The organism is Nostoc sp., from assembly GCF_036917095.1.
In the GTDB taxonomy this organism is placed as follows: domain Bacteria; phylum Cyanobacteriota; class Cyanobacteriia; order Cyanobacteriales; family Nostocaceae; genus Nostoc.
Window position 1 is genome coordinate 288,358 of sequence record NZ_JBALFH010000021.1, and the last position, 51,790, is coordinate 340,147.

49 protein-coding genes and 1 pseudogene are annotated in these 51,790 nt (G+C 41.8%); 19 read left to right on the forward strand and 31 right to left on the reverse strand.

The features are described from left to right. Positions 1-651: 651 nt before the first annotated feature. Positions 652-777: a hypothetical protein gene (locus V7L01_RS10825; protein WP_335034543.1), complete on the reverse strand. Its 126-nt coding sequence runs from the start codon at positions 775-777 to the stop codon at positions 652-654. Between the two features lie 254 nt (positions 778-1,031). Beyond that, positions 1,032-1,319, reverse strand: a complete 288-nt coding sequence (locus V7L01_RS10830) for a TauD/TfdA dioxygenase family protein (RefSeq protein ID WP_335034635.1) — start codon at positions 1,317-1,319, stop codon at positions 1,032-1,034. Positions 1,320-1,440: 121 nt separating this feature from the next. Between V7L01_RS10830 and V7L01_RS10835 the strand changes: the two genes are divergently transcribed. Continuing rightward, the gene (locus tag V7L01_RS10835) at positions 1,441-1,629 is read left to right on the forward strand and encodes a hypothetical protein (protein WP_335034545.1); all 189 of its coding nucleotides are present in this window, start codon (positions 1,441-1,443) and stop codon (positions 1,627-1,629) included. A 66-nt stretch (positions 1,630-1,695) separates the two neighbouring features. Here the strand turns inward: V7L01_RS10835 and V7L01_RS10840 are convergent, their stop codons facing one another. Together V7L01_RS10840 and V7L01_RS10845 are read right to left on the reverse strand one after the other, a co-directional pair. Beyond that, entirely contained in the window at positions 1,696-2,610 is a 915-nt protein-coding gene (locus V7L01_RS10840; RefSeq protein WP_335034547.1) for a DUF1338 domain-containing protein, read from the reverse strand. A 44-nt stretch (positions 2,611-2,654) separates the two neighbouring features. Further along, on the reverse strand, positions 2,655-3,974 hold the full coding sequence (locus V7L01_RS10845) for an acetyl ornithine aminotransferase family protein (protein WP_335034548.1): 1,320 nt from the start codon (positions 3,972-3,974) through the stop codon (positions 2,655-2,657). A 319-nt stretch (positions 3,975-4,293) separates the two neighbouring features. On the opposite strand from V7L01_RS10845, the gene V7L01_RS10850 reads away from it, so the two are divergent. From V7L01_RS10850 to V7L01_RS10860, 3 genes are all read left to right on the forward strand, one after another. Further along, entirely contained in the window at positions 4,294-5,340 is a 1,047-nt protein-coding gene (locus V7L01_RS10850; protein WP_335034550.1) for a serine/threonine protein kinase, read from the forward strand. Positions 5,341-5,399: 59 nt separating this feature from the next. Then, on the forward strand, positions 5,400-5,810 hold the full coding sequence (locus tag V7L01_RS10855; protein ID WP_335034551.1) for a hypothetical protein: 411 nt from the start codon (positions 5,400-5,402) through the stop codon (positions 5,808-5,810). A 105-nt stretch (positions 5,811-5,915) separates the two neighbouring features. Then, positions 5,916-7,160 carry a serine/threonine-protein kinase gene (locus tag V7L01_RS10860; RefSeq protein WP_335034552.1) on the forward strand — a complete coding sequence of 415 codons (1,245 nt, stop codon included), beginning with the start codon at positions 5,916-5,918 and terminating at the stop codon, positions 7,158-7,160. Between the two features lie 191 nt (positions 7,161-7,351). On the opposite strand, the gene V7L01_RS10865 is transcribed toward V7L01_RS10860, so the two are convergent. From V7L01_RS10865 to V7L01_RS10900, 8 genes are all read right to left on the reverse strand, one after another. Beyond that, entirely contained in the window at positions 7,352-8,110 is a 759-nt protein-coding gene (locus V7L01_RS10865) for a transposase (RefSeq protein WP_335034553.1), read from the reverse strand. A gap of 72 nt (positions 8,111-8,182) precedes the next feature. Then, positions 8,183-9,400 carry a M20 family metallopeptidase gene (locus V7L01_RS10870; RefSeq protein ID WP_335034555.1) on the reverse strand — a complete coding sequence of 406 codons (1,218 nt, stop codon included), beginning with the start codon at positions 9,398-9,400 and terminating at the stop codon, positions 8,183-8,185. 540 nt (positions 9,401-9,940) lie between these two features. Continuing rightward, complete coding sequence (gene bioD / locus V7L01_RS10875; RefSeq protein WP_335034557.1) at positions 9,941-10,621, reverse strand: dethiobiotin synthase; 681 nt, start codon at positions 10,619-10,621, stop codon at positions 9,941-9,943. After that, positions 10,621-12,363, reverse strand: a complete 1,743-nt coding sequence (locus V7L01_RS10880; RefSeq protein ID WP_335034559.1) for a protein kinase domain-containing protein — start codon at positions 12,361-12,363, stop codon at positions 10,621-10,623. Before V7L01_RS10880 ends, bioD begins: the two co-directional genes overlap by 1 nt. 171 nt (positions 12,364-12,534) lie before the next feature. Continuing rightward, positions 12,535-14,100: a glycosyltransferase family 39 protein gene (locus V7L01_RS10885; RefSeq protein WP_335034561.1), complete on the reverse strand. Its 1,566-nt coding sequence runs from the start codon at positions 14,098-14,100 to the stop codon at positions 12,535-12,537. A gap of 189 nt (positions 14,101-14,289) precedes the next feature. After that, positions 14,290-14,625 (reverse strand): SMR family transporter, encoded by a 336-nt coding sequence (locus V7L01_RS10890; protein ID WP_335034563.1) that lies wholly within the window; start codon positions 14,623-14,625, stop codon positions 14,290-14,292. Between the two features lie 44 nt (positions 14,626-14,669). Then, entirely contained in the window at positions 14,670-15,254 is a 585-nt protein-coding gene (locus tag V7L01_RS10895; RefSeq protein WP_335034565.1) for a YqeG family HAD IIIA-type phosphatase, read from the reverse strand. A gap of 52 nt (positions 15,255-15,306) precedes the next feature. Then, positions 15,307-16,293: a decaprenyl-phosphate phosphoribosyltransferase gene (locus V7L01_RS10900; protein ID WP_335034567.1), complete on the reverse strand. Its 987-nt coding sequence runs from the start codon at positions 16,291-16,293 to the stop codon at positions 15,307-15,309. Positions 16,294-16,900: 607 nt separating this feature from the next. Between V7L01_RS10900 and V7L01_RS10905 the strand changes: the two genes are divergently transcribed. Beyond that, complete coding sequence (locus tag V7L01_RS10905) at positions 16,901-17,917, forward strand: ribose-phosphate pyrophosphokinase (protein ID WP_335034568.1); 1,017 nt, start codon at positions 16,901-16,903, stop codon at positions 17,915-17,917. 222 nt (positions 17,918-18,139) lie between these two features. Further along, positions 18,140-18,826, forward strand: a complete 687-nt coding sequence (locus tag V7L01_RS10910; protein ID WP_335034570.1) for a Uma2 family endonuclease — start codon at positions 18,140-18,142, stop codon at positions 18,824-18,826. A 208-nt stretch (positions 18,827-19,034) separates the two neighbouring features. Here the strand turns inward: V7L01_RS10910 and V7L01_RS10915 are convergent, their stop codons facing one another. The 5 genes from V7L01_RS10915 to rsmI all read right to left on the reverse strand — a co-directional run bounded on the left by V7L01_RS10915 (position 19,035) and on the right by rsmI (position 26,491). After that, the gene (locus tag V7L01_RS10915) at positions 19,035-22,661 is read right to left on the reverse strand and encodes a response regulator (protein WP_335034572.1); all 3,627 of its coding nucleotides are present in this window, start codon (positions 22,659-22,661) and stop codon (positions 19,035-19,037) included. Positions 22,662-23,759: 1,098 nt separating this feature from the next. Continuing rightward, entirely contained in the window at positions 23,760-24,692 is a 933-nt protein-coding gene (locus V7L01_RS10920) for a hypothetical protein (protein ID WP_335034574.1), read from the reverse strand. A gap of 58 nt (positions 24,693-24,750) precedes the next feature. Further along, positions 24,751-25,029, reverse strand: coding sequence for a GlsB/YeaQ/YmgE family stress response membrane protein (locus V7L01_RS10925; RefSeq protein WP_334833623.1), 279 nt, complete (start codon positions 25,027-25,029; stop codon positions 24,751-24,753). A gap of 256 nt (positions 25,030-25,285) precedes the next feature. Next, positions 25,286-25,408, reverse strand: coding sequence for a hypothetical protein (locus tag V7L01_RS10930; protein WP_335034576.1), 123 nt, complete (start codon positions 25,406-25,408; stop codon positions 25,286-25,288). 222 nt (positions 25,409-25,630) lie between these two features. Next, positions 25,631-26,491 (reverse strand): 16S rRNA (cytidine(1402)-2'-O)-methyltransferase, encoded by an 861-nt coding sequence (rsmI, locus tag V7L01_RS10935; protein ID WP_335034578.1) that lies wholly within the window; start codon positions 26,489-26,491, stop codon positions 25,631-25,633. Positions 26,492-26,742: 251 nt separating this feature from the next. Here rsmI and V7L01_RS10940 point away from each other — a divergent pair, with 251 nt between their 5' ends. Next, positions 26,743-26,973 (forward strand): DUF6737 family protein, encoded by a 231-nt coding sequence (locus V7L01_RS10940; RefSeq protein ID WP_335034579.1) that lies wholly within the window; start codon positions 26,743-26,745, stop codon positions 26,971-26,973. 562 nt (positions 26,974-27,535) lie between these two features. After that, positions 27,536-28,747, forward strand: a complete 1,212-nt coding sequence (locus tag V7L01_RS10945) for a sensor domain-containing diguanylate cyclase (protein ID WP_335034581.1) — start codon at positions 27,536-27,538, stop codon at positions 28,745-28,747. Positions 28,748-28,816: 69 nt separating this feature from the next. Here V7L01_RS10945 and V7L01_RS10950 read toward each other — a convergent pair whose 3' ends face one another. Continuing rightward, a complete protein-coding gene (locus V7L01_RS10950; protein ID WP_335034583.1) occupies positions 28,817-29,407 on the reverse strand; it encodes a thioredoxin family protein in 591 nt (196 codons plus the stop codon). A gap of 193 nt (positions 29,408-29,600) precedes the next feature. Between V7L01_RS10950 and V7L01_RS10955 the strand changes: the two genes are divergently transcribed. Further along, positions 29,601-30,158 (forward strand): hypothetical protein, encoded by a 558-nt coding sequence (locus tag V7L01_RS10955; protein WP_335034585.1) that lies wholly within the window; start codon positions 29,601-29,603, stop codon positions 30,156-30,158. Positions 30,159-30,277: 119 nt separating this feature from the next. On the opposite strand, the gene V7L01_RS10960 is transcribed toward V7L01_RS10955, so the two are convergent. Together V7L01_RS10960 and V7L01_RS10965 are read right to left on the reverse strand one after the other, a co-directional pair. Next, the gene (locus V7L01_RS10960; protein WP_335034587.1) at positions 30,278-30,685 is read right to left on the reverse strand and encodes a hypothetical protein; all 408 of its coding nucleotides are present in this window, start codon (positions 30,683-30,685) and stop codon (positions 30,278-30,280) included. A 61-nt stretch (positions 30,686-30,746) separates the two neighbouring features. Beyond that, the gene (locus tag V7L01_RS10965; RefSeq protein ID WP_335034589.1) at positions 30,747-31,352 is read right to left on the reverse strand and encodes a DedA family protein; all 606 of its coding nucleotides are present in this window, start codon (positions 31,350-31,352) and stop codon (positions 30,747-30,749) included. A 149-nt stretch (positions 31,353-31,501) separates the two neighbouring features. On the opposite strand from V7L01_RS10965, the gene V7L01_RS10970 reads away from it, so the two are divergent. Genes V7L01_RS10970 through V7L01_RS10980 form a run of 3 tightly spaced genes read left to right on the forward strand, consistent with a single transcriptional unit; the run spans position 31,502 to position 34,353 of the window. Beyond that, entirely contained in the window at positions 31,502-32,284 is a 783-nt protein-coding gene (locus V7L01_RS10970) for an ABC transporter permease (RefSeq protein ID WP_335034591.1), read from the forward strand. A gap of 6 nt (positions 32,285-32,290) precedes the next feature. Then, a complete protein-coding gene (locus tag V7L01_RS10975; protein WP_335034593.1) occupies positions 32,291-33,604 on the forward strand; it encodes a cytochrome P450 in 1,314 nt (437 codons plus the stop codon). A gap of 8 nt (positions 33,605-33,612) precedes the next feature. Then, positions 33,613-34,353: a hypothetical protein gene (locus V7L01_RS10980; protein ID WP_335034595.1), complete on the forward strand. Its 741-nt coding sequence runs from the start codon at positions 33,613-33,615 to the stop codon at positions 34,351-34,353. Here V7L01_RS10980 and urtE read toward each other — a convergent pair. Next, a complete protein-coding gene (gene urtE, locus V7L01_RS10985) occupies positions 34,316-35,014 on the reverse strand; it encodes an urea ABC transporter ATP-binding subunit UrtE (RefSeq protein WP_292709740.1) in 699 nt (232 codons plus the stop codon). The two genes, V7L01_RS10980 and urtE, sit on opposite strands and share 38 nt — an antisense overlap. A gap of 63 nt (positions 35,015-35,077) precedes the next feature. Here urtE and V7L01_RS10990 point away from each other — a divergent pair, with 63 nt between their 5' ends. Continuing rightward, positions 35,078-35,470 carry a Uma2 family endonuclease gene (locus V7L01_RS10990; RefSeq protein ID WP_335034597.1) on the forward strand — a complete coding sequence of 131 codons (393 nt, stop codon included), beginning with the start codon at positions 35,078-35,080 and terminating at the stop codon, positions 35,468-35,470. An 18-nt stretch (positions 35,471-35,488) separates the two neighbouring features. On the opposite strand, the gene urtD is transcribed toward V7L01_RS10990, so the two are convergent. The 7 genes from urtD to V7L01_RS11025 form a co-directional block, all read right to left on the reverse strand. Continuing rightward, complete coding sequence (gene urtD / locus V7L01_RS10995; protein WP_334843027.1) at positions 35,489-36,235, reverse strand: urea ABC transporter ATP-binding protein UrtD; 747 nt, start codon at positions 36,233-36,235, stop codon at positions 35,489-35,491. Beyond that, positions 36,210-37,328 carry an urea ABC transporter permease subunit UrtC gene (gene urtC / locus V7L01_RS11000; RefSeq protein WP_335034599.1) on the reverse strand — a complete coding sequence of 373 codons (1,119 nt, stop codon included), beginning with the start codon at positions 37,326-37,328 and terminating at the stop codon, positions 36,210-36,212. The genes urtD and urtC overlap by 26 nt, the downstream gene beginning before the upstream one ends. A gap of 30 nt (positions 37,329-37,358) precedes the next feature. Next, a complete protein-coding gene (gene urtB / locus V7L01_RS11005; protein WP_335034600.1) occupies positions 37,359-38,519 on the reverse strand; it encodes an urea ABC transporter permease subunit UrtB in 1,161 nt (386 codons plus the stop codon). Positions 38,520-38,633: 114 nt separating this feature from the next. Continuing rightward, entirely contained in the window at positions 38,634-39,950 is a 1,317-nt protein-coding gene (gene urtA / locus V7L01_RS11010) for an urea ABC transporter substrate-binding protein (RefSeq protein WP_335034602.1), read from the reverse strand. A 471-nt stretch (positions 39,951-40,421) separates the two neighbouring features. Then, positions 40,422-40,844: an ester cyclase gene (locus tag V7L01_RS11015; protein WP_335034603.1), complete on the reverse strand. Its 423-nt coding sequence runs from the start codon at positions 40,842-40,844 to the stop codon at positions 40,422-40,424. Positions 40,845-41,209: 365 nt separating this feature from the next. Beyond that, entirely contained in the window at positions 41,210-42,349 is a 1,140-nt protein-coding gene (locus V7L01_RS11020) for an NAD(P)/FAD-dependent oxidoreductase (RefSeq protein WP_335034604.1), read from the reverse strand. A gap of 89 nt (positions 42,350-42,438) precedes the next feature. Then, positions 42,439-43,332: an isopenicillin N synthase family dioxygenase gene (locus tag V7L01_RS11025; protein ID WP_335034606.1), complete on the reverse strand. Its 894-nt coding sequence runs from the start codon at positions 43,330-43,332 to the stop codon at positions 42,439-42,441. Between the two features lie 107 nt (positions 43,333-43,439). On the opposite strand from V7L01_RS11025, the gene V7L01_RS11030 reads away from it, so the two are divergent. Beyond that, complete coding sequence (locus V7L01_RS11030; RefSeq protein ID WP_335034608.1) at positions 43,440-44,024, forward strand: Npun_F5749 family FMN-dependent PPOX-type flavoprotein; 585 nt, start codon at positions 43,440-43,442, stop codon at positions 44,022-44,024. A 60-nt stretch (positions 44,025-44,084) separates the two neighbouring features. On the opposite strand, the gene cysE is transcribed toward V7L01_RS11030, so the two are convergent. The 3 genes from cysE to V7L01_RS11045 all read right to left on the reverse strand — a co-directional run bounded on the left by cysE (position 44,085) and on the right by V7L01_RS11045 (position 47,442). Next, positions 44,085-44,849 (reverse strand): serine O-acetyltransferase, encoded by a 765-nt coding sequence (gene cysE / locus V7L01_RS11035; RefSeq protein ID WP_335034610.1) that lies wholly within the window; start codon positions 44,847-44,849, stop codon positions 44,085-44,087. Positions 44,850-44,996: 147 nt separating this feature from the next. Then, positions 44,997-45,488 (reverse strand): hypothetical protein, encoded by a 492-nt coding sequence (locus V7L01_RS11040; protein WP_335034612.1) that lies wholly within the window; start codon positions 45,486-45,488, stop codon positions 44,997-44,999. 292 nt (positions 45,489-45,780) lie between these two features. Beyond that, positions 45,781-47,442 carry a DUF3352 domain-containing protein gene (locus V7L01_RS11045; protein WP_335034614.1) on the reverse strand — a complete coding sequence of 554 codons (1,662 nt, stop codon included), beginning with the start codon at positions 47,440-47,442 and terminating at the stop codon, positions 45,781-45,783. 157 nt (positions 47,443-47,599) lie between these two features. Here V7L01_RS11045 and V7L01_RS11050 point away from each other — a divergent pair, with 157 nt between their 5' ends. From V7L01_RS11050 to V7L01_RS11070, 5 genes and pseudogenes are all read left to right on the forward strand, one after another. Then, positions 47,600-47,932: a rhodanese-like domain-containing protein gene (locus V7L01_RS11050; RefSeq protein WP_335034616.1), complete on the forward strand. Its 333-nt coding sequence runs from the start codon at positions 47,600-47,602 to the stop codon at positions 47,930-47,932. A 450-nt stretch (positions 47,933-48,382) separates the two neighbouring features. Then, entirely contained in the window at positions 48,383-49,492 is a 1,110-nt protein-coding gene (hrcA, locus tag V7L01_RS11055; protein WP_335034618.1) for a heat-inducible transcriptional repressor HrcA, read from the forward strand. A 105-nt stretch (positions 49,493-49,597) separates the two neighbouring features. Then, the gene (locus V7L01_RS11060) at positions 49,598-50,275 is read left to right on the forward strand and encodes a DUF2834 domain-containing protein (protein ID WP_335034620.1); all 678 of its coding nucleotides are present in this window, start codon (positions 49,598-49,600) and stop codon (positions 50,273-50,275) included. A gap of 184 nt (positions 50,276-50,459) precedes the next feature. Continuing rightward, complete coding sequence (locus tag V7L01_RS11065) at positions 50,460-51,131, forward strand: hypothetical protein (RefSeq protein WP_335034637.1); 672 nt, start codon at positions 50,460-50,462, stop codon at positions 51,129-51,131. Positions 51,132-51,533: 402 nt separating this feature from the next. Beyond that, positions 51,534-51,790: pseudogene (locus tag V7L01_RS11070) on the forward strand (photosystem II q(b) protein); the annotation flags it as partial.

Genomic DNA, 51,790 nt, shown 5'->3' on the forward strand with positions numbered 1-51,790 from the left:
GGCTAATAAAATCTTCTGTCTCATTATTATTTACCCAAAATTAGATTTGAAATTATCTAGCACAGCAACTTTTTGGAGTAGATTGGTAACATTTCTTATTTAACTACGGTAAGTCAGTCGATATACTGTATTTATGCAATATGAACCTACCATAGTTTACCTGAAGAAGCAAGCTTAAGACTGTCACCCCTTGTTTTTTATCGTCATATATGCAAATATCATATTTATAAATACTGCTCATCAGTCGATTTACAGTATTTTATGGCTCAATAAATTAAAAATTAACTGCCAAGTACCGATTATAAAGGTTCTGGAAAGCTTGTCTGAGCCTAGCTATGGGAATTAAATTCCCATTTAGAGCAACTAGACTCACCATTCTTTCAAACCCTATCTAATTATGAGCCAAGGACTATCCCACAGTTGTAGAAAATGTGTTGATGACAACAAATTGGATAGCACAACACATCATTAAATTTTACGAGCAAACAAGGAAAATACGCGAGATTGCAACTGATAAATTCGCGTCACAAAAGTTTAAAATTGGCAGATTAATCGGCTCTCTTCGACACAAGTGAACAACTCACACACAGGAGCAAAATATGACTGCTACTATCACCCGTCCAGCTTAGACAGTTGAATTTGAAAATGAAACTATTGATAGGTTAATCGATAAATATGCTCCCCATATTCCAAAAAAGCGGTTACAGGAGCCAAAAGCGATCGCCACAGCAGAAGAACTAGAGAATTTCTACCATTTTCGCGTTGGTGGTGCACCATGACCTATTTATTGTGCAAGTTGTCGCCAACGTTATTGATAAAATTTCCGATCCGGAATTGCAGTTATTTTTAAGTCGCCAATTAGGTAATGATGGCGCACATGCAGAAAATACTCGTCGCCGTGTAGAAGCGTTATTTGGTCACGATCCCATTGAAGATATTCAAAAGCAAGTACAAAAGCATTGGGATTTTATGGGAGATATACCCCGCCGTGGCTGGTTAGGCTTTTTAGCTTTCGAGCTGCATTATGAACATCATATTGTTGCCATTGGCTCATTAAATCGGCGTTTGTCACGGCTATACGATCCACAATCTTCAAGCTTTAGTCTGCTTTCTTCTGGTGACACATCAATAATGCGGGAGACGAAGCCAGGGTTTACGAACAAGGCACGCTCACCAGTCTCAGGATGAACTCTGACGACTGGGTGAATAGAAACCAGGGGATTGACAGCAATGCGCTCGTCGAATTTGTTGTTGCGGGGTTGATAACCGCCTCCATTGAAGCGATGTTCCGCTTTTAATGTATCAGCTAGCGATCGCAGGGGTGCTGAGAGTCCTTCATAAGCGGCAACAAGATTACTCCACTGGGTGTTGCCTGGGTAGTAAACTACGCGATTATTTGATAATTATTAGCTAGTCTGCATTAGCGATACTTTGGAGAAATTGTATGACACTATCACCGATTTTGATGGCGTTGGGAAATGTACAAACCCATCGGCAGCAGTCATTGCCAATGTTGACACCTTGCAATTTACAGGCAGTGACTTAACTGCCAGCAATCTGCAATGTCAATTTGCGACTCTGAGTGGTGCGCCCACTCTCACGGCATCAGATTTTATGTTGCAAGCGTAGTTTGCCCAAAACACGAAACATCGAGTTCCGAACCTTAAAGCTTACTTTTTCACTAACAACTCTAGGCTATTTAGATAAACGAGTCATTTCAAATAATTGCTGGGCATTACTTCCTAAAAAAGCATCGAAAAGTACCTGCTTTCCAGATTCCACTTCTACTAAATAGCGCTGGGCAATTTCATAATAGGCGTAAGTCCAAGGGATCTGAATTTCTGCACCACTGTTATCATCTAATACTGTCACCATTTCTGTGACTGCTTGAGTTGCAGTTTGCCGTAAACCACAAGCAACATTTCCCTCTATCTCTGCTTTCATTGGTACACCCAGGTTAGCCAAAGCACTGGCGGTAGTATCAATGTCTGGATATTCTGGAGTGTTCTGCCCGTTGACGTAGCCTGTGAAATGGTTGACATCATATCCGTGCAGCAACACCCAAGCCCCATACTGAGTAACCTGATTCACCTCTTCGACAACAGAACGCTGGGGAGGTAGCCAAGGGCGGGTGAAGACTTGCTGAAGTTGTTTGGCGATGGTTTCAATGTTCCTATCTTTTTGTAGAAGAGTAAGGGGAGAGGTCAGTTCGTGTGGGATTGAAGATACTGTTTTAGAGATGAGTTGGGCAATATTAGCAGGCAATTCATCGACAATTAACTCGCTAATAAACAGTTTGGGTAAGTTAAATTCCTCTTGCTGGGGATGACGATAATAACGGGCGTACAAGTGGGTTTGAGCAAAATTATACTCTCCAGCCGCCACGTAACCTAAAGCTTCTACAAGCTGCCCAAGATAGTCAATTCCCAGGTTAATTTTACCTTGTGGGCTATCTACTAATAAACGCAAAGACCGAAAGGCAATGTGGTCGTTGGCGACAGTTCCACCCGCAGCAGTAATCATTTGCTGGTAGGTACGGGCATGATTTACCCTGGCGCTGTATTCTTGCCAAAGTAATTTCCATAAATGAAGGGCAATTTTATTTGTCATTTGCTATTTTTCATTAGTTATTTTTCCCTTGCTTCCCTCATATTTTAAGAACTTAAAATGTTGCTGATAATCTGAAGGGCTATCTGAATTTGGTCGCTGTCAATAACTAGAGGCGGACAGAAACGAATTGCTGCTTTACCGCAACCTAGCAATAATAAACCGCGTAAAAAAGCTTCTTGGATAATGCGATCGCGCAATTTATAATCGAGATTACCCTGTTCATCCAATAAGTCCACCGCAACCATCAAACCTTTACCTCGTGGCGGCGATACTCTGGGAAATCTTTGATGCAACTCGGTAAGACTAGCTTGTAATAATTCTCCCATTTGGGTAGCGTTAGTCATCAAACCACTTTCTAGCAGTCGCAGTGTAGCAATACCGGCAGCACAAGCTACGGGATTACCGCCGAATGTGGTAGCGTGAGAACCAGGAGGCCAAGTCATTAACTCTGGTCTGGCAAGTATCGCTCCCAATGGCAGACCACTGGCGATACCTTTAGCAGTAGTAATGATATCAGGCATCACACCCCAATGCTCGATCGCAAATAAGCGACCAGTCCGCCCCATCCCTGCTTGCACTTCATCCACTACCATCAGAATACCGTGGCGATCGCAAATCTCCCGAATCCGCTGCAAAAAACCATCCTCTGGTACGATATACCCACCCTCTCCCTGAATCGCTTCGACTACGATCGCCGCTACTTCTTGCGGTGGTAAAATTGTGCTAAATAACTGTTGTTCCAGGTAATCTAAGCTAGCGTGAGTGCCATAAGGGATATGAGTTACCCCAGGAACTAAAGGGCCAAAATTAGCTCGCTGCACTGCTTTGGAACCCGTAAGGGACATTGCGCCATAGGTGCGTCCGTGAAATGCACCTAAGAAGGCTACGATTAGCGATCGCTTGGTGTAATATCGAGCTAGTTTGATTGCTCCTTCGTTAGATTCTGCCCCGGAATTGGTGAAAAATATTTTTGCGGGAAACCCAGTATTACTCTGTGGCTGGGGAAAAGGGGCGCGAATCGCTAATTGTTCCGCTAGTTCCACCATTGGCTCATAATAAAAATCCGTCCCTGACATGTGCAGCAGACGTTCGGATTGTTCTTGAATTGCTTTGACGACTTCCGGGTGGGCGTGTCCGGTGGCGGTAACGGCTATACCTGCGGTCATATCCAGAAATACATTGCCATCCACATCTTCTACCATACAGCCCTGACCGCGAGATACAACTAACGGGTAATCGCGGGTGTAAGAAGGGGAAGTTACGGCGCGATCGCGTTGTACAATTGCTTGAGCGCGAGGCCCAGGTAAGGAAGTTACTATACGGGGTGTAAGAGGTAAATTTAGGTTAATAGGGATACTTAACATAATTTTTTCATTTTTTTAAAGATTACTGATGATTAAACGCTAAAGCTTGATTGCTGACAGTAGCATTTGATGCCATTGGTATAGGAATTACGCATTTACCGAAAAAGCTTCATAGTAAAGATTTTCGTAATTTGTAAGACTTTGCCCGTTTTTATAACACAACTTCTGCGATCGCGTCATATTTTTTTTGAAGCATAACAGCTTCAGTATTAGATGTCAGGGTACAGGCTACAGAACATTTGTTGAGAGAATCTGTATTACATCCATAGGAGAATGGCTATATGCAAAAATTAATACAACTCTCTGAGATAATCAACCAATGACTTGGGCATCTGGACAAAAGATACACCGCGATCGGTATGAAATTAAGCAACAGTTAGGACAGGGGAACTTCGCTATTACTTATCTTGCTGAGGATCGGGATGGCAAAAATGTTGTAATTAAAATATTGGATTATAATTCGCTGAATCAATTAACTGACAAAGACCGCAAGCGCTTAAAATCAGGTTTTGCTGATGAATCCCGCAAACTAGAAAAATGCAAACATCCGAATATTGTCCAAGTCATTGATACCTTCGAGGAAGGTGATTTAAAATGCATGGTCATGGAGTATATTCAAGGAGATAATTTAGCCAAGATTGTCCAACCACGAGGATTTCTCCCTGAAAAAGAGGCTTTAGATTACATCCAACAAATTGGGAAAGCACTCATCGTAGTGCATAAACAAGGATTTTTACATCGAAATGTGAAACCAGCAAATATCATTTTGCGGGCGGGTACGCATCAGGTTGTTTTGATAAACTTCGACTTAGCACGAAGATTTGTTGATAACCCAGTGTCAAGTCGCGGTAACTTGGTTGACAAATTTACACCAATTGAACTGTATTCCACCTCTCTTACACAAAAGTCTCCGCAGGGCTTTGGGACAGATGTTTATTCTCTGGCGGCAACTTTATATTTTTTATTAACAGGAAAACTGCCAGAACGTGCTACTGAGCGCCAAGATAACAAAAAGTGTTTAATTCCACCTAAAGAATTGAATCATAAGATTAGCGATCGCGTGAATGATGCCATTCTCCACGCAATGAAACTACAACCAGACGAGCGTCCCAAAACAGTAAAAGACTGGTTAAAGGAATTGGGTTTAAACACAGCAAGTCTTTCTCTTCCCAAACTTCTTTGGGCACAACCTTTGTGGGCATGGATATTAGAAATTATGGCTGTAATAGCATTATTTGCAGCCTTGATATCAGGAGTCAAAGACGGCACAGATTTATTCAAAGATTGGTTCCCAGACAAATCAGTACCTACCAATCCCCCAACACAACAAACGCCATCATCTTCCGCTAAACCACAAAATAGGTAATAGGCTAGACTTATACCAATTCACGAAAATCCTGATACATATAGATTTCTCGTAGGGGCATGGCATTGCCATGCCCTTACCAGCGTATTTGTATCATTATTAAAGTAAAATGGTATTACGCAAAAGTTAGTTTTCAAGTCGCATTAGTTGCTTTTGCGACTCCAATAGTTGGTTTTCAAGTCACATTAGCTGCTTTTGCGACTCCAATAGTTAGTTTTCAAGTCACATTAGCTGCTTTTGCGACTCCAATAGTTAGTTTTCAAGTCACATTAGCTGCTTTTGTGACTCCAAAAGCTAGTTTTCAAGTCACATTAGTAGCTTTTGCGACTTCAAAAGCTAGTTCAGCAGTAACCAGAAGACCTCAACCTTCCTCTCTGCCTGATTTTTCACGTTATGTGGAAAAGTCCACGAAAAACCTAACCTCCTTCCCAATGCGGGAAGCGGGAAATTCAAAGTCTCTCTCCTTTTAGGAGAGAGATTTAGAGAGAGGTGTTTCCCGGATGCCGTGAAAAGTCAGCCTCTCTGCGCCTCTGCGTGATATTCAGCAACGCTAACCACGAGAACTCACAAAAAGCGTGTCACAATCAACATTAGCCATTAATAAATCTGGGCGTATGTTCTGGCAAGACGGACAGCTAATATACAACGGCAAATACAAAATAGAAAAATACTTGGGTGGTGGTGGTTTTGCACTTACCTACCAAGCAATGCATACCAAGCTAAACCGCCGAGTCGTCATCAAAACCCCCAACATCAGCGTCCAACGAGATCCAGACTATCCCAAATATCTTGAACGCTTCAAAAAAGAAGCACAGATGCTGGCAATGTGTTGTCAAGACTCACATCCCCATATTGTGCAAGTATTCGACTTTTTTGAAGAAGATGGTCACTACTGCTTAGAAATGCAATATATAGCAGGCGAGAGTTTATGGGAATACGTGCAACGCCAAGGGAAATTACCCGAAACTGAAGCTTTAAAATACATCCGCCAAATGGGTTTAGCCTTGGTAGATGTACATAAAAAAGGAGTATTACATCTTGATGTCACTCCTCCTAATATTATGCTCAATTTTAATTCAGGGATTCCTAACTCAGGCAAAGCAGTATTAATTGACTTTGGTATTGCCGGCGATATGTCCCCACCGAGTACCCTGTCTAGGTCTTTTGGTAACAGGGTATTTGCGCCCTATGAGTTAACACGCAAAGGGATTCGTCACCCAACAGTTGATGTTTACTGTTTAGCTGGATCTTTGTACTATGCCATCACTGGAAAATGCCCCACCAATTCATTTGACCGTAAGTACGATCAAGAGGAATTAGTACCACCAAAGCAACTTGTCCCTAGTCTTAGTGATGCTGTAAATCAAGCGATTCTGCAAGGCATGGCATTAGAGGCAAAAGACCGACCCCAGACAATGAAAGAGTGGTTGAATTTACTCTCCTCCTCCCAAGCTAATCTAACAGAATTGATATTAGCTTTAGATGTGGGGGTAGATTACCAAAACCTAGAGAATTTACTCAAAGCGGGTCAATGGAAAGCAGCAGACGAAGAAACCACCAAAGTCATGCTGAAAGTAGCCAAAAGAGAACAGCAAGGCTGGCTTAATTCTGAATCCATTGAAAATTTTGCCTGCACAGACTTACGCACAATTGACCAATTGTGGGTAAAATACAGCAATGGTCATTTTGGCTTTAGCGTACAAAAACGTATTTGGCTAGAATGCGGTGGCAAAGAAGATTATGAAACGGGGTGTCTTTTGGGCGATCGCTTAGGATGGCGCAACAAAGAACACTGGGTAGTGCTTACAACTATTCGCTAGACTCTACCCATAGACTCTACCCAGGGGCATCTCCCGGCATCTCACGCGGGATTCCCAGGATTGCTTCTGGGTCTGGGTACTTCTTCTCTCCCGTCCAGACTTGTAAATTGTAATCTATAAAGGTTTTCGAGATTTGTAAAACTTTGTGAACAAGATATATTCCACGAAGCCTTGCGGGTTCTAGCTTTTCGTTACCTGGCACGAGCTTCTTGGCACGTCGGCTGATAGCAATTAGCCAGGATGAACTGTGTTGCCACCGAATTTACTTCAGGATTTGCTTCCCATTCGTCCCAAGGTAAACGCATCTGTCCGGGAGATGTTTTTTTCGTCTTTTGCTTGACTACTATCCCAGCTAACAACTTACTTCCCCAGTGGTTTCTTTTCTCTGGCTTTGATTGGGGTCGATATTTTTTACAAAAACCTCGGTACTTACTAGCACACTCATCCAGTGTTCTACCCAGCTTTAAAAACGCTGGATGCCATTGTGTGAGTCCATCATTACTTAGCCTATCGTGAATGCCATAATTGCTGAAATCGTAGAAAAAACCTTGTTGCATTCCTGCGGTTTTGGGGTTGGCGTGAATGTAGCGTAGGGTATTGAGCGCTCTTTTAGTATCTGTATTAGCAAAACTGCTACTGTGATATCTTTTCTCCCAAAAATGTCCCGTGCGGTTAAGCATCCGGTTAAAGCACATAGCAGTATACCAATTTAACCAGTGCATAATTTTGGGTAGTTCCTCTGGTTGTGCTGGTTCCAATAAGTAATGCACATGATTGCTCATAATACAAAGAGCATAGAGCTTAAAAGCAAATTTATCCTTTGCTTTCTTAATAGCGTAGAGAAAAACTTCCCGACACTCTAAACGTACAAGACGAAATTCGCGGTTATTGCAACGAGTAGTAATGTGATAGCAAAATCCTGATTGAAAATGTCTGCGAGAACGAGGCATCAGCAAATGAGTAAGTAGATGGGTGAAATTAAATCGATTTTATCAATAATTTATTCAGACCCATCTACTCACTCAACTAAAAAACTTCTCCACGCATCTAACAAACATTTCCACACCCATTCCCAACGCCGTTTCGTCAAAATCAAACCGGGGATGATGATGGGGATACGCCAAGTCTTTCTCTGGATTCGCAGAACCTAAAAAGAAATAGCAACCAGGAACCTCTTGCAAGAAAAAAGACATATCTTCAGCAGCCATTGTTTGGCATTCTGGCACAATACCCAACGGGGTTTCTACCACTTCTTCTGCTACAGTTCGCACCAATTCTGCCATCTTAATATCATTAATTACTGGTGGATAAAGTGACCAGTACTCTAAGTCATATTTCGCACCATGACTTTGACAAATTCCAGCAATAATCTGTTCGACACGCTGGTTAAAAAAGCCTTTCAAACTAGGATTAAAATACCTGACAGTAGCACTCATTCTCGCTGTATCAGCAATCACATTCCGCTTGGTTCCAGCATGAAGTTCGCCCACTGTCACCACTGCTGAATCAATAGGATTTACATTCCGAGCGACAATGGTTTGCAGGGCATTTACAATTTGGGCAGCAACTACAACAGAATCCACAGTTTGATGGGGTAGTGCACCGTGTCCACCTTTACCCAAAATTGTGCAGTTAAAGCACTCAACAGCAGCCATCAACGCCCCAGCCCGCACACCCACTGTTCCCAAAGGCAAATTATTCCACAAGTGCAAACCAATAATCGCGTCAACATCAGGATTTTTCAGAACTCCCGCTTCAATCATCGGCTTTGCGCCACCTGGTGATTCTTCGGCTGGCTGAAAGATAATTTTTACTATACCGGAGAAGTCTTGGCGATGCTGTTGGAGATAATAAGCTGTACCTAATGCGATCGCAGTATGTCCATCATGTCCACAAGCGTGCATCACTCCATCATGCTGCGATTTATACGGCACTTCGTTGAGTTCTTGGATTGGCAAAGCATCCATATCCGCCCGAATCGCTAAAACTTTCTCTACACCTAGTTTGTTACCCTTGATGGTGGCAACAATGCCAGTGTGGGCAATGCCAGTTTGGTGGTCAATTCCCCATTCTTGCAGCTTTTGTGATACAAACTCAGCCGTCAGTTTTTCTTGAAAACCCAACTCTGGTTGTTGATGCAATTGCCGCCGCCACTCTACCAATTGCGGTTGCAATGAACGGATTGAAAGTCGGATGCGAGATAGGTCAACAGAAGAGGGATTGGGAAAGGTGGAAACCATTATAAAGACAAGCTAGTTTAAGTACAGCTAACTTAGGCAGCTAACTTAGTTTATTGTAGGGAATGGGAGTGGAACGTGGGAAAAAAATTAATGCCCAATGCCTAATTTAAAGTGCTTGTCGTTACCCACATTTTTGCAAAAGTCAAAGTGTAACCGTGATTAATATCCTGCCCAGAACTGAAGTTCCGGGCTAATAGCTTAAGTCCACTCAAGTGGACTAAAATTCTTGCTTTTACAGAGTCAGGACTTACGCAAACAATAGCCGAAACCCTTCTTTTCACGTAGGGATAATTCATGTAGAGGCAAAGCGGTGAGGGGGTCGCAGTCTTCTCTACGAGACGCTGCGCGATGGCGGTTCCCCGACTTGTCCGCTCTTAGCGTTAAAGCAGGTTAGCAACTGGCGCGACGCAGAGAGAAAAAAGAAATGCTTAACCCAAGCGTATTGATATTTAGTCCTCTTGAGAGGACTTTAGCTATTAGCCTTGGAATTTATTCCAAGGCGGGATGGTAACGAAGCGAAAATTTCTAAAGATGTTGCTATTAAAATGTCAGTGTTTCCCAATCTAAATCTGATGCTACTTGAGCAAGTTTATCTAAATCATTTAGGTTATCTAAATAGGGCAAGCAGCCTAAAACTGGCGTGTTAGTAAGTGATTGAATTAATTGCTGTGGTGTCCAGTCGGCTATTTCTGCATCGGTTCGAGGTTGGACGCAGTTGAGAACAATGCCTTTAAGATTGATGCGCGATTGTCTAGCTAATGCTACATTTGCCACTGCTTGAGCGATCGCACCCAATCTCACTGGCACTACCAATACCGTTGGTAAACGCCATTCTGCCGCTAAATCGGCTACGGTTAATTCCTCAGTTACAGGCGAACCTAACCCACCCAAGGCTTCTACAAGCACAAAATCACGTTGCGATCGCAGTTTAGATAAAGCTTGCCAAACTACTGCTAAATCTACTTGGCGATTTTCCCGCGCTGCTGCGATGGGAGGGGCCAGAGGTGCTTGAAAGTACAAAGGTGTAATTTCTTCTGAAGTTTGTTCTAGTGTAAATAGCTTTTGATACCACTCGCGATCGCCAATCCCTGATTGAATCGGTTTCATGATTCCCCAGCTACGTTGCGGGTAATATTTTTGCCAATAGGCTGCTAATGCTGTTGTTAAAACAGTTTTACCAGCTTCGGTATCAGTTCCAGTAATCAGTAGTGTGTTTAACATTAATTTCTTTGACCAGAAAATGGTTGTGTTCCATCAGCTGGCGGAAAACTTGGCGTTTCACCAGTGGTCGGAATTGGGTTAGGTGTCTCTGTCGGAATTGGCAAGGGTGTTTGCGTAAAAATTGGGTTTGGTGTCTCTGAAGGTATTGGCAAGGGTGTCTCTGAAGGTATTGGCAAGGGTGTCTCTGTCGGAATTGGCAAGGGTGTTTCTGAAGGTATTGCGATAGGTGTCTCTGTAGGTATTGGTTTTACTGGTGTTTCTAATGCAACAGTGAGGTTGTAATTGCTTTCGGCAACTCCTGAAACCAGTGTTAACTCGATAGTATATCTACCAGTAACCAACAATGTGCCTTTATATGATGTTACTTGTTGGACATCTCGATCGATTGGTTGTTGATTGGGACTGAAGACTGTCAGCACAACGCTGCTTCCTGCGTCAATAAACGCAGTTAAATTGTCACCTTCCTGCGCTAAAAAACTGTACCGGATGATTTGATTTGTTTTGAGAGTATCTGTAACCGTGGTTGGGTTAGATGCTCTAAGATTGAGCCGTCTGCTAGATACAATAGGTTGCTCGCTGGTGGGTGTAGGTGTGGATGTGAATGTAGCACCACCAGAAATAACTGGTGAAGGGAAATTTTGTGGAAGCGTCTGTGTTGGTGATGGTTTTGGCTGACTGCGGATGGAACTTACCAGTGCCCAAGAACCAAATCCCGCTACGATTACTACAGCGATGCCAATTGCTGCGATCGCTAAAGGATTATCCAAGACTGAGTTAGGGGGACTTGGTGGAATTACAGGATCGGGTTGTTTCTTGGGCGAAGCTGCTGGTGTTACTAGGTCAGGACGGCGACCAACAGCAATTGTTTGCAAGTGTGATACGTCTGGGGTAGGGACACTGGGTTGAGTTAGAGATTGCAGTGCTTGGGATACAATAGCAGCAGTTTGGTAGCGATCGCTCGGTATATGACTTAACATTCGATTCAAAACCTGGGCAAATAGCGGATTAACTGTTGCCCACCGCTGCCAATTCCAAGTTAGTTGGTTTTCGTTAAATAGATCCCTTGGTTCTTTACCAGTCAGTAAAACAATTGCTGTGACTGCTAAGGCATACAAGTCACTACTAGGATAAGCGCCCCCTGTTTGCATTTGTTCGCTAGGAGAGTAGCCTAATTTTCCCACTGTGGTTTCTGGCATTGCACTCTCTGGCGATCGTAAACGCGTTGCCAGTTCCTTTACCACCCCAAAGTCAATTAACACAGGTTTAGCATCACTATCTCGCAAAATAATATTTTCTGGCGAGATATCTCGGTGAATAATCCCTCGACTGTGAATATGCTCTAAAACAGGCAACAACAACTTTATCAACTGCAATACTTCAGTCTCTGTGAAGCTTTGACCCACAGCTTGACGTTCAGCCAACAGAGTTTGATACGTTTGACCTGCAACGTAGTCCTCCACCAAAAATAAGCGTTGGTCTTGCTCAAATCTTTCCCGGAATTTAGGCACTTGTGGGTGTTCGATTTGATATAAAATCGCCGCTTCTCGGTGAAAAAGCTCTTGTGCCTTCTCCCTAGCCAAAGCCTCCGTTGCTGTTGAAGTCAATTCTTTGATCGCGCAAAGTTCGTTAAAGCGCCTCTGGTCTTCTGCCAGATAGGTTCTACCAAATCCTCCTTGTCCGAGAATTTGAATTATGCGGTAACGGTTTTGCAGGACAGTGCCAACTGTAATGGGTGGTTGCATGATCGATTAATTGAGTGTAGTAGCAACTGAGGAGGAAGTCACCCACAAAGATTAAGTCCAAGAGGCGACGGACAGTTACCTGCGGCAATATTCTACTATACTCAACGGGTAGTCACCCACTAGAGCAAGCCTGTTTAGTATTGCATAACTTAAGAGTGTCCAATCTCCAATTCAATTTTTTTTCCTGGGAAAACGATAGATTTTGAAATATGCAAAATTAACTTGAGAATCCAAGTTATACAAATTGCTCATCTCTTTTTCAATCAATCCTTTAGGAAATAGATGTTCGCGATTGACTACGATAAAAACTATATCTGCACTATTTGTTAATTTTTCAATTTTTTCGGCAAAATTTCCATCAGTAATCCCCTTTCTTAATGGATTACCCAAATCGCTTCCATTCAAAATTTGGGTGTCACCGTAGTATTTAAATAATCTGGGATTGCCAAATAAAAATATAGATTTTGTAGAAGGTGATTGATTTTTTATCAGGTACTGGGTGGTAGAGCGATAGTCATCTTTCTGATAGTTTTCATTGAAGTAGTAGTTAGAAAGAGAATAAATATTCAGGACTATCAGAAATATGACAGCGATTTGAGCAAACTGAGACAGTCCATAGCGCTTTGGACTAATACCAGGTCTTTGACTCAAAACTGATGGGATAAGCATGGCAAGTGGTAACCAAAGATAATAAGAGTGACGTGGTACCCAATTAAATTTAGTTACTATAGCTAAGAGCAATCCTAGTAGAAATGCCATCACAAGAACAGAAGCAAAAAAGTAATCAGGATGCTGCTCTCTGTGATGTTTCTTGTGCCTCAATAAAACTTTTACTAAAGCCAGAAAAATTACAATACCGACAATCACCAATAAAACTATGTGAGGCCAATAACGAAGCACAACCTGTAGTCTATCATCGCCGCGCAACTGCTCCATTGAAGGCCCATAGCTTGTCCCCACTAAAATTCCATGTAGCACAAAAATAATATTTTGAATTATGGGGAATCCCAAGCGAGAAACTGCAATGCTTTCCGGATCGGTTGCTCCAGGTAAAGTCAGATAATATAAAACTGACGGTAAAGATAAAAATGCAGCAGGAACCCACCATTGCAGCCATTGCCTAAAATTTCTATAGATGGCAATATGAGATAAACATAGAGCTACAGTTGAAAAGCAGAAGTTAATATTAGTAAAAATTCCTATCCCAGTAAAAAGGCTGAATAGCCATATTGAAATACCTTGATTACCTTCATTTCTAACTAATGCTGCGCTGAAGAAATATAGTTGAAGTGAAGCTATAAACATTGCTAAGGCATAAATTCTTGCCTCTTGGCTGTAGTAAACACAGAAAGAACTAAATGTTAGGATTACTAACGACCATAAAGCGTGCTTTTTTCCATATATCCGCAAAGCAGTAAAGAATATAACGATAGTTGAGCCAATTCCTAAAATAGCAGAGAGCGAGCGAAGGGCAAATTCACTTTCACCAAATACCTGACGCCACAAAAATAGAACTATGAAATACAGTGGTTGAAATCTATCACTATTTCCTATGTTCCTTACTTTCTCAATGCTCTCTTGAAGTGTCGAGGCATCAGAATTAGTTAAGCTCAAACCCTCGTCATACCAAAGACTCTGGTTTGACAGCATAAAGAAGCGAAGAAAAACACTTAAAAATATTACTATTAAAATAGAGACATAATATCTCGACCATCTCTGTTTTAAGATTTTAACCACAATTTTATTTCCTCTTCATAAAACTACAGCAATCACTGCTGCATACCTTCTTTAAATTCAACTTTTGGGATAAAGAATCAGGCAGCTGCTTCAAATGAATCTAATGAGTTAACTGTAGGCTGTTAGTAATGCTACGATAAAGGGTTTTACGTCCTAGTTTTACTTAGATAAATATTCTTAAAATACTAGTCAACGCTTACCTAAAGCAATTGCCCCGATACCGCTCAACATCAAACCAGCTCCTAACCATTGGGAAACTGAGACTTTTTCTCGCAAAATTACAGCACCAGCGATCATTGTGAATATGATTGTTAACCCTATTACTACTGGATAGGCAACAGATAAATTCAGTTTTCCTAAAACCACAACGTAGAAAATAGTACTCAAACCATAAGTACAAATTCCTCCGATTAAATAGATATTTAACGGATTTTGTGCTGCTCCTAGTTTCAAGAGATTTTGAGCCAGTGTATTTAACCCTACTGTGATTAGAATCAGTAAACTAAAAATTATCTGGTTATTCATGGTAAAAACTTAGTCACTTTACAAGGTGTTATTTTTTTGAGAATTTATAAGAAGCTTTCATAGCCAGTAGCACCGTCAAAATCCCAAAGTTCTCCTCCCGATGGATAAGGTATTTGCACCCACTTTCCAGCAAGTTTTTCCCACCATCGGGGCGGGTGCGGTAGGGTGGCAACTTGCATGAAACCACATCCACAAAGCAGCGCTCCTACAAAATCAGTATGTAAACTATCACCAATGACGAGTACATGTTTTGCTGGTAAGCGCATATGAGCTATTGCCTGTCGAAATGCAGGGCGAAAGGGTTTTTTCGCTGGACTGAGTGCTGGAATATTAAGACGATGAGACCAATATTTGACGCGATAGCGACGTTTCCCATTTGAGAGGATAAAAAATTGCAATCCGGCTAACTTTGCTTGTGTAATCCAATCTTCTGCACAAGGAGATAGGTAGCGATCGTCTTCAGAAATAATAGTGTTATCTAAATCGAGAATAATTCCTTTAACACCACAAATCTTGATTTCGTCAATTTTTATTTGAGCGAGTGTATGGGCATGTCGTGGAAGCCTATGGCGTTTCTCTTGAAAACGCGATTTGCGCCACTTCATCAAAAAAGTTTTGAGATTTTTCATCCACAAATCCCCTTGCCAAAAATTCTGCTATTAACTAACCCATTTACTAGATTTATTCGATCAGCCCTTGGTGTTTGAGCAAGAGAATCACAAAGCAAGTTATCACCCAACCAATAACAGTGAATAAGATGGGTAAATCTTTCAATAAAACTTCTTCCGGCCTTTCACTGCGTCCACCTTGCTCGATAGCGTCGCCACTATAACTGTCAATCATCTGAGGATCGCTCAACAGCTGATAGCGAAAAATTCCATACAAAACAAACGGCAAAGTGAGTAGCATCCAAGAGGTACGCGCTCCATGCAAGTAAGGGCCTGCGCTCCAAAGAGCATAGGCGACAACTGTACAAGTAGTGACGACATTTTCCATGCGAGCCAGTAGGGGCAAGGAATAATATTTCAGGACAGAGCGAGGTTTGTTGCCTTTAATTTGTGCTAACCGTAGTTCTGCTTTACGCTTTTCAATACCCAAGAATAGCGCCAGCATTGCAGTACAGATTAAAAACCAACTAGATAAAACAATGCCGGTAGCAGCAGCACCGGCATAGGCTCGGAGGACAAATCCGGTAGCGATCGCCCCAACATCTAAAATTACCATCCGCTTGAGTCGCAGATTATAGGCGATCTGCAACAGGGCGTATGCAGTTATGGCTCCACCCAACTGGGGCGATCGCAACCACCCAAAAATCAGAGCACCAGCCAACAACACCAATGCCATCCCAGTTGCAACACGGATGCTAACTAATCCCGCAGCAATTGGCCGCTTACATTTGACAGGGTGCTGACGGTCAGATTCAACATCTGCGATGTCATTGATTAAGTAAAAACCACTTGATGCACAGCAAAATAATACAAATGCCAATAGGCTACCTAGCAGAGATTGCAGATTGATGCTAAATGCAAACAATGGTGCTGCAAACACCACCAGGTTTTTTGTCCATTGTCGCGGTCGCATAGCAGCTAAATAGTACAACGACTTCTTAGAACTACTTGCTATGGCAGTTAAGGATTTTTCTACGACTGAAGTACCTCGAGAGTTCATAAGTATGCTTCTCGCTTTTATCTCTCAGGAAAATTAAACTTATTTCAGTAAAAATACTTACAAATCTTTACCTTGATGATATTACCCTTGTTGAGTAATGTTTTGATATCATGAAGAAGATTTTTATTCAATCTTTATTTAAACTTTATCCAATCTTTATCTAAAAAATTGCTTGTGCGTGAATAAATTGTTTGCACTGCTAAGATTCTCTAACCCATATAATTGTCGTTTATGTCAATGCGGAGCAGGTGGAATAATAAGCTACAACTTGAATACTTAGTTGGAGGTGCTATACTGTATGAGAACAAACTCAATAGCACTTAATTTATAAATGCTTTACTGTCAGCTATAAATGAGGTAAGTCAGAAGAACCTACCATACCAAATGTTTACCTCAACCCAAAAAATTTGAACTATAGACCTAGTGGACGGTCTTGATGTCAGTTAAGCTATCAATAGCTTGTTTGCCAAGAAGACTAGACAATTAGCAAATGATAATTTTATGCAGAAGTGTTTAAATTTTGTATGGAAGCTTCAACAAAACTCACAGATGTTTTTTTAGGCTATTTCTCGGTTAAATCTATTAAATCTCTAACTATAGTATTGTTATGAATGCACAAAGAGGATCTGCTGTGCTCAGTTCTGCAACTTTCAAAGTGCAACCATCTGCAACAGGGCTAACCGAGAATCATCGCCTGCGGCTGTTTTCTGGTTCTGCCAATATACAACTGTCTCAAGAAGTTGCTCGTTATGTGGGCATGGACTTGGGGCCAATGATTCGCAAAAGATTTGCGGATGGAGAACTTTACGTTCAAATCCAAGAATCGATTCGGGGTTGTGATGTTTATTTAATCCAGCCATGTTGTCAACCCGTAAACGATCATTTGATGGAATTATTGATTATGGTTGACGCCTGTCGTCGGGCTTCTGCTCGACAGGTGACGGCAGTAATTCCCTACTATGGCTATGCCCGTGCCGATCGCAAAACCGCAGGAAGAGAGTCAATAACCGCCAAGCTAGTTGCTAACTTGATCGTGGAAGCAGGTGCCAACCGCGTTCTAGCAATGGATTTGCACTCGGCTCAAATTCAAGGCTATTTCGATATCCCCTTTGACCATGTTTACGGTTCGCCAGTATTGCTGGATTATCTAGCAAGCAAACAACTGCCCGACGTTGTGGTTGTTTCCCCTGATGTTGGCGGTGTAGCACGAGCCAGAGCATTTGCGAAAAAACTGAATGATGCCCCACTGGCAATTATTGATAAACGTCGTCAGGCACATAATGTTGCAGAAGTCTTAAATATCATCGGCGATGTTAAAGGCAAAACCGCAGTGTTGGTGGATGACATGATTGACACTGGGGGCACGATCGCTGAAGGGGCGCGATTACTGCGTGAAGAAGGAGCGCGTCAGGTATACGCCTGTGCAACTCATGCGGTGTTCTCTCCACCCGCGGTGGAGCGATTATCCAGTGGCTTGTTTGAGGAAGTGATTGTTACAAATACGATTCCCATACCAGAAAACAATCGTTTTCCCCAACTAGTGGTGCTGTCAGTAGCTAATCTCTTAGGAGAAACTATCTGGCGGATTCATGAAGATACTTCAGTTAGTAGTATGTTCCGCTAACTACATTCCCGTTACAGGGATAAATTACCCACATTGACTCCTCGATCGGGTGCAGTGTGGGTTTTTGCTTTTAATTTTATGCCAACACTAACGTCCCTTATGGGCGAAACTCCTAATCGCCGCACAAGAGCTTTTTGATGTGCGGTAGTAAAATGGATGCAGCACTGCCAAATTAAAATACTTTGATTCAGTTTGGACAATTTGGCTAAAGAGGACAAAAGGATGGTTACAACTCCTAAAAAAGTGATTTCAGTTTTACCTTTGGAAAATGGCGATCGCTTATCTCGCTACGAATTTGAGCGTCGCTATCAGGCTATGCCGCATTTAAGAAAAGCTGAACTGGTTGAAGGAGTTGTATATATCATGGCATCGCCACTGAGAATTAAAAGTCATGGCGAACCACATGGAAACCTGATCGGGTGGTTATGGAACTATAAAACGTCCACCCCTGGCGTTGTTATGGGAATTGAACCCACAGTTCGTTTAGATCCGGATAATGAACCACAGCCAGACGCGGTACTATTCATTCCGGGCAGACAGGCATTGATTAGTGAAGATGATTATATCCAAGGCGCACCCGAACTAGTGATCGAAGTGGCAGCAAGCAGTGCAGCCATCGATTTACATGATAAAAAACGCACCTATCGGCGGAATGGAGTACAGGAGTATATTGTCTGGCGAACATTAGATAATCAGTTGGATTGGTTTAGGCTGCAAGCAGACGAATATGTTTCGCTACCAACCGATGAGCAGGGAATTATTCGCAGTCAGGTATTTCCAGGGTTGTGGCTGTCAGTACTTGCCTTACTCTCAGGAGAAATGGCAACAGTGTTATCTGTGTTACAAGCAGGTTTAGCTGCCACTGAACATCAAGAATTTATGCAAAAGTTAAATGAAAATAGGAAATAGATATGTACTGAGTTTTTTCAAAAATGAAATAGTAATCCTATATCAATACTGTGTAGGTTTTGCCTAAAAAATAATTTTGGTGTAGGTTGGGTTGAGGCAATGCGAAACCCAACAAACCCCGCAAAATGTTGGATTTCGTTCTTCAACCCAACCTTGTATCTTAAAAATAGTAGTAACCGAGCAGTATTGACTCCCCACTCCCCCTGCCTCACCGATACAGCCAAACTCGGAGTAGGGAAAGCAGTTGCTCGGTATCTACAGGTTTGGTGATGTAGTCAGAGGCTCCAGCTTCGATACATTTTTCCTTATCGCCCGGCATCGCTTTAGCAGTTAAAGCAATTATTGGTAGCGAGCGAAACTGTTGTTGCTGGCGGATGGCGCGGGTGGTTTCGTAACCATCCATTTCCGGCATCATGATATCCATCAAAACTATATTAATGTCAGGATTAGTTTGCAGCCTCTCTATACCGTCTCTGCCATTTTCGGCAAACAGCACTTGCATTTGATAGCTTTCTAAAAAGCTGGTGATCGCAAAAATATTTCGGAGGTCATCATCTACAATCAAAATTTTCCGATTAGCCAGCACCGGGTCAGTTTGATGTAATTGCTCTAGCATTTGCCGCTTTGGTGGGGGCAAATTTGCTTGCACCCGATGCAAAAACAGGGCAGTTTCGTCTAACAACCGTTCTGGCGATCGCACATTTTTAATGATAATTGTTTCTGCTAGTCCGCGCAGTTGGGTTTCTTCTTGGCGGCTGAGTTCTTTGCCGGTATAGACGATGATTGGCAGTTTCAAAAGCCTGGGTTCAAGCTTTATCTGCTCAATTAATGCAAAACCGCTCATATCGGGCAGACCGAGATCCAGTACCATACAATCAAAGTGATGCGATCGCAAAATCGAGAGAGCTTCTGCCCCCGTACCCACGGCTGTACTCTGAACATCACCATTACCGATCAGTTCAATAATACTTTGGGCTTGTACGGGGTCATCTTCTACGATGAGGAGATTTTTTACCTGACGCTCAATAAAGCCTTTAATCTCAGTTAATACCTGAGTTAGCGCTTCTGGAGAAACGGGTTTTTGTAAATAGGTAATCGCTCCTAACTGTAATCCCCGTTGCTGTCTTTCATCAACAGAAAGTATATGTACTGGTATATGTCTGGTGTCTGGCTTATGTTTCAGACGATCTAGCACCGTCCATCCATCCATCTCTGGCATATGGATATCTAGCATAATTGCATTGGGCTTAAACTGTTGCGCTAGTGCTAGACCTTGTTTGCTCTGTAAAGCAACAATGGTTTTAAAGCCTTGTTCGCGGGCCATATCTAGTAAAATGCGGGCAAATTTATCGTCATCCTCAATAATTAGCAAAATGCGATCGCCCGGTTGAATGATTTCCCGGTCATCTGGGATATCGTTGGGTAAGCTGGGAAGGACTTTTGCTGATGGCGAGATGTCCTCAATTGTGGGCACTTCTTTTATGGTCGATGCTGTGCGGATAGGGGTGATTGGCTCAGAAGCTGGTGTGGTGAGAGGATTTTTATCTTTCCCTTTCTGTCGCTTGGGCAAGTAAAGAGTGAATGTGCTTCCCTGGCCTGGTTGACTGACTAGTTCAATTCTCCCGCCCAACAGTTGAGCCAGTTCGCGACTGATGGACAAGCCCAAGCCAGTTCCGCCGTACTTGCGGCTAGTTGTGCCGTCTGCCTGTTGAAATGCCTCAAAAATAATCTTTTGTTTCTCGGCTGGAATGCCTATACCCGTGTCACTAACTGCAAAAGCAATCGTGGGATTATCAACTTCGCCTGCCTCATCTGTCATGCGAATCTGTAACTTTACGCCTCCCTGTTCCGTAAATTTAAAGGCGTTAGCTAGGAGATTTTTCAGCACTTGTTGCAGACGTTTGGAGTCGTTATAAATTGTCGGTGGTAATTTCTCATCCAGTTGAATAGTAAAACTGAGTTCTTTATTGTGGGCAACTTGCCTAAAAGTTTGCTCTAGAGATGTCTCCAAGTCTGCAAAAGCAATTTGCTCAATATCGAGCGACATAGTACCCGACTCAATTTTTGCCAAATCTAGAATGTCATTAATTAACTCCAGCAAATCAGTCCCAGCCGAGTAAATAGTCCGGCTGTACTCTACCTGTTTGTCGGTCAAGTTGTTAAGAGAATTATCTGCTAGCAGTCTTGCTAAAATTAACAAGCTATTTAGCGGTGTCCGTAACTCGTGGGACATATTCGCAAGAAATTCCGACTTATATTTGGAAGACAAGGTAAGTTGTTCCGCTTTTTCTTCTAAAGACTGCCTCGCCCGTTCAACTTCTTGGTTTTTGCGGGCAACTTCCCGATTTTGGACTTCTAATAATTCTGCCTTTTCTTCTAACTCCTCATTTAATTGCTGTAATTCTTCGTTAGACTGCTTGACAATAAATTGTGATTCCTCCAACTCGTGCGCCTGTTCTTCCAGGCGTTGATTGCTTTGCTGTAGTTCTTCTTGCTGGCTTTGCAGTTCTTCTGTTAAAGCAACAGACTCTTCAAGTAGTTGCTGAGTTTGCAATTGTGAGGCGATGTTATTTAAAAATACACCCAGAATTTCACTCAATTGCTCTAAAAATGTCAGGTGCAGATGGCTGAAAGGCCCAAAAGAGGCAAGTTCAATAACAGCACTCACCTGCGTCTCAAACAGTATAGGCAACACAATAATATTTAGCGGTGGAGCTTCTCCCAATCCGGAATTGATGCGGATATAGTCACTAGGAACTTCCGTGAGGAGAATTCTTTGTTTTTCTAGGGCGCATTGTCCCACCAATCCCTCGCCCAAACGAAACTGATTTGCCAGATTTTTACGCTCTTTGTAAGCATAACTACTCAACAACTTCAGTACAGGCTCCTTATCTAGAGAGTCCATAAAATAAAAAACGCCCTGCGATGCCCCAACCAGTGGTGCTAAATTCGACAATATCAGGCGAGATGCATTTTCTAGATTTCGATGCCCTTGGAGCATTTGGGTAAATTCAGCCAAATTAGACTTTAGCCAGTTTTGCTCGTCATTTTTTTTAGTTGTGTTTCGCAGATTAACGATCATCTGGTTGAAGGTGACCGTCAACACACCAATTTCATCCTGGCGATCGCTATTTGGTAAACTTACCAATAAATCCCCATCCGCTACTTTTTGAGCTAAATCAGAAACTCGCTTCAGTGGTGCTGAAATATGTCTGGTCAGGATAAATCCGATCGAAGCTAAGATCGAGGAAAATAAGGGAATACTATAGAGAATAGTGGCGAGCGTTTTTTGAGCAGCAGCTTGTGCTAGAGCAGAGCGATGTTCCAGAAGTTTACTCTCCTCAGTTTTCATCGCCTGGATAATATTTTGGATCTTATCCATCAGTTGCTTACCCTGATCTGTCAGGATAGCTTTCTGGGCAAGTTCCACACCTTGGCTTTGCCGTAGGTCAATGACATCTTTCATTACAGCCATTCTCTCTGTTACCAGTGGCTGCAAAATATCAAGCCTTTTTTGTTGGTTGGGATTATCTGCTGTTAACCTTTGAAGTTCCTTGACTTTTTGATTCAGTATTTGAATGGCAGCATTATAAGGTTCTAAATAGCGCTGTTCTCCAGTAATAATGTAACCGCGTTGCCCAGTCTCAGCATTTGTTATTTGCAAGTTGAGGTCTTCAAGTTGACTTAACACCTGGTAAGTATGGCTTTCTTTGCGCGAAGTTTCAATTAGCTCATTGGTGCTTTGATAGGAGATTAGACCAATAGTGGTCAGAGTTGCTAAACTCAGAGCAAAACTAATTCCAATTTTGGTTCCAATCGTCAAACGTTTCAACATTATCCCAGGCAACTATTCTAATTATTTATATTCTTGACACTATTTATATTATCTTTTAACTATACAAATTTAAAATATTTTCTTCACACAACATCTGCTTAATCTTTTACCTATTATTCTAAATAATATAGCTTTTGCTCTAACTAATATTTAACCTTTTTATAACAGAATATATAAAGTATTTTTTTCTAAAATTTTGATTTTTTTAACATTAAACATTTAGATAGTATAACTTATCTCCAAGCAAGTAGCCACCTAATTTTAAATTTAATATTGTGGTAAATAATTAAATATTTGTTATTATATTAAAAATTTAACAACTGACTTTAACTAAAAAATGGTAGTTTTTATGAGTTTATTGTGATGGTTAAATAATTTTTAGGTTTGGCGAAAAGGCTAGTACTGCTATGCAATAATTCATAATTCGTAATTCCCAAAGGGAAGCGCAAAGAACTACTACGGAATTTATAACTCCTATATCGCAAGCATTTTATTCATTTGGAATGAGTATACTTTACTTAAGCTATACCGTGCTGGATAGTAATAGAGCAAGCGGATAGTGGAAATTAAGCTCATTCAACCATAATTCCTAAAAATTTAAATAATATTATTATATAGTGTTAGTGTCTATTGCTGTCGGATATAACGTCGATGCCATTGTACATCTATATACAGTTCAGCCCTAATGTGAGTTATCCCAAACAGTAATCTGATGGAAATTAAGGCTTTAAAAGCCAGCTTATATTCAGATGATTATCTCATTTATAGGATATAGCAAATAGAATGTGCTTTTCCTATAAATTTATGGGAAGATTATACAGCATCTCGATATGTGTCAAACCTCTTGAGATCCACTTTGACATTCAACTAAAAGTAAAGATTGGTACTATTTATCCAATACAGTTCAGTTAGTAATATTTAACTTTGCAAGATCCGAATCAGTTGCTTCTCCTGTTTAGAGACGTTGCGCGTAGCTTACTTCTTTATTCGCAAGGCATCCCATAGGGAAGAAGTACAAATCGAGAAACGCGACGCCAGCCGCTCATGGCGGAAGCTTTTTTAAAGAGGGTTGGGGAAGAGCAAGTCTTAACCCAAGCCCTATTGATTAATAACCTGGTGCTCACTTCTAGTCGCATTAACTACAGATTGGCTATAGATACGAAGATATTGAATCTTGTTACTCTCTAAAATAGCTCTTGCACCTGCCATATAAATATCAGTACTATTTACGACTAATAGGTAATTACCAAGGGTCACTTGATGTTCATAATCTTTGGCTAAATCCTCAGGAATTCCTAAAGTAGTGTAGCTATCTTTGAAATTTCTGATATCTACCTCAATCAGACCATTCAGCGTATTTGTATCCTTAGCAATCACTGACACTTGACTCATAGGAAAGCCAGCCGTTTTGAGTTCAGTAAGTGCTCTTTCTGTGTCTTGGCGGCTAGAAAAAACACCAACTGCATTTTTATAGCGACTATTTGGGGTCGAGTATGGCTTATAAATACCCCACTGTTGAATATCACGGCGATTAAAAATCCTTTTAGCAACACGAATCTCTATGTCTATGCCGGTTACTATCACTAAATAGCAACCTTTACAAACTAGATCGCTGTAACCCTGCGCTTGCTCTTTAGGAATTTCTAAACCTAGCAACACACCACGCAAATTATCTGCGATCACATCGATCGCACCAGCTGCTAAAGTGGTAGCGATCGCTGTTGCTTCTGCTCCGGCTATCATGACTCGGCCTATACCAGGAATGGCCCAGAGAACTAAACCGACTAATAAGCCAGTAAGACCGCCTAAATCGCCACTAGGAACGGCTCCAGCAGCATCTTCTAAGGATGTATTGCCAGTGCCCTGTTTAACTTCAACACTAGCAATATCACTTTGTTCTTCTGCATCCCGTGCAATTACAGAAACTTTGTGCATTGGAAAACTAGAAGCTTTTAGTTCCTGAAGTGCCAATTGTGCATCCGAACTTGTAGCGAAAACTCCTATAGTTCTTCGCTCTTTTTCTAATGTCATTTTATCAGTTTCTTGCAACTAGAAGGGATTCCCAAAACTGTTAGCTAATTTGTGGTAATTACACAGCTCGGCGAGTCAGTAAACCCCAAAGGAAAATCAGTAGCATCGCACCAAGAACAGCAAATAAAATGCTTCCAAGAGATAAAGCTCCTACAGATGCGGCGGCTGCCGAACTACTTCCTAGCAAAGCTTGACCTAAATAACCCCCGACTACGGCTCCAAGTATTCCTAATACAATGGTGGAGAGAATACCGCCACCTTGGGTTCCTGGATAAAATAACTTAGCTAACGCACCCGCAATTAAACCCAAAACTAGCCAAGCAATAATGTTAGTCATAGAATTTCTCCCTCGTGAGAATCTGCTTTGTTTGCTTTCGACTATTTCATATTAAAGTTTGCCGAGAAAATTCCCGATCTATCTAGAGAAATAACCTCAAAAATCTTTAGATATTATTTCAATATTCACCAGGTAGTCTTTGAGGATGAATATGATGAATTAATAACAATAATGTAATGTATTTGGCATGACAATCGTACTTTTTTGATTGGAACTATATAACTCAAGTTGGGAACGATCGAATTCTTGGTACTTTCTAACCGTTGATTCCCGCCATACCTGCATTGAAAAGTGACACTCCTGCACTGCTAACAGATGTCTGGCGACAAGCCGAAGCAGCGTCTACGGCGGTTGCTGCCGCAAGGCGAGAGGAATGCACTAGCTCGACTTTTAGCTGTGACGGACTACGCTTACGTACTTGAAAAGTTGACTATAAGTTACGCACAACTGCAACTTATAGTTAACTCAAAATAAAAATGTGAACTCGACTTTATAATTATGCTTGTCCGAAAATATTAAGCAGAAAATACTGTACATTCAATTATTCACAAAAGGTAAATATAGATTTGAGTTTGTGATTTTATAAACGCGTCTTAGCTGTTTAAGACTCAGGACTGAGGACTATAGAAAGAGCTAGTTGATAGAGTTGGCGACGGGGAAGTAAAGTGGCTTTTGCTAGCTGACGGCTAGCTTGCGATCGCGATATTCCCTGATTAATTAACTGTTTCAATTCGGCTTTCAATTCCTCTTCTGTCAGTTGGGGCTGAGTCGGTGGAATTCCCGCCAGTACTAATGTATATTCACCTTGGGGTTCTCGTTGGCTGTAGTGAGCGATCGCTTCGGCAATTGTCCCCCGCCAAAATTCCTCATACAATTTTGTTAACTCCCGCCCTAGCACAATTTGGCGATCGCTTCCCCAAACAAGAGCTAAGTCTTGCAAAGTATCTCGTAATCGGTGGGGCGATTCATAGAAAATCAATGTGCGAGATTCTGTTTGCAAATATTCTAAATGTTCTTGTCTCTGTTGACTTTTAGCTGGGAGAAAGCCTTCAAAGACAAACCGATCCGTTGGTAGCCCAGCTGCACTCAATGCAGTAATTGCTGCACTAGCGCCAGGAATGGGAACTACTGGAATTCCCGCCTCAATGCAGGCTTTCACCAGTTCATATCCAGGATCGGAAATTCCTGGCATCCCAGCATCGCTCACAAGAGCGATCGCTTTCTGGTTAACTAAATGCTCTAATAATTCTGGGATGCGGCTGGTACGATTGTGTTCGTGGTAACTCACCTGGGGAGTCTGAACTTGAAAATGCTGTAGCAGTTTCCCTGTGTGACGGGTGTCTTCCGCAGCAATGATATCCACATTCTGCAAAATTCGCACCGCCCGAAAGGTAATATCTTCCAGGTTGCCAATTGGTGTGCCGACAACGTAAAGTGTTCCCGGTTTTGGATCGGTTTGCATGAGCAAGAGTTAGGAGTTAGGACTGCTATAATTCAAGCTGATCTTACAAGAGAACTGGATAGATAGCTGTTTTCCCTAAAATGAGCGATCGCATATTCTTGATTTCATCCGACAGATTTTAGCTCGGTGGAGTATACAAACTCGGTTTCAAAGTCAGATATAAAGTCTATTTTGCTCTTGACTCCGGAATTATGCTCTATTTACCCTAAAAATTGTTAAAAGAAAATTTGTAGTTTTACTAAATAAAATCAATGTCTGAACAAAAGCCCGTAAGCCCGTGGAATTACAAACCTTGGTGGTGTCAGCCCTGGTCTATAATTCTCACAGGTTTAACACTAATTGGTGGTAGCTGGTTACTATTTAAAACTATCTGGCTAACAGTTGTCGTTTCTATCCCTGTAGCAACGTGGATGGGATTTTTTGTGTTGTTTTGGCCGCAATTAATGATTCGCAGTGGTATTTTGGAGTCCTATAAAGACTAAGTAGGGCGGCGTAAATAATTATCGTTGGGATAAGGCAGGGGGCAGGGGGCAGGGGGAAAGAGGGTTTGAGTTTTATTTACTTTTATTCATACAGTTTGGTTTTATTGTGCCGACTTAGTTAATTCGAGCTTAAATCATCCCCTGGCTACGAAAACATTGCTTGTATGACGACATGCTCCCGCGATCGCTCGTTTTATTGAATTGCCGTGCTATCGGTTAACAATCAATTTTTCGCCCTTCCTACACCCATTGAGATGGACGAGTTAAAAGAATTTGCTGATTGAATTCGGTATTCTCGAAAGCGAAGAAAATGCTGCAAAACTGACTAATGCTGCCATAGCTCAAGCAGATGAAGTTTCGAGGGTTGGAAAGCGTCCCTCGGAACTTTCGTGTATCTATACATAGCAGTGTTAAAATGTCAAGTTTTGACAAAGAACTCTGACAGCTTGATAAGTTTTGATAATTTTTAGTTTATATTGATAATTTTCAACCTGGCTTTGGGCAAAAGACGTTGTAAACATCTACATACTCAGGGAATCTGGACAGTGAAAGCTAGGGTGACATGAACAATAGAGCAAACCAAAGGCATGAAGAACATCATGCAATACAATATTTCTGTATATTCAACCGAATGTTAATTTTCGTTGCAGAGATGTTTAGATCGTTCAGCCTTGAAGCTGGAGAGCTAATCCTGCGGTTGTTGCAACATTTACAGCATACTGGACTTTCCTGGGTAAGGGTCAAACACTCATCTGTGAAAACGAAAGCTGTTCCTCTACCTGAAAATGAAGCAGAAAGACTCAAAGCATTGGCGGACTACAATATTCTGGATACCCTACCCGAACAAGCATTTGATGACCTAACTGCTCTTGCTGCCTACATTTGTAAGACTCCAATAGCAATAATTAGCTTAGTTGATGCCGATCGCCATTGGTTTAAATCTAAGGTTGGAATCAAAGCTGGGGAAACATCCAGAGAGTGGGCTTTTTGCTCCCATGCCATTCTTCAACCAGATGATATATTAGTGATTCCCAACGCTATCAAGGACGATCGCTTTAATAACAATCCCCTAGTCAAAGGTAATCCCAAAATTCGTTTTTATGCTGGTGCCCCACTAGTTACGCCCAATGGTTTTCCCATCGGAACGTTGTGTGTGCTCGATACCGTTCCTCGTGTTTTAAGTTACCAACAAATGGATGCACTGCGCCGCCTAACTCGGCAAGCGATCGCTCAGATGGAACTCATTCAAGAAGTTCGCAACCGCAAACAAGCAGAGATGGAAGGAAGACAGTTATCGCTAACCGATGAACTAACAGGTTTGTATAATCGGCGTGGCTTCTTCCTGATGGCTGAACAACAGTTAAAAATTGCTCACCGCATGAAAGCGTTGTGCTGGGCGATCTTCATTGATTTAGATGGCCTAAAACAGATTAACGACACCCTTGGCCATGACGTGGGAGATGCCTTTATTGTTGATGCTGCTCAAGTCCTCAAGCAAAGTTTTCGGAACTCGGATATTGTTGCCCGCTTGGGTGGAGATGAGTTCATTGTTTTCATCTCCAGCTACTTTAAGGATGCTGATAGCATCCAAGCATGTCTGCAAACAAATATCATCAACTTTAATCAACAGCAAAACCGTAGTTATGAACTTTCCATGAGTATGGGAATAGAGCGTTACTCACCAGAGAGCAATATGTCACTAGAACAATTAATCGCTAGGTCTGACGAATTAATGTACGCTCACAAGCGTCTTAAGCGCGAATCTATTGCATAAAGGGGGCTGGGGATTAGGTATGTAAATCGCGTGCTTCCTAGCCATCAAATAACCGATCTGAAATTGCCTTTAATTGACCACTTGGCTTCCATGACTGCGGGGATCGTCTTGATTCGCCGTTGGTGCTACTGGGGCTGAAAATTTGGAAACTTTCCCGCTAGCTTGAGCATAGGGGAGAGAGGAACCAGTAACCAAAGCTTCTAAATTGCTAGCCATAATTGTCCGGGGTTGATCGCCGATTGCTTGGGCGATGGTTTCCCCTTGCGGACTCAAAAAGACAAAATGGGGAATCCCATCTACACGATATTTCAACATCTCTGGTAGCCACTTAGTGTTATCCACATTCAGCATGACAAAATTCATCTTGTCAGCATACTCTGTTTCGAGTTGAGTGATATCAGGTGCCATTTTCTGGCAAACAGTACACCAATCAGCATAAAACTCTACTAAAGATGGTTTGCCGTTGCTGACAGCTACATCTAGCGGTGTGGATGTCTCACTTAACTTGGCTAGAGTTGCCGAGGTTGTTTCAGTTCGCAATCCTAAGACGAGGGCAACGCTGAGAGCGATCGCTACCATTACAATTAAGAAGTTTCTCACACGCTTCCCTAATGGGGATTCAGACTTATCGGGAGAATTAACAGGTGAATCAGTACTCATAACAGAATTATTAAAACTTATTAAGCCATTTCTTCTTCAGTTTAGCTGACTGCAACCGCTCTTTAATCTTTTCACCTTTAGCTAATTCGCTAAAAGCCTCAACTTTTAGCAATTTTTCATCTTTTTAATCTGTAATTTGATACTCAAAATGGGTATTACAAATAAGTACTTTAGATGAAATAGGTGTTAAAAGATGATTTTAAGCTTTAAAAATATCAGTGCTGTGTGTGCCGTATTTTTGTTAGTCAGCGTTAGCAGCTTTCATAAGTCAGCCATAGCCACTGTAAACAACCACTCCCAACTGATAGCAAAACAGAGTAAAACCCAGCCAAACCCAGTTTTTAAATCTATTCTGCCCAAATTAAAACAAAAGACTCAAATTAAAATTTTATTGCCGAAGTTTATTCCTGAGTCGGATGGGGAAAATCGAATTTACGCGAGTATAGAAGCTGCTACGCAAAAAAAGTATGAGATTTTACTGGGTTACACTCCCGACTGTTATGGCGCTTCTGCATGTAGTTTGGGCGCTGTTTCTGCTGAAGCCGTAACCCGCAAAACACCCCGCCTTAGTGGTAAACCTGTATCCTTAGCTAAGGGCATCACTGGCTACTTTGTGGATTTTACTTGTGGTGCTGGTTGCTCAGATGCTACCGTGACTTGGAGACAACAAGGTGTGCAATATGTGGTTGGCTTAAAAGCAGGCGATCGCACTTCTTTGATAAAAATGGCGAATTCTGCGATTAATCCCTAACTAACGTCATCTGATTTTACTTCCCAACGAAACAGCCGTGGCAATTGAGAAACATCTATGGCGTAGTTAACAATCCACATCGCCAATTCAAAAACCAACAAATATCGTACCCACAGCAACTAGCTTTTAGAATCCAAAAGTGTCAAACCCTCATACAACTGCCAGAAGCGGTAAGGCAAGTATATATAAGGAACCATTACCCACACTACATTTTGCAACTGCCTGAGCGTCACTGTCTCAGAGATGATTTGCAACGCTAATACGATAAAATACCAACCAAGCACAGTTAACACACTGCGATCGCCCCACCATACACCCCACAATAGCATGGCCACTAATGGCGGCACTACTGCTAGCAGTTGCACTGAGCCAAACCAGATTTTATACCAACCGGGAAATGGTAGAGGTAGGGTATAGGGCTTTGTGTGTTTCCACCCCCAGTTCACAACCACAATAAAAAGTGTGGCAATTAGGAAAAAGACGAGATTTTCTAGAAACAGATAGAGGTTGATGTTTAAAGAAGTCACGTCGCTTCCCTCCAAATCCCAAATTCAAAATTAACAACCCTCATAAATTACGAAAAATATTTCACATTTTGCTTGCTCTATTTTCTTGTATTACATGAATCATCGATGGTACTAAAGAAATAACTATAATTAATCCAATAATCGGTAACAAATACTTATCTACTTGTTCGGGTGGCAGAGATTTTCCTAAGAAAAACCCTAATATGGTGATGCCGAATGTCCAAACAAAGCCACCGATTAAGTTGTAAGACATAAAGGTGCGATAATGCATAGCACCAATCCCAGCCACAATCGGCGCAAAAGTCCGTACAATGGGTAAAAAACGTGCTAAAACAATCGTTTTTTTACCGTGCTGTTCATAAAAGTTTTGGGTTTTAACAAGATGTTTTTTATGAAACAACCATGAATCTTCCTTCTGAAATAGCCTTCTGCCAAATTTATGCCCAGTAAAATAGCCAACATTGTCACCTAAGACTGCACAAACAAAAGCACCAAAAATCAGAACCCAAATGTTCAGTAAATTCTGAGATGCGACAAATCCAGCAGTGAACAATAAACTATCTCCAGGCAGGAAAAAACCAATTAACAAGCCAGATTCAGCAAAGACAATCGCCCAGACCCCAAAATAGCCGAGTGATTTAATTAGTTGTGGTAAATCCAGATGCATAGAATTTTTTATCTTTCAACAATAGATCCACAACATCTTAACGTTTAGCAATTTTCCTGAATAAAAAGTAATATTAAATTTACGTAAAGTTATTGTGTAACCTTGGGAAATGTAATGACAAATGGTGCGTTGTGGGGTATGTGTGCAAGATGCAAAGGTATTTGAAAGTACTAAGACTATTTTGGGGTGCTGCGATCGCATCTGAGTTAGAGTATCGTGTTAATTTTTTCATCGCTACCCTCAGCAGCTTGGGAAATCTTGCGGGCAGCCTCTTTGGACTATTCTTGTTTTACCGGACTGGCTACACTTTTAGTGGCTGGTCATGGGAAGCAGCTTTAGTAGTTCTAGGAATTTTTACCTTACTCCAAGGATTTTCTGCTACTTTTCTGGCGTCAAACTTGAATCGCATTGTCCGCCATGTCCAGGAAGGCACTTTAGACTTTATATTATTAAAACCTATCCGCAGCCAGTTTTGGCTTTCCACCCATACCCTTTCACCTTGGGGATTCCCGGATCTAATTTTTGGTAGTATTATCATTGGCTATGCAGGTAAACGCCTCGGTGTAGGGATACAGGGCTATCTATTTGGGGTACTGCCGTTATTGTTCAGCTTGGTAATTTTGTACAGCCTGTGGTTTATGCTGGGAGCGACAAGTATCTGGTTTGTCAAAATATACAACGTTACTGAAGTGTTGCGTGGTTTGTTGGAAGCTGGACGATATCCCATCGCTGCATATCCCACAGCTTACCGCTTTTTCTTCACCTTTGTGATGCCAGTAGCTTTTTTGACTACTGTACCAGCCCAAGCGCTATTGGGCCGGAGTGAAATTAGCTGGTTGATAGGTGCGGCAATATTAGCAGTAATCCTATTTTTTGTTTCTACTTGGTTTTGGCGGTTTGCGTTGCGATTTTATACTAGTGCTTCAAGTTAGAGAGATATGAAAAGTAATCAAATTCCTCCTGGAAGCTTTGGTGTGCCTGTATTAGGTGAAACACCCTCCTTTATTTTTGACCGCGATTTTGCCAAAAAGCGCTATCGCCAGTATGGGCCCATCTTCAAAACTCATCTTCTTGGCAGACCAACTGTGGTAATGGCAGGGCCAGAAGCGTTAGAGTTCGTTTTGTCAAGCCATATGGATAATTTTTCTTGGCGCGAGGGATGGCCTGCTAATTTCAAGACATTACTCGGTGAATCGCTTTTTCTGCAAGATGGAGAGGAACACCGGAGAAACCGCCGCTTGATGATGCCGACGTTGCATGGCCCAGCATTGGCGAATTATCTCTCCACAATGGAAGATATTACACGCGGCTATCTCCAAAAGTGGGAGAAAAAACAGGAGTTTACTTGGTTCCAAGAGTTTAAACAGCTGACATTTGATATTGCCAGTCAATTGTTGTTGGGTACGCGTCCTGGGACTGAATGTGTGCGCCTCAGCCAGTTGTTTACAACTTTGACAAATGGGCTGTTTGCGATTAATCCGTTGCCCTTACCATTTACTACATTTGGTAAAGCTATAGCTGCTCGTAATCAGATTTTAGAGCATCTAACTCAAGTTGTCAGAGAACGCCAGCAAAACCCAACTAAAGATACTATCAGCTTGTTAATCCAAGCTAAAGATGAAGATGGTAATAGCCTAAGTGAAAAAGAAATCATTGCCCAAGCGGTGCTGTTACTCTTCGCTGGACATGAAACGACTACTTCGATGTTGACTTGGTTCTGTACAGAGTTAGCCCGTCATCCAGAAGTACTCGAAAAAGCAAGAGTTGAACAATTGCAACTTGCAAGTAAAGGTGATTTGGATTTAGAACAATTGGGGAAAATGCCCTATTTAGAACAGGTTTTGTGGGAAGTTGAAAGATTGCATCAACCTGTTGGAGGTGGGTTTCGTGGTGTGATTAAAGACTTTGAGTTTAAGGGTTATCACGTTCCTGCTGGTTGGCAGTTGCTTTATTCAATTGTGATAACTCATAGCCTAAAGGAAATCTACCTTGAACCAGAGCGTTTCGATCCAGAACGTTTCAGCCCTCAGCGCCAAGAACATAAGAAGTATCCTTTTAGTTTAGTTGGTTTTGGCGGTGGGCCGCGCATCTGTATTGGTATAGCCTTTGCCAAAATGGAAATGAAGATTATTGCCGCTCATCTTCTACGTAGCTATCATTGGGAGATATTACCCAATCAAAGTTTAGAGGTAGTTATGGTTCCCACTAATCGCCCTAAAGATGGGTTGCGGGTTAGATTTCAACCTCGGTGAAATATTTTATGGTATCCCAAATAGACATACATTTATCTAACGGAGTTTTACAACGCTTGCAAAATGCGAAAGATTTTGTGGGTGAAAATGTTAACTCTCTAAGTAACTCAGCACAACAAGTTGGGGAGTCTTTAAAGGCAACAGCAACTACAACAACTGATAAAGCAATTGATACAGTTACGACAAGCTTAGAACAAAGTTGGCAAACAGCGGAGCAATTTAAGAGTACAACATCGGGAGCAGTAAAAGGTGCGATCGCATCTTCTGCAAGTGATTGGCTGACAGAACACCCAATATTTTTTAGGTTAGTTCAAATACTAGGTTGGGCGGCTAATCACCCAATTATTAGTGTAGTAATTTTGCTGTTTGCACTTGCTCTACTTTGGAGCATCATCAAAGCAATTGTTCGCTTGATTGAAACAGCTAGTTGGTCAATACTGCAAGTTCCGTTCAAATTGCTTCAGGCTTTGATTAAAGTTAGCTTTTTATCCATAACTAAAGTTGGCAGTTTTGCTGTTCAACGAATGACTCCTACTGAAACAATTGATAACCTGCCAGCTTTCTTACCTGAAAATTTCCAACCAAGTAAGCAACAGCGATTAGCAGAAATTTCTTATCGTTTAGAAGCAATTCAAAAGGAACAAAATGAGCTTTTACAAGAAGCAGCAGACTTGATTGCTTCAGATACAATTGATATAGAAATCTCAAAAATTAAACAGCTAAAAAGCGTTGAATCACATCTTGGCTGAGTTCGGCTGTAGAACCGGAGGCGACGATACCACCTTTTTGCATAGCGTAATAGTAATCAGCTTGACGGACAAAGTGCAAATGTTGCTCTACCAATAAAACCGAAATGCCTGTGGTTTCGACAATGCGACGGACTGCGGCTTCAATTTCTAGGATGATAGAGGGTTGAATACCTTCAGTGGGTTCATCCAAGACGAGTAATTGAGGTTCTCCCATTAAAGCACGTGCGATCGCTAATTGTTGCTGCTGTCCCCCACTCAAATCACCACCCATCCGCGAAAGCATGGTTTTTAACACGGGAAATAAGCTAAAAACTTCTTCTGGAATTTCTGCTTTTTTTACTGGTTTGCGTCTAGCTTCCAACCCCAGCAGCAGATTTTCTTTGACTGTCAACCGGGGGATAATTTCTCGCCCTTGGGGTACATAACCAATTCCTAACTTTGCCCTTTGGTCGGGAGATTTAGAGTTGATTAATTCTTCAGCTAAGTTAATAGTACCGCTACGGGGTTTGAGTAAACCCATTATTGTTTTTAGTAATGTAGATTTACCTACGCCATTGCGTCCAATCAGGCATATCATTTGCCCAGATGGTACGCTTAAATCTACATTGCGGAGAATGTGGCTTTCGCCGTAATAAACGTTAAGGTTAGAGATTTTTAGCATTAGTTTATGGTCAATAGGAAATAGTTAAGGCCGTATTGCAACGTCTTTAATACAGAAATTGAGGTGGCGGGGCGACGGGCGAGATGTCGTTTACCTGACTTAATGGTTCACACAGAAGAATCTTATGCTGCCCTTATCGGTGCTACTCGTGCTACTCTCACCCGTGATATGCCGCCGCCTGCGCTAGTGATTGAAATTGTTTCCCCAGGTACGGCGAACCGTGTTCGTGATTATCGCTACAAGCGGACGGAGTATGCCGCTAGGGAAATATTGGAGTATTGGATTGTTGACCCACAGATGAAACAAATTACAATTTGTCAATGGGTGGAAGGACAGTATGAGGATAAAGTATTTACAGGTGCGACTTGCATGGAATCAGTGGTAATTGCTGATTGGGCGCTAACAGTAGAGCAGGTGTTTAACAGCGCAAACAGACCAGAATTACCAGGTGAATAGAAAGTACGATTGAGTTTTTCATTCTTCCTGTTTTCCTAAATATACTTCAATAACACGAGAGTCATTTTGTACTTCCTCAAAATTTCCTTCACACAGCACCGAACCTTCATGTAATACTGTTACTTTCTTGGCAATTTGACGCACAAATTCCATATCATGTTCAATTACTAAAATTGAATGACTCTGCGCTAGTGCTAAAAGTAGTTCGCCAATATTGTAAGTTTCTTCATCTGTTAAACCAGCAACGGGTTCATCAACAAGTAATAAATCTGGAGACTGTGCTACTAACATCCCAATTTCTAAACGTTGCTTTTCTCCGTGAGAAAGTAAAGCTGCTCTGATATCAGCTTTCGGCGTTAAACCGATGGTTTCTAATAATCCTTTAATATTATTCTTTTCAACAGCCTCAGAACGTTCAAACAAGGTAGAAAAGACATTTTTCTTCTTGTTACTAGTAATTTCTAAATTTTCACGGGGCGTTAAGTTCAGGTAAATTCGGGGTGTTTGAAACTTGCGCCCAATTCCCAATCGGGCAATTTTATATTCAGGTAAAGAACGCAGATTTCTTCCTTTGAATAAAACTCGCCCCACGGTTGGCTGAACTTTCCCCGTAATCACATCCAAAAACGTTGTCTTTCCCGCACCATTGGGGCCAATTACTACCCGTAATTCACCCACATCCATACTAAAATTAAGCTGGTTTAAAGCCTTAAATCCGTCAAAACTAACAGTTACGTTTTCAGTTTCCAATATTTTCGCGTTCATGTTGCACTTCCGGGTCTTCTTCCAAGGTGGGATATGTAGCAATTTCTTGACGACGGTGGAAAAGAGAAATATTCTGACTACGCAACCATCCCACGATACCGTCGGGAAGGACTGTGACGACTATCAAAAATAGTGCGCCTTGGAAAAATAGCCAGATTTCTGCAAATTGTTCGCTTAAAAAAGTGCGGGCATAATTTACTAACAAAGTTCCGACAATTGCCCCAATTAAAGTAGCGCGTCCGCCTACAGCCACCCAAATCACCATTTCAATCGAAAAGGCAATATCCATTGCTCTAGGTGAGACAGAACCACTCTGAATAGTGTAAAATGCTCCTGCTATACCTGCGATCGCACCTGAAACTGCAAACACCAACACCTTAAAATCTGTAGGGTCGTAGCCAGAAAATCTTACTCGACTTTCATCATCCCGAATCGCTATTAGCAATCTTCCAAAGCGTCCAGTTGTCAACCAGCGACAAATTCCGTAGGTGATTGCGAGAAACACTACCGTCAGCGTGTAGAAAATAAACTGTGTTTTGGCATCGCTGACCGTTGCCCCAAACAAAGTTGTAAAATCTATCAGTCCGTTCGTACCGTTGAAAAATTGTTGCTGACCATTAAAGAAGTTGAAAAATACAATAGTTCCGGCTTGAGTCAAGATAGAAAAATAAACTCCCTTGAGACGATTTCGGAAAACCAAATATCCCAACAAACCCGCCAATAACCCCGGAATTAGTACCACCAAAGCTATTGTCAAAGGAAAAGAATAAAAAGGTTGCCAAAATACGGGAAGTTCTGTAACTCCATAAAGTCCCATGAAATCAGGCAATTCTCCAGTCGGGACTTGGAGTTTCAGGTACATTGCGATCGCATATCCACCCAAACCAAAGAAAATACCATGTCCCAAACTCAATAAACCAGTATACCCCCAAATCAAATCAATACCCAAAGCTGCGATCGCCAGTGACAAAAATCGCCCCAACAAATTTAGACGAAACTCCGACAGCACCACTGGCATGATAATTATAAGGAAAAGTGCGATCGCGATCGCCATCCCCACCTCAATTAATAACCCTCCTCCCCTCTTCCTCATTCTCTGCGTCCTCTGCGTCTCTGCGGTTCGTTAAACATCAACAGTACGTCCCTTCTGCGGAAAAATCCCCCCAGGCTTCCACTGCAAAAACACAATAATCAGCGCAAACACCATCACCTTAGCCATACTCGTCGTCGCAAAAAAAGTAAACAAATCAGCCAAAGGCTTAACAGGACTCAACAACAAAGCCAAAGTACCAGAACCAATTAAAAAATTAGCCGTACCAATACCCAACGCCGCCACAATCGTCCCGGCTAAATTCCCCACACCTCCAACGACAACAACCATAAAAGTATCAATAATATAGTTTTGTCCCGTATTTGGCCCTACAGAACCAAGCAAACTAATCGCACATCCAGCCACACCAGCTAAACCCGAACCCAGTGCAAAAGTAATCGCGTCAACCTTTTGAGTTGGGATACCCAAACAAGCACTCATACTCCGATTTTGCGTCACCGCCCGAATTCTTAAACCCCAGCTAGAACGTTGTAAAAATAAGTAAATTCCTGCTACACAGATTATTGTTAAAGCAATAATAAATAATCTGGCAAAGGGCAATTGCACACCACCTAAAGATATCCCTGCTTGTAACCAAGTCGGTGCTGTTACATCTACATTTTGAGCGCCAAACCAAGGTTGAGTTACTGCTAACTGATAAGTTTGACTCAATAAATTGCCTGTTGTAATTGTCACCCCCAGCGATAATAAAAATATCACCGTCACAATCCAGTTACGAACCCTTCCCAAATCTGTGCGGGAATTTAAAATCCATAAACCTCCAAAAAACAGCAGAGAAAATAAACCTAGACAAATTATCAATACCCAATTCACGCTGCGGACAAACTGCTGAAAAATTAAACTTACTCCCCAAGTTGCTAGTAAAGTTTCTAATGGGCGTCCATAGAGATAACGAATTACACCTTTTTCTAAAATTAATCCCACACCTGCCGTGAATATAAAAGCAATAATCAAAGCCAAAAATATATAGACTTCAAACCACACCCCACCCAATTGTTTGCAGACATTTTGGACAACATAAGTTGTATAAGCGCCGAACATCATCAATTCACCATGCGCCATATTGATGACGCCCATCAATCCAAATATAATGGCTAGTCCCAACGCGGCAATCAATAATACCGCGCCAATACTAATACCATTAAATACAGCTTCCAAAAATCCTGCTAACACTTATTTCTCCACAACAGCTATCAGCTTTTTTAGTCATCAGTCCTTTGTCCTTTGTCTTTTGTTGCTTGTAACTATTAACCGATGACTAATGACAAATGACTAATGACTAATGAATTAAACTTTCTTGTACTTACCACCCTTAGCAGGGTCACTCCAATCACAAGCAAATCCTTTAGTTTCTTTCACAAATTGATTCCAAGGAACTGGCTCAACTGCTGTTGGAGTAGCATAGACAATATCAAATAAACCATCTTGTCTAACTTGACCAATCCGCACAATTTTGGATATGTGATGATTGGCATCCATTGTCACTTTACCTTCAGGCGCATCTAGAGTTTGACCATAAGCCGCAGCACTTACCTTTGCTATGTCTGTAGTACCAGCTTTTTGGACTGCTTGTTTCCACAAATAAACTGCAATGTATGCTGCTTCCATTGGGTCATTTGTCACCCGATTTTCACCGTATTCTTTTTTGAAAGCTGCTACAAACTTCTTATTAGCAGGTGTGTCTACTGTTTGGAAATAGTTCCAAGCTGCATAATGACCTTTGAGATACTCTACACCAATCGCTTTAACTTCTTCTTCGGCAATACTTACAGACATGGAGGGATATTTATCTGGTGTCAATCCAGCCCCTTTTAATTGTTTGAAGAAAGCAACGTTGCTATCACCATTTAAGGTGTTGTAAATCACCCCACCATTGGGTAAATTTTGCTTAATTTTAGTGATAATTGGTGTAACTTCTGTGTTACCAAGAGGTAAATAATCCTCACCAACTGTTTTTCCGCCTAAAGCTTCTAGTTGAGCTTTAATGATGGTATTAGCAGTCCGGGGAAAAACATAGTCAGAGCCAACTAAGAAGAATTCTTTGCCCTTATTTTTTAACAGCCAATCAACAGATGGTTCAATTTGTTGATTTGGTGCAGCGCCAGTGTAAAAAATATTTTTAGAACACTCTTGACCTTCGTATTGCACAGGATACCAGAGCATGTGGTTTTTGCTCTCGAATACTGGCTTAACGTTCTTGCGGCTAGCAGAAGTCCAACAACCAAAGACTACAGCTACTTTATCTTGATCGATTAGCTTGGTTGCTTTTTCTCTAAAAGTATCCCAGTTAGAAGCACCATCTTCGGTAATTGCTTCAATTTGTTTACCTAAAACACCACCAGCAGCGTTAATTTCTTTGATTGCTAACTTTTCAGCATCAACAACGCTTTTTTCACTAATAGACATCGTACCACTCAGAGAGTGCAAAATACCTACTTTGATGGTGTCACCAGCAGTCGCCGCCGCTGGTGAAGCAGTGGGAGGTGCGGCTGGAGTCTGTGTTGCAGTTGGAGAATTATTCGCGCAAGCTTTCAAAAAAAAGCTGCTTCCAAAAGTTAAAGAACCGTAAATTATAAACTTGCGTCGGTTAAATTGTCTTCTCATCTTTTTATGAATTTTCCTCTTGATGAATCAGCCAACTTATAGAAAGCTGACAATATCAATCTTTAAAGTGTGATATTAGTGCGATAGTTTACTAGTAAAAAGTGACGCCTTATACAAAAAAGTTTGTTTTTGTAATAAAAAACAAACTTTTTAAGATTAAGCTTTGTGAACTTTATAAAGATTCTCATATCTATGCAATACGTTATGGAAAAGTAAAAACTTTCTCTTCCACGAACGTCTTTGATTCTAGACAGTTAAAAACTGCTAAGTATCTAGGCATAAATAAATTTCAAGTTTGTAGTCAGGACTTTAGTCCTGATAATTCTTGCTCTGAGCGATAAATCGCTCACTACAAACTAGGAGTTTATTTTATATTTAATTATGTCTACCTACTTATCTCTTTTCAAAAGTCTGGTATGTGCTGAACAGATAGCTGGTTAAGACAACAATAGTTTTAATCAACTACTGCTATTACTCAGATACTCCTGGTTCAATCCGTGCGCCAAGCTGAAGAACCCGTCCAAGATCGTCAGCGTTTCGCCAGGTTTCAATTATCTTGCCGTCGGCAATATAATGAATGAAGGTAGCAGTGAAAGTCTGTTGACGGCCGTGACTTGGTATGCCAAGAAAACTCTCCTGAATGCAGGTATTCGTCGCACGCACAACAACTTTGTCACCTTCAGCGATTACGTCTTCAATTGTCCATTTCTGCTGGATAGGCCCAAATGAACCAAAGAGTTTGCGTACCCCTTCAGGGCCAAGGGGAAGTTCTGGTAAACCACCGTGCATTTTCCAATTCAGGGCGGTTATCTCGCAAATTTCTTCGATTTTATGCTCGCTAATAAGTTCTATCCACCGTTGAGCAATTATTTTGTTGTCCTCAATGGAAGACATTGCTGCTATTCCTTTACTGAAAATTAGGCGAACTCTAATTATTTATTTAGACAGACAAGATGCACTATTGTCAATTAACCAAGTTTGAGATTGAATTAAAATTCAGTGCAGTTATATCATGTCTGCTTGATTATTTATTAAACCCGAAGAACCCCACCCCGCCAAAGCTGTGCTTTGTCTCCCCTCCCCGCAGGCGGGGAGGGGATTAAGGGGTGGGGTGTAATGACTGTGGTTAGCATAACTAATTATGCGGACATGATATGATTACACGAACATGATATTATATCCACTTTTTATAACTCCAAAGTTTGACTGTACCTCATGTATCAGCATCAGTAATATTTATGTCTTTAACTACGGGGCTTTTAGATTAGCATTTGTGTAATAATTTCATCTTCCTGGCCAGTTGCAAAATTAGCAAAACGCTTTGCCAAAGGTGGTATAAGTACTAGGGGATTGCTAAACCCAGAGAAAACATGAACGCCTTCCAATCCTGGAATAGCACCAATTAAGGGAAGTTGATTGCTACTAAATGCCACTAAGCAGTGATACCAAGTCCCTGGTAAATTCTCCAATGCTGGTAAAATTTGACCAGCACCTTTTCGCAACCATTTTTCGCTTACGTCTGAGTTTACATTGGCATGAGGATCTGCGATCGCACGGCTAATCTGCCCAATGCGGATACTACCATCTTGAAACTGAATTGCACCCACATCTAAAATCGGTGGTACTAACTCATTACCAAGTTCATCCCATAATTCATCAACTTGAGTAGATTCAGCTTCTAGTTGAAACCGTTGCTGATTCGCTGGCATAACTAAGGTGCGTAACTGCACATCTACAGGTGGGGTTTCAATTATTTCTGCATGAGTAAAATACAGCTTGATGGGAATACCAGCAGATTTTAGAAGCTGGCGGCTGAGTCCACCCGCACAAATGACAACGTTACCACTGTGGAAAGTTGCAGTAGTTGTTTTTACACCATCTTCCAGTATTTGCAATACTTGGGTAATCTGCATTTCACCCCCAGCCCGCTCAAAAGCTTGGATATAAGCTTGTGCTGTTTTTTCTGGGTGAATATGACCGTGTTTGACAGTTAAAGCACCAGATATCGCCTCTCGATTTAGCTGCGGTTCCAACTCACAAGCTTCTTGAATACTGAGTAAACGGGGTGGAATGGCACAATCATTATATGATGCCGCAGTTGCTTCTGGGTCACTATCGGCTGAAATAGTTAGTAATAAATCTAATTCCCGAAATTGGATATCAGCGTCTAACTCTTGAGATAAGATATGGTAACGTGCGATCGCATCTTCGCACAATTGCCGAGTTAATATTGTAGTCCCAGACCAATAGGCAAGGCCACCATAACTATAGCGAGTTGCATTCTGTGGTGTTTCGTATTGCTCTAACAAAAGAACAGAAAACCCAGTTTTCGACAGTTCATAGGCGAGTGCAGCACCCGCAATTCCACCGCCAACCACAATCCAGTCGTAGGTTTTCATATTAAATATCTTGCTTAATTACGAATTCCGTTAGCGTAGCGTTAGCGAGTCTTCTCCCAAGGGGAGACGCTAAGAGCGAACGAGCGTCATTACGAATTACCATAAGTTGTTTGTAAACGACTTAAAAGATATTCTCCCGCAAGGATAGGGGGATAAATAGGCGATTGTTCTTTCTGGCAACTTTTCAGACAAGCAATTTCTGTATCATCATTAGGATGACAGAAAAAAGCGACAGAATACCGGGAGTGGTTTACCCTGCTGTCACTAGGAATTATCACTCGATGCTTGGTTGAGCAAAACACATGATTTGTCCACCGTTGCATTAAATCGCCAGTATTGACTACTACAGTATCAGGAATTGCAGGTGCGGCAATCCAATTTCCAGATGCTGTCTGTACTTCCAGCCCGCCAACGTCATCTTGGAAAAGTAAGGTAATACTGCCATAATCAGAATGCTCGCCAGCACGCACCTGTTCGGGTTTGGGTGGTGTCTGCAATGGGGGATAGTGGAGCGATCGCAAGGTATGATTTTGTTGATTGTGTCTTGCTATAAAAAAATCTTCTGGCAATTCCAACGCCAAAGCAAATGCTTGTAACACTGTGTTGGCAAGTTCTGTACAAATATCATAAAAGGTGAGAATAGAAGCATCTATTTCTGTAGCTGCTTGTTTGTTTATATTAAATGCCTCTTTCAAGTCGCCTGGTTTGTTGGGGTTAAGTCGTTCTCTCTCAAGGCCAACATATCCTGTATTACTAAACTCATCACTCCAAGCTTGCTTTTGCTTAACTTCTAACGGTAAATTGAAAAAATATTTGCTGTGAGCGAATACTTGCCTTATTAAGTCTTTTGATATTCCTGAATTATATAAGTATATAAAGCCAATCTCATGGCAAGCTTGATAGATTTGTTTGATAACAGTTTGCCGAGTTATTGTATTGCCATTAGTAAAAGCAGTTAAATCTATTACTGGAATTGTAACCATTTATATATAAACTGATTGTAATTATCAATTATGAATTATTTTGACTTGCTCATTTTGTAATTAACTTATAGAGTAGTATACTCAATACTTAGGTACGGAACTTTATAATGTCCCTTGCTCCTTGGCGAAGCGCGATCGCTCATGCACTCCATCGCAACCGCAGCCTTGTTTATGCCCGTTACCTCCAACTAGCAACGGTGCAACCGAACGGTCGTCCCGCTAATCGTACCCTAGTCTTTCGCGGCTTTCTAGAAGATTCAAACCAGCTAAAATTTATCACCGATACTCGTAGCGCTAAAGCCCAACAGATACAGCAACAACCTTGGGCAGAAGTTTGCTGGTACTTCCCCAATACACGAGAACAATTTCGCATCACTGGCTGCTTGACCCTAGTAAGCGGTGATGATTCGTACCAGGATTTACAGCCAGCCCGGATTGCTATGTGGCAAGAACTGAGTGATGCTGCACGTTTACAGTTTGCTTGGCCTCATCCCGGTAAACCTAGAGTCCTGGAATTGGAAGCTTTTGAGCCACCAGCACCCAACCCCGTGCAACCAGTGCCTAATTTCTGTCTACTGCTACTCGATCCAGCGCAGGTAGACCATTTAGAATTGCGGGGCGAACCACAAAATAGACGGTTTTACCGCCAAGATGACAATCAAGAATGGTTTTGTGAAGAAATTAATCCTTAATTTTGTTACTTAGGAGTTATGAGTTGAAAGTTACTCCTCACTCTTAACTCCTAACTTGATTTAAATACCCGCACCATCTAGAAACTGCTGTATTGCCTTATCTTTAAGGCTACACACAGGAGCAGCTTGTGAGAAATCAGATTGGTTAGAAGCTACACAACCTACCAATACAGGAGTGTTTACAGAATTGTTGCTGCGCTGAAGAGTTTGTATTTGTTCTTCCAACGCCTCAATCCGATCTACTAAAGCACGAATTACTTCAGCTTCCGAATCTGGTAAGTTATTGTGTTCAAGAGGTGCAACCCGAACTCCAGAACGATATATAATCCGTCCAGGCACACCTACCACAGTACAGTCCGAAGGGACATCCCTTAGAACTACCGATCCAGCGCCAATACGGACATTATTACCAACTTGGATATTGCCCAGCACCTTCGCTCCAGCCCCGACTACGACATTTTCGCCCACAGTGGGATGGCGCTTGCCACATTCTTTACCAGTACCTCCAAGAGTGACACCCTGATAAATTAGGGCATAGTTTCCAACGATCGCAGTTTCGCCAATTACTACACCCATCCCGTGGTCAATAAACACACTTTGTCCAATAGCTGCGCCAGGGTGGATTTCAATTCCAGTCAAAAACCGAGCCAAGTGAGAAATCAGGCGGGGAATAAAGGGAAGACCAACAGTATACAGCCAGTGAGCCAGCCTATGGAATAGCAGGGCTTGCAAACCAGGGTAACAAAATAAAACTTCCAACCAGTTACGGGCAGCTGGGTCACGTTCAAATATGATACGAAAGTCAGCACGCAGTATAGATAGCACGAGATAGCACCCTCGGAAAGCACAACAAGCTACTCTCCCATATTATCCTCTCAAGTGTTATACCTAAAAATTGGGAATGGGGCATTGGGCAGAAGAGCCAGAGGAGAGGAATTTTCCCGCTGCTTCCCCTGCTTCCTACTCCTTACTTCATTGCTGCTCCACTGTCAGAGTATAGTCACGCTTCACCCCAGGATTAAATGTACCTACCCAAATCCGATAAGTACCACTTTTCCAGCTGCGATCGCTAACGCTAGCATCTTTACTTTTGCCAGTGTCATCGCCGCAACGAATTGTTGTGTTATCTGGACCTTGGACAAGTAAAGTAGTGTCGTTATTATTGCTATCGACTTGTATTGTCATCTGGGAAAAGTCCTTTTCCAAAACCATAATGTGATCTGGATTGGGATCGGCAAAGCCAATACAGGCTTTTCGATCGCGATCGCGGTTACTTATGGCAGACAATGAGTAAGAACCACCTGTAAACCCCTGGACTCTTCCTTGTGCTGGATCGGAATTTTTTGACAGGGTGATAGTACTAAAATTTGCTGTCTGTGCTATTGCAGGGGTAGCTGTGATGGCGGTAAGTATAGCCAACAGCCAGCCGTTGCGAAACTGAAGTCGGGGGCGACAGTATTTCATAGTAGCCCTCCAACAGGCTGTTAAATTAGTAATGATATATACATATTTTAATGAAAAAATTACAGTGGAATTTCAGTTGGTTGTGCCACATTAAAATGTGCCACAAGTAATGGCTTTGAAAGCACGCAGCTAATTGCTAGGCTGTTTCTTAATCTAGCGACAATTCCCCAAATGATGATTTACTTATAGGCAACAAAGCTTATAAAAAAACTACGTAAATATTGCATGGCAAAAAAAAGGCAAAAGGTAAAATAATTTTTTACCTTTTGCACTTTGAGCTTCTATGAAAATGTCACGAATTATTGAGTTTGAAGAAGACGCCACCTTTAAGCGATCGCGTGTCAGTTCCATAACTGCTGACTGTGAGCGATCGCAGGTTGTTAAAAAACGGTTTCCCTAAGACTTCTACTAGCTTGAGAACCGGTACTTGACGCTCTAACAAATTTTGGCTCTTTGTCCAATCAAGATATATATAGCCTTGGTTTGGTCGGGGAATTGCAGCGATACTATCTTTGAAATTCGGATTGTCAATTATGGAATTATCCTTGGCTGTGAGAATTTCATTCATCGTCTCTAAGTCAGATGTGAAAATTTCGTAATTTCCTAAAGTTGTATGCAATCCCCGCACTTTTGTTTCAATGCTGAACGATGCTCCCTCTTTGGCATCACTTTTTTTAGTAGCAGTGGTTAACTCTGTCCAAGCGGAGATTTTTTGGTTGTCTATAGTCAGGGGACTGATGCTGAGTCCGTTGGATGAAGCGATCGCATCCAAACGAGCAACGCCTTGTTCTACACCCTCAGATTTTTCCACTACAAAAATCCAATGAGGGATTGTTTGCTCTTTCTCACCTAACAATGCTATGGCATATTCTCCCTGTACCCAACTAAAAATATCCTCTGGGAAGTTTATGCCCCAACGTTTTTGAACGTCGGTTAAGGGTTTTGCTAACCGAGAAACCACATCTTCCTCAGAACCATATATGGTTGCTGTCGCTTGTCTCCAGAGTTTTGCTAAATCACTGTTACCCAAATTACTCAAATTTGAGCCGGAAATTGCCAAACCTGCTGATGCTGGAATATACTGCAATCCCCCCACAGGTTTAGATAGTGGTGCAGATGGGGGAACAATTTCCGATGAAGTCAGAAAGGTAGTTTCCGCCAGCAATCCTTTGGGGTTCAACGCCAGAGAAATGATTTGGCTATTATAAAGTTGTTCTGGTAACTCTAAGCCTTGCCATTTTGCCACGATCGGAAGATTTAAGAAAGCTACAGCTAAACTTCCTTTGGGCAGTTCTTTAGTGGCTTTTTGGTATTCAGACGAACTAGTCAAATTCAGATCGGGCGCTTGGACGTTATTGATGGCGTCTCGCAACACTTTCGGATCGTTGGCAAATAACACAAAGCCTTCACCAACAACAGCACCTGTAAGCAAGCCTTGTTCTGGTTGAGAATTGTCAGAAATCAGCTTTATGCCTTTGTATTGTTCAACAGCTAAATTTGCTCCAGCTAACGCCCGTTTGGAAAACAACAACTCGACAAACTCGCGGCTTTTCTCCGGTTGCTTGGTTGCTAGTGCCAACAGATACCCTGGTTGCTGTCCGTTTTCTCGATCGCGATCGATATCCAAGGTAGCAATCGCTAATGTAATTTCGTCCCCTAACCAGGGTTGAATGTCTTGTTTGTAATCTATGCCACTCTTGGCGAATAAACTGGTTTTGAGTTTAGATAGTTCCTCTTCCCGTTCCAGCGCCTGCAAACGGTCAGGATTTGCCAGTAATGACACCATTACAGGGGAAAGTTTCGACACGAATATAGCTGCACCAGGCTGAGAGTTAGAAGCAATGAGGTTAGCCGGACTTTTGGCGAAAAACCAGTAAAAGCCTGCGATCGCAATCACTAGCAGTGCGATCGCACCTGCTACGATAAAACCGATAAATGAACGTTGTCTATTCACATTAAACCTTTAAAAAAGACGGTTTACAGCCATTTAAGCAGAAAGCCTACCAGAATCTATCAACCTTCTTGAGAATGGATACTCATGCAAAGGCAGAGATTTTCTGTCACCATAAATAGGATTAGGACTGTTTATAGGGAATTTTTTTAGTCAACCCATGAACCAGATTAGTGTACAAGAACTGGCACAACGTCTTTCTTCTGGTGATGTAAGTATTCAGCTAGTAGATGTACGCGAACCACAAGAATTGGAGCTTGCTAGCATTGAGGGCTTTGTCAACCTACCCTTGAGTCAATTTGCTGAATGGGGAGATCGAGTTCCGACCCTCTTCAATCCCCAAGCTGAAACCCTTGTACTATGCCACCACGGCATCCGCTCTGCCCAGATGTGCCAGTGGTTAATTGCTCAAGGTTTTACAAATGTGCAAAATATTTCGGGTGGTATTGATGCTTATTCTGTCTTAGTAGACCATTCAATTCCTCAGTATTAGCTTGTATTTAGGTGTATTACTCAGATGGAAGAATAACTTCCATCTGGCTTTTGCTATGCTGAAAATAGCAATATTATAAACTTAGGGGCTTACCAGGAAAGCTTGCAACTTTCTCCACTGGCTAAATATTTACGAAACTTTTCGACCCCAATCATAGCTGGAATAGCCGCAAAAATACGTATACAATAATACTTTTATAAGTGTAGAATTATGCAAAAATAAGCCAGAAAAGGATGTTGTAAATTCAAACTCTCAGCTTTGGCAGCAAAAGCCTAAATTGTATTTAAAGGACACTTTTAAAGAGTAGTGTACGCGAACCTTAAGAATAATTATCACAATATAATCGTATAATTTGTTATTTTAATAAATTATTAATATTCTTTGTTTTCAATCAATTTCAGAAATTTTTCCAGACATTGATTAAAATTTGCCTCTAGCAAAACATACCCTATGGAAGTCCAGTTAACAAATCGACAACAGCATATACTTTGGGCAACGGTACGTCACTACATTGCTACGGCAGAGCCTGTTGGTTCAAAAGCTTTGGTCGAAGAGTACGACCTGGGTGTAAGTTCAGCCACAATTCGCAATGTGATGGGCGTTTTAGAAAAGTCCGGGTTACTTTACCAACCACACGCCTCTGCTGGACGTGTACCTTCAGACTCAGGCTATCGTCTTTATGTTGACCAGCTAATTACACCTTCTCTGCGAGACACTACGCGAACGGAAAGTTTAGGACGAGAAGTAGAGGTGGCATTGCAAAAGCGCCTCCAGTGGGAAGATTGGAGTTTAGAAACCCTATTGCAAGGAGCCGCACAAATTTTAGCAACCTTGAGTGGTTGCATTAGCTTGATTACTATGCCGCAAACTACTACAGCACTATTGCGACATCTGCAATTAGTGCAAATTGAAGCGGGAAGGATCGTGCTGATTGTTGTTACCGATAGTTATGAGACACATTCCAAGTTGATGGATTTGTCGCCAATACCAGAGGAAACACAACGAGATGCAGAGGTAATCGATCGCGAGTTGCAGATAGTTTCTAACTTTTTGAATACCCACTTGCGGGGGCGAAGTCTATTGGAATTAGCCAACCTCGACTGGAGTCAACTAGATCGGGAGTTCCAGCGCTACGGGGAATTCTTGAAAAATTCAGTTGCCGAATTGACTCGTCGCACTCATGCACCCACTGCAACCCAAATTATGGTTCGGGGTGTGTCAGAAGTTTTGCGCCAGCCAGAATTTTCCCAATTACAGCAGGTACAAACAATTATCCACCTGCTGGAAGAAGAACAAGACCAACTATGGCGATTAATATTTGAGGAACCAGAGCTTGAGGATGTGGGTAAGTCAAAGGTAACGGTTCGCATTGGCGCAGAAAATCTTCTAGAACCGATACGCACCTGCACCTTGATTTCTTCCACCTATCGCCGAGGCTCAATACCAGTAGGAAGCGTGGGAGTTTTGGGGCCAACGCGCCTAGATTATGAAAGTGCGATCGCAGCCGTGGCATCTGCTGCTGATTACCTCTCAGAAGCTTTCAGTTATTTCAATCCCTAATAGAGACAACCTGCTACAGGTTTAAACAAAAGAACAATACCATAGCAGGTAGATAAGCGGAAACTATAGTGGCAAAATCAATAATTAATACTTTTTAACTCTTTCATGGTTAGAAAAATTGCCTTTGGCTTGCTGTGGCTGGGATTCACTACCTATGCTTTTTTCCTCGCTCCTCCTGAGCAACCTGGTACATTCGAGTTAATTAAAAACCTTTCTACTGGCCAGTGGCAAGGCATTAACCCGTTAGTTATAGCACTATTCAACCTCATGGGCATCTGGCCTCTCATCTATAGTGCAGTAGTATTTATTGATGGTAGAGGACAAAAAATACCTGCTTGGCTATTTGCTACTGCCTCTTTCGGAGTCGGGGTATTTGCCTTGTTACCCTATTTAACCCTTAGAGAACCAAATAATAAGTTTGTCGGTAAAAAGAATGCCTTGCTCAAGCTGCTAGATTCTCGTGTGACTGGGGTTGTCTTGATGGTAGCCACGGTTATTCTAGTTGCCTATGGTTTAACAGGAGGAGATTGGGGTAATTTTGTGCAACAGTGGCAAACTAACCGCTTCATCAATGTGATGAGTTTAGATTTCTGTCTACTTAGCCTATTATTTCCAGCTTTGCTAGGGGATGATATGGCGCGTCGCGGTTGGAAAAATCCCCAGATGTTCTGGTTAACAGCTTTGATACCGCTGTTTGGGCCATTGATTTATTTATGTGTGCGTCCGTCTTTACCAGAAGTGTGGGTAGAGACAATACCCAGTCAGCAGCCAGCTGCAAATTAAAGGAATTTGTAATTAAAGACAGTATCAGTTAGGGATTTAGCCCCAACTGATACAAAAATCACGTATAGATGTACCCCTGTTCTTAAGCAAGCTAAACGCAGAATTCTACAGAAAGAGGGATTTAGACCCAAAAGTTACGAATTATAAATTAGTAATTATCTTAAATGCACACTATCTAAAGATGATGAATAGAAAAGTTGCATTGTGGTTACTATGGGTTGGATTTATCGCTTATGTTTTACTGTTAGCACCGCGCCTGCATTTACAAGAAACCCTAACCCTGTTGAAAAATATATTTACTCTTCAGTGGCTTGCGATAAATCCAATTATCCTTTCCTTGTTTTCTCTAGTGGGCATCTGGCTACTAATTTACAGTGGTTTGTTGTTCATTGATGGCAGAATGCAACGGATTCCTTTTTGGCCTTTTGCCTTAGCATCAGTAGGATCGGGAGTGCTTGGTCTGTTACCATATTTGGCTTTTCGCGAACCCAATCAAGAATTTTCTGGACAAAAGGATGCTTTTTTACGGCTGCTAGATTCTCGTTTTTTTGGGATTGTTTTGAGCTTAAGCACTGTTGGCTTGCTCGCCTATGCGTTTATCTTGGGTGACTGGGGAGATTTTGTCCAGCAGTTCCAAAGCGATCGCTTTATTAATGGCATGAGCTTGGCATTTTGCCTTTTTTGTCTTTTATTCCCCACAATCCTTAGCGATGATATCGCTCGTCGCCACTGGAATAATCCCCAGGTGTTTTGGCCAGTAGCGTTTGTCCCGCTACTCGGCCCACTTGCTTATCTTTGCTTGCGCCCGCCCCTACCATCAACTATTCGTGAAGAATGGCTGATAGCTAATCGGTAACAATGAGGTCGGCGTAAATAATTATTGTTGGGATAAGGCTCGGAGCAGGGGGAAAAAGGGCTTGAGCCTTGTTTACTTTTCTTCACACAGTTTGGTTTTATTGTATCGACTTACTTAGATTTCTTCTATTTATCACCGAGATTCAATCCCACAAGGAAGTGTGGGAGTTTGGCAAAGATAAAAGTGGGTAGGTAGCGCGTCGTAGATATCGCTCTCATCGCTACTATTAATTACGCAGAGCCTCTGTTTTCTCAGTGAATTGAGGATTTTCCACTCCGGTGCGTAAATCCCAAGAGAAATTTTTTCTGAAAGTACTTTACAAAAGTCAATAAATTCTTTAAGATGTGTAACAGGTAGTCAAAGCTACCTAATTCATTCACAAATAATCGCATTTATAAAACAATGACAACAACCTTACAACGTCGCGAAAGCGCCAACGTATGGGATCGGTTTTGCGAGTGGATCACCAGCACCAACAACCGTATTTACATCGGTTGGTTCGGCGTAGTCATGATCCCAACTCTGCTAGCTGCTACCGCTTGCTTCGTAATCGCCTTCATCGCTGCACCTCCAGTAGACATTGATGGAATCCGCGAACCAGTAGCAGGTTCATTAATCTACGGAAACAACATCATTTCCGGCGCAGTAGTACCTTCCTC

Excerpts from the sequence above, each read along its gene's own strand:
- V7L01_RS11065 (WP_335034637.1), top strand. The coding sequence starts at position 50,460 with ATGAATAGAAAAGTTGCATTGTGGTTACTATGGGTTGGATTTATCGCT.
- V7L01_RS10955 (WP_335034585.1), top strand. The coding sequence starts at position 29,601 with ATGATTTTAAGCTTTAAAAATATCAGTGCTGTGTGTGCCGTATTTTTG.
- urtA (WP_335034602.1), bottom strand. The coding sequence starts at position 39,950 with ATGAGAAGACAATTTAACCGACGCAAGTTTATAATTTACGGTTCTTTA.
- bioD (WP_335034557.1), bottom strand. The coding sequence starts at position 10,621 with ATGTTAAACACACTACTGATTACTGGAACTGATACCGAAGCTGGTAAA.
- V7L01_RS10900 (WP_335034567.1), bottom strand. The coding sequence starts at position 16,293 with ATGAACTCTCGAGGTACTTCAGTCGTAGAAAAATCCTTAACTGCCATA.
- V7L01_RS10845 (WP_335034548.1), bottom strand. The coding sequence starts at position 3,974 with ATGTTAAGTATCCCTATTAACCTAAATTTACCTCTTACACCCCGTATA.
- V7L01_RS10980 (WP_335034595.1), top strand. The coding sequence starts at position 33,613 with ATGGTATCCCAAATAGACATACATTTATCTAACGGAGTTTTACAACGC.
- V7L01_RS10840 (WP_335034547.1), bottom strand. The coding sequence starts at position 2,610 with ATGACAAATAAAATTGCCCTTCATTTATGGAAATTACTTTGGCAAGAA.
- V7L01_RS10925 (WP_334833623.1), bottom strand. The coding sequence starts at position 25,029 with ATGACTAACATTATTGCTTGGCTAGTTTTGGGTTTAATTGCGGGTGCG.
- V7L01_RS10915 (WP_335034572.1), bottom strand. The coding sequence starts at position 22,661 with ATGTTGAAACGTTTGACGATTGGAACCAAAATTGGAATTAGTTTTGCT.
- V7L01_RS10855 (WP_335034551.1), top strand. The coding sequence starts at position 5,400 with ATGGCATTGCCATGCCCTTACCAGCGTATTTGTATCATTATTAAAGTA.
- V7L01_RS10970 (WP_335034591.1), top strand. The coding sequence starts at position 31,502 with ATGCAAAGGTATTTGAAAGTACTAAGACTATTTTGGGGTGCTGCGATC.
- V7L01_RS11020 (WP_335034604.1), bottom strand. The coding sequence starts at position 42,349 with ATGAAAACCTACGACTGGATTGTGGTTGGCGGTGGAATTGCGGGTGCT.
- V7L01_RS10895 (WP_335034565.1), bottom strand. The coding sequence starts at position 15,254 with ATGAAAAATCTCAAAACTTTTTTGATGAAGTGGCGCAAATCGCGTTTT.
- V7L01_RS10920 (WP_335034574.1), bottom strand. The coding sequence starts at position 24,692 with ATGACATTAGAAAAAGAGCGAAGAACTATAGGAGTTTTCGCTACAAGT.
- V7L01_RS10950 (WP_335034583.1), bottom strand. The coding sequence starts at position 29,407 with ATGAGTACTGATTCACCTGTTAATTCTCCCGATAAGTCTGAATCCCCA.
- urtC (WP_335034599.1), bottom strand. The coding sequence starts at position 37,328 with ATGAGGAAGAGGGGAGGAGGGTTATTAATTGAGGTGGGGATGGCGATC.
- V7L01_RS10940 (WP_335034579.1), top strand. The coding sequence starts at position 26,743 with ATGTCTGAACAAAAGCCCGTAAGCCCGTGGAATTACAAACCTTGGTGG.
- V7L01_RS10905 (WP_335034568.1), top strand. The coding sequence starts at position 16,901 with ATGAATGCACAAAGAGGATCTGCTGTGCTCAGTTCTGCAACTTTCAAA.
- V7L01_RS11015 (WP_335034603.1), bottom strand. The coding sequence starts at position 40,844 with ATGTCTTCCATTGAGGACAACAAAATAATTGCTCAACGGTGGATAGAA.
- V7L01_RS10890 (WP_335034563.1), bottom strand. The coding sequence starts at position 14,625 with ATGAATAACCAGATAATTTTTAGTTTACTGATTCTAATCACAGTAGGG.
- V7L01_RS11025 (WP_335034606.1), bottom strand. The coding sequence starts at position 43,332 with ATGGTTACAATTCCAGTAATAGATTTAACTGCTTTTACTAATGGCAAT.
- V7L01_RS11030 (WP_335034608.1), top strand. The coding sequence starts at position 43,440 with ATGTCCCTTGCTCCTTGGCGAAGCGCGATCGCTCATGCACTCCATCGC.
- V7L01_RS10975 (WP_335034593.1), top strand. The coding sequence starts at position 32,291 with ATGAAAAGTAATCAAATTCCTCCTGGAAGCTTTGGTGTGCCTGTATTA.
- V7L01_RS10945 (WP_335034581.1), top strand. The coding sequence starts at position 27,536 with ATGAACAATAGAGCAAACCAAAGGCATGAAGAACATCATGCAATACAA.
- V7L01_RS10850 (WP_335034550.1), top strand. The coding sequence starts at position 4,294 with ATGACTTGGGCATCTGGACAAAAGATACACCGCGATCGGTATGAAATT.
- rsmI (WP_335034578.1), bottom strand. The coding sequence starts at position 26,491 with ATGCAAACCGATCCAAAACCGGGAACACTTTACGTTGTCGGCACACCA.
- hrcA (WP_335034618.1), top strand. The coding sequence starts at position 48,383 with ATGGAAGTCCAGTTAACAAATCGACAACAGCATATACTTTGGGCAACG.
- V7L01_RS10825 (WP_335034543.1), bottom strand. The coding sequence starts at position 777 with ATGGTGCACCACCAACGCGAAAATGGTAGAAATTCTCTAGTTCTTCTG.
- V7L01_RS11050 (WP_335034616.1), top strand. The coding sequence starts at position 47,600 with ATGAACCAGATTAGTGTACAAGAACTGGCACAACGTCTTTCTTCTGGT.
- V7L01_RS11060 (WP_335034620.1), top strand. The coding sequence starts at position 49,598 with ATGGTTAGAAAAATTGCCTTTGGCTTGCTGTGGCTGGGATTCACTACC.
- urtD (WP_334843027.1), bottom strand. The coding sequence starts at position 36,235 with ATGAACGCGAAAATATTGGAAACTGAAAACGTAACTGTTAGTTTTGAC.
- V7L01_RS10965 (WP_335034589.1), bottom strand. The coding sequence starts at position 31,352 with ATGCATCTGGATTTACCACAACTAATTAAATCACTCGGCTATTTTGGG.
- V7L01_RS10910 (WP_335034570.1), top strand. The coding sequence starts at position 18,140 with ATGGTTACAACTCCTAAAAAAGTGATTTCAGTTTTACCTTTGGAAAAT.
- urtE (WP_292709740.1), bottom strand. The coding sequence starts at position 35,014 with ATGCTAAAAATCTCTAACCTTAACGTTTATTACGGCGAAAGCCACATT.
- V7L01_RS10880 (WP_335034559.1), bottom strand. The coding sequence starts at position 12,363 with ATGCAACCACCCATTACAGTTGGCACTGTCCTGCAAAACCGTTACCGC.
- V7L01_RS10865 (WP_335034553.1), bottom strand. The coding sequence starts at position 8,110 with ATGCCTCGTTCTCGCAGACATTTTCAATCAGGATTTTGCTATCACATT.
- V7L01_RS11040 (WP_335034612.1), bottom strand. The coding sequence starts at position 45,488 with ATGAAATACTGTCGCCCCCGACTTCAGTTTCGCAACGGCTGGCTGTTG.
- V7L01_RS10870 (WP_335034555.1), bottom strand. The coding sequence starts at position 9,400 with ATGGTTTCCACCTTTCCCAATCCCTCTTCTGTTGACCTATCTCGCATC.